Below are 56706 nucleotides of genomic sequence, written 5' to 3' on the forward strand. Positions count from 1 at the left end.
TGCAGGTCACAGTAGGGTTACTCCAAATGGATAGAGCAGTGTTTATACACAATACATTACGCGACTTCGTGTCGCACCTCGTCCTCCGGGTCACAGATGATGACGTTATCCTTTGTGGTCAGCATGACATAGGTGATCTCCCGCTTGCAGCTCATGGATTTGCCGCTGCCCGGCGTGCCGAACACAAGGCCGTTGGGGCATCGGGACTGCTTGCGGTCTAAGAGGATCATGTTGCCGGACAGGGCGTTGAGCCCGTAATACATGGCGTCCCCGCCCATGAAAAGCTCCTGGGTCACAAAGGGCACGAACACCGCCAGCGCCGAAGTGGTGAGGCTCCGTTCGATTTGGATACGGTTGAGGCCAAGCGGCAGCGAGGACATCAGCCCGTCCTCCTGCTGGAAGTCCAGCCGGGTCAGGATGCAGTTGTGGGTCTGGGCGACGCTGGCCGACTGGGAAACGGCGATCTCCAGCTTTTGCTTCGTGGGCGCCAGGTGCAGCATGAGGAAGGTCATATTGAACATTCGCTCGTTGCGGCTCTGCAAATCCTGCAAGAGATTTTTCGCCGCGCCGCCGTAGGTGGAGAGGTCGGAGGGGAGGATATCCAGATCGTAGCCGCTGCGTGCGGCCTTCTTCTGCTCCTGGATCTTCATGGCGTCCAGATCGGTGATCTTGCGCTTGACCATCTTGATGGCCTCGTTCTGGTTGATGCCGCGGACGTGCATGGTGACGAGAAGGTTTCCCTCCACATCCATAAAGTCCGTGAGGATACGGTCCTGGATCTCCGGGGCCAATATCTGCAAGAAGGACACCGCGCCGTACATTTCGCCCATGCGAAAGCGCCGCGTCTCCCCGAACTCGAAGGAGGAAGGCGCGATAAAGTCCTTGACGGAAAGGCCGCTTGCCGGGAGCCAGTCCCATTCAAAGGCGAAGGGTTCCCCTCTGGGATGGAGAAGGCCGTGCAGCAGCGCCAGCCGCTCCTTGCCGTCCAGCACCTTTGCCGCCGCGCCCATGACCTTGAAGCGGTTCAGGGTGTCCGCCTCGATGCGGGAAAACCTTGCCCGCGCCGCCTGGATGCTCTCCGCCTCGATGGTCAGCGTGACATACTTGCTTTTTACATAGCCGTTGCTGCCGCGCTCATACTGCGTTTGCAGGATGCCGGAGGCCTCGGCGCGGATCCCGTCCAGCTCGTCCCCCTGGGCCGCCATGCGGAACAGGTCCCCGCCGCTGGCCTTGTGGCTGCTGCTCAGGGTCATTTGCACGCCGATGGAGGGATCATAGCCGTTATAGAAGTCACAGAGGCGTTCAAAGATATCCCGCTGATCCTCCGGCCCCGCCAGACGGTAGCTGACATCGGCGTAGGCGATGGTTTTGGAAAAATGCCGGTCGTCCAGACGACACAGGCCGTCCGGGTGCATATTGCGGAAGGGGAGGCTTGCCTGTACGGTGTGGTTCTTGCCGTCCCCCCTGGCCTGCCGGATGACGGCCTCGATCTGCTTTCGCTCCTGCCGGGTGAGCCTGCGCCGGCCCTTGCCTCTTTTCCCCGCGCCGGAGGCGATCCGCCCCACCGTCCGCTCCAGCTCCGCCTGCTTTTCCAAAGCGGAATAGGCGTTGTTTGTCTGATAGACACGCTTTTTCGGACGGGTGAATTTGCACTGGATCAGATTGCCCAGCAGCGCCTCCGGGGTCTGCCCGTTCTTCTCATACAGGGCAAACAGGAAAAATGGCAGCATCACAAGGATCATGCACAGCGCCGCCGGCGTCGTGCCCATACTGCCCTTGCTCAAAAAGAAAAGCGGCACTCCAACAAGCGCCGCCGATCCGAAACACACAAGCTGCCGCTTCGTCAGGCCGAACAGCATCTTGCTTTTGATTTTTGTCAGGTCCTTCGGGACCGTTACGTATGTCAAAATTGATACCTCCTTTAATGCGCCCCGAACAGGCTTTTTGCAAGGCTGCCGGTCTTGAACAGGGTGTAGCACAGCAGCACCGTGTAGCCCATGCACTCCCAGATCGCCACGGTGATATCATCCCCCACGGCGATATTCTGCACCAGCACCGCATAGATGCCGACGCAGACCATAATAAGAAATGCCTGAAAGCCCAGCGCCAGCAGGGACTTTAAGTAATTCTGCCCCGTATGGCCCCATTCCCGGTTGACCATCGTGGCAAAGGGGATCGGCCCCACGGACACGGTCAAGTACACCTCGATCATTCTTCCGTAGATCACAAGGAAGATGGCAATGGTGAGGATATGGGAGCAGAGGCCCACAAAGACGCTTTGAAACCAAAGGCCCAGCAGAGAACCGATGCTCCAGTCTGCCAGCGTCGTTTCCAGATCACCCACGACGCCGGAAATGTCGATCCCCGCGTCGGAGATGATGACGCCTGCGCTCTGATCGACCACGCTCTGCGCCACATCGAACACCGCCATGACGATATTCCAGGTGTTCGTGACGATCAGCACCGCGCAGAAGGTCTTGAATATCCACTTCCAGAAAAGCCAGGTGTCAAAATCATGGAGATTATTTTTCTCGACGATCAACTGGATCAGCTCATAGCACATGACGAAGGTGAGGATGATGCCTGCGATGGGAACAATGACCGTTTCGGACAGGCTGCGGATCATGTTGAAGATACCGCCGTTCCAGCCGGAGGGCGTCATGCCGACCTCGCCTGCGATCTCGGCCACCTTCGTATTCACGGTATCAAAGGTCCCGGAAAGGTTTGAGATGATGCCGTCGATCAGCACCTCCTTGAACCATTCCTGGATCGTGTCGATTATCACGGGAGATCACCTCCTTAGAGGCGGCTCCCGCCGTGAAACGGGAGCCGCCTCTGAGATTTTGATAGGACTCAGCCCAGCAGGCCGGACAGCAGGGGGATCAGGGTCACGCCGATCAGCGCCACGCCGCCGCCCGCGACGAGCTGCTTGACACCCTGGCTTTTGGCCGCAGGGTTATCCTGGCCGTAACCTTCCAGAAGGTTGATGCCGCCCCACACGCACAGGCCGCCGCCCAGGGCGATCACGAGAGTCTGCAATACGTCAATAGCACTGTTGAAGAAATCCATAAATCATTTTTCCTTTCGTTTTGTAGAATTGTTGTTGTCGGGTTCCAGATCAGATGCGTTCAATTCGTACATATCGAAAGGCTCGTCCGGCTTCACAATGGCCGGTTTGCGTTTCATGTACCGTTCTACGTCAAAGACGTTTCTCTTGTCGGCGTCGGACAGGTATTGGTAGCGGGGATGCTTCGTGATATCAAACTTGTCGCTGAAAAACGGGCGCACGCCCCGAAGCTGCAAGATACACTTGCCGCCGTCCATGACCGCGATCTCGTCCTGGGTCATCAACTCCTTTCCCAATTTCTGATAACTGAGGCCGTGAGAGGTCTGCGCGCCGCGATTTTCGGACTGGCTCAGGCTGTCGATGGTCTCTTTGCCCAGCAGCTCCGAAATCTCTTTCAGCGTGGACTTCTCCTTGCCTCCCAAAAACAAGGTGCTGTCACAGTTGCCGACGATGGTATCTGCCGCGTCCTTGTAGATGGTCTTTAACTGGCTTTGCGACTGCAAAATAATAGAAGCTGATATCTCACGGCTTCGTATGGTCGCGATCAACTTATCAAAGTTCGGTATCTGACCGATGTTGGCAAACTCGTCCAAGAGGCACCGCACGTGGACAGGCAGCCGCCCGTTATAGAAATCGTCCGCCTTGTCGCAAAGCAGGTTGAAAAGCTGGCTTTGCAGCATGGCGATGACAAAATTGAAGGTGGTATCGGTATCGCTCATAATGAGGAACAGCGCCGTTTTCCGGTCGCCCATCGTGTCAAGCTCCAATTCATCCTCCGTCATAATGTCCCGCAGCTCCTTGATATCGAAGGGAGACAGGCGGGCGCCGCAGCTCACCAAAATACTTTTGAGTGTCTTGCCGGCCGCCATTTTGAACTTGACATATTGCTTGACGGCGAAGTGCTCCGGCTGCTTTTTCGCCAGATCGTCAAAGAGGATATCCACGGGACTTTTGTATGTCTCGTCGTCCTCCCTGGCTTCACAGGCGTTCAGCAGATCCAGAAGCGTGATGAAGTTCCGTTCCTCCGGTTCCGCCTCATACCAGATGTAGCCGATCAGAGCGCAGTATAAAAGCCGCTCGGCTTTGACCCAAAAATCTTCGGAGGATTTTTCACCGTCGCCCTTCGTGTTGGCAATGATGACATTGACCAGTTTGAGGATATCTTTCTCGGAGCGCACATAGGCCAGCGGGTTATATTTCATGCTTTTGGAAAAATTGATGGTGTTCAGGACTTTGATACGGTAGGGCTCATAGATGACCTTGCCGCGACTGTCCCGCACCGGCTTTCCGTTCTCGTCCAGCTTCGGTGCGCCGTGCAGGAGCATTTTTCCTGTTTCCGTCAAAAGCTGCCCCTTTGGATCGGTGATGACATAGGAGCTGTGCATCTGCATGATGGACGGTTTGACAAAGAACCGCGTCTTGCCGCTGCCGGAGCCGCCGATGACGAGGATGTTTTTATTTCTCGCATACTTTGGCTGCTTTGGGCGGCTGGTCATGGTGAGGCTTTCTGTCCGGGTGAGGGGGATGTTCCAATCGGGAACGGGGTCTATGTAGGGCGCGATATCCTCCGACCGGCCCCATCTCGCGCTGCCGTACTCAACGCCGCGGCGATATTTCTTCGCGTTTTTCGCTTTCAGGTACACCGCCAGCCGGACAAGCGCTGCCCCGGCAACGCCCAGCAGCAGGTCCAGAGGATGCAGGCTGAGCCAGAGGGAAGAAAAGGCCTCGGTGAAGCCCTGGGCGATACGGAGCAGCTTTTCCGAAGCGTCCGCCCCCGGTGAGAGCCGCACCGCCTGACAGAGCTTATCAAAGATATACACAAAGAACAGATACGGCAGGTTCGGCAGCAGGGCCTTTTTCAGCTTTCCCGTCATCGTTCCAGCCCCCGGTCCCTGTTTTTGACCTTCTCGCCCCGCTCCAGCTCCTGCCGCTTTGCCTGCTCCTTGGCCTTGGTCAGCCGTCTGCGGATGGAGGGCTTTTTCTCCTTCGCCAGATTCTTTGCGGAGAACTCGCGGAAGGCCGCCGTCACCGCGTCGGCGTCCCTGCCCTTGAAGAACACCAGGTAGCGGGGGATCTCCCCGGTGGTATCTTTTTTCAGGGCAAAGTCAATGCCATACTTCTTTGCCGTGGCGGAGAACGCCTTGATATTCTGGTCCGTGATCTCGATATTGGACACGCCGGCTCCATGCTTCATAAGCTGCCGAATGGTCTGCTTGCCGTGCCGGAGCTGGGGATCATTCTTGTGCTTTTCCATATCCGTCAGCACCTCCTTCATGGCCTGCTGCAAGAGCTGGGCGGTCATTTTGCTGGCCTCCACACAAAGCGCAAGGGTTTTCTGCGTGATTTCTTCCTGCAAGGCGTTCACCTCCGATCTCCGCTGCCGTACAGGTCATGGCTGACAAGGGATGTATAATAGCTGTCCATCGTGACCGGGGCGTTATACAGCGCCGCCAGCAGATATTTCTTGATGTTGCGGACATAGGTGGTGTTCTCCCGCATCCGGTCAAGGACATACTCGATGTGCGAGGCGTTCAGCTTCAGGAACCGCGATCGGACGACCTCTGCCGGGTAGTCGTCCCCGGCCACGCGGATCATCTCCCGGTTGGAGCAGACGGTATCCACCATGAGTTCCACCAGCTCGTCCAGCCGGTCCTTGTCAAGCTGCACGTTCTGCGAAAGAACATCATATTCGATGTTCTCCAAAATCAATGCCCGATAGCTTTCCCGCTTTCGCATCCCGTCCTGTCCGGTCCGCTCCCTGGGGGCTGGGGGACTTGATAGGATAGGACTTGATCCTTCCGTAATTGATAAATCAGTCTTTGATGGATAGTTACTTGATTCTTCTTTATTTAATTGGGCGGGGTTCTCCTGAATTGGAGCATCCAACATTGGATTTGCCTGTACGGGATTTTCCCGTATAGGTTTTTCCTGTGTAGGTGATGGCGCTTCAGGCTGTTCCAAAATGGTGTACTCGATAGAGCCAAGCTGCCCGTTTGCACCGCGGACACGCGCACGGATCAGATAGCCGTGCGCCTCCAGTTCCCGGATGCCGCCGCTGATGCTGTCTATGCCGTCCTTGCAGATACGGGCAAGGCCCTTCATGGTGTAGTCCCAATTCTCCGGCAGGGACAGCATGAGAGATAAAAGTCCCTTCGCTTTCAGCGACAGCGACATATCCCGCAGATGATAGTTGGACATGACCGTGTAATCTCTGGTCTTTTCGATACGGAATACAGCCATCTTCGCACCTCCTTCCTCTGAAAATGAAAAGTGTTGATTTCGATGAAAAAAGCCTCCGGTTTGCCTCTCGGATGTGATCCATAGGAAAACATCCATACCCGCCTGCTTGTGGCGGTCAGGGAGGAAAAAACAGAGGCTTTCGCACCCTAATCACAACACTTGAATTTAGGTATAGAAAAAGGGCGGCTGTCTTAAAAACAGTCGCCCGAAAAGGGGATATATACAAGTTATTTGCTACTCGTCCGCCTTGAAAACCGTTGATATTACTGGCTTTTTCAAAAAGTTCTGTATCGCCACTCGCACCAAACCATGAAAATCCGAACCTTTTCTCGATAGGAGAAGGGCTCGGATTTTTTGTTTTCTTCGGAAACGAGAACAATGGCTCTTCCCTTACGGCTGTGTGTCCAAAACCTTATCAGAAGAAAGACCGTATCACGAAGGTCACAACAGTAAGAGTGCCGTAAGGCAGAAGGGACGCAAGATTATGAAGTACGATGCAAGAGCCTGTCAGTTTAACATGGGCACCGGCTGTGTGGAGCTGCTGCTCCGGGATGGGCGCAAAATTTCCATCAACTGCACCGGTGTCGAGGATGCACTGGATGTTACCATGGCGCAGAGGTCTGAACTGGACTACCTCATCTACAATGACCCGCTGGCGTATGCAGAGCTAATTTTGAACGGTGAGCCAGAGGAGTATCTGAGAAATGCGGCTGGAAGTCACGGATTAGAGGACTGAACGCAAAAACAGGGTGCGCCCTGCCGGACGCACCCTGCAAAAATCCACACACGATAAGTAAGGCAGGGAGTTCCCCGACGGGAACTTCCTGTTTTTCTTTGGTTGCGATATGAGCCTGTTCCGCCTGCCATGCAGCAAATTCCCGTTGACCTTCCTCGCTGTTCCAGCAGGCAAGGATCGCCGGATAGAATGCCCGTGCCAGTCGTTCGATGGCTTCATCGGGGTAAGGGGAAATATTTGTGGACTTTTTCTTTTTGTTCAAACGCACACTCCTTTGGATTTCTGTTGACAGCATACAATGTGCCTGTTGTTATGCTGTCTGCTCATCCTCTGCGAGCGCAGATTCCAGCGAAGCAAGGTACTCCTTGTGCTTGTGGATGATTTCGAGAATGACTTCTCGCTGTGCTGTGTCTGGCATAGTTCTCAGAAGATAGTCAAACTCTGTGCGGAAACGTGTTGTAACGTGTTCCAGTGCGACATAATCATGCCGCACTTCTTCCGGGTAAGCATCGCTGTCGTAAACCGATTCGATTTTCTGAAACGGCAATACAGGTGCCTTTCCCGGTTCCCGGATGATGCCATCGGCATCCGGTTTCGGTTCAACTTTCAGTTCCGGGTGCAGGATTTCCTGCAAGGTCTGTGCGCGGGCATCATAGTTGGCTCGTGCAAGGCGGTGCATATCAGCCTTGCTGACTTTTACCTGTTTGTTCAGAATCTTCTCCCGCATACCGGGAATCAGGGATTCAGCAATTTCAACACCTTTCATGTACTTCGATGCGCGAAGTACAGTTGCCTTGCTTACACCATTTTCCTCTGCGATTCGTTCGCAGGTTTTCATGGCTTCACCGGAGTTATCAGTTTGAGAACTCCGGTGAAATCGGCCATTTTCATCATGCGATTCTTTGCGGGCTTCGCCATGAGAGGATTTTTCCGCTTCATATTGCTTCCCGATGAGGAACAGCTTCTGCTCCGGGGTGAGGTTGCGCCGCCCCAACTGATTCTTGCAGATCCATGCGAGGACTTCTTCTCTGCTTTCAAATCGGAGCGGCATGGTGGAAAAGCAAATCTCCGGGTGCTTCTGGAGAATTGCATAACGATTGTGGCCGTCAACGAGGGTGTTGTTCCAGACGATCAAAGGAGAGAGCAGCTTGCCTTCCTTGAGGATGTTTTCTTCAAGCTGCTTGTACTCATCGTCCGTCAGCGGCGGGATCTGATTCTGGAACTCCGGGTCGATTTTCAGATTGATCATACGCACAACTCCTTATCTCTCGTGATGTTGCGTCCGTTCGTCCTCCCGGAAGAACAGGGCAACATTCTGTTTTGCATCTTTCAGCTTGAGCAGTTCGATCTTGGCTTCCTTGTACTGCTCATAGAACTGGGCCTTTTCGGAAGCAAGAGCGCAGTATTCCGCTTCCAGCTTGTTCGGACTTGGCAGTTTAGTGATGTTGTTTGCCTTGAGATAGGCTGCTGCTGTCCGGTATGCTGTCAGCTCTGCACGATGCTGTTCTTCAAAGGTTGCGGGGGATTTGGCAGCGTTCCGTTTCTGCGCGAGCGGTCGGTACTGCTTGTAGGAAGCAGCATAACGGCGCAGTGTTTGGTTGTTTGCCATGCGGGTTTCGAGGTCTTTCACTACGGCCAGCGATTCATGGAACTTGGTGTCAAGCTCTGCAATTCTCTGGTCGAGTGCGTCCTCGTTGAGCAGACCTTTCTCCTGCAAAAGAATCAAGGTCTGCGCCATGGCTTTGAGGTTGTGCTTCTTCGCCCAACGCTCATAGCCGATGCCCTTGCCCTGCTTCAGTTTTGCCTGAATGTCCACCAGCTTCTTGATTCGGTCGGGTTTTTCCTCAAGATTGCTGTGGAGGATAATGGGCTGGCTCTTGGCATTTTCTTTCAAGGTGGCAAGCACGAGTTCTTTCTCAAACTTGTCACCGAGGCTGTGCGCCCGGATAAACTTCTTTCTTCCGGCTGGCAGGTAGCTGAGCCGCCCACGGCTTTTCTTGACCGTGATGCCGTACTGCTGCAAGAGCCTGTCCGAGAAATCTTCAAAGCTCGCTGCATTGTCCAGCACATCCGAGATCTGTTTCCGCAAAGTCTCCTTTGCGGTTTCAAACTCCGTTTGTGTAGGCTGCTGTCCGGCGGCAAGCAGGGCAGCGTTTTCACGGTCGAGTTTCATTTGACTGCGCCGTTTCATCCAGTATTCACGCTCGCTCACACGCTTTTTCGAGCTGAGCAGGTCGATCTGGTACAGCTTGGCATCCTGACACATTTCCATGACTGCGACACGCAGGTGCCGCATGGTCTGGGCTGTGCTGGAATGCTTCATGCCCTCACGCCAGTCACGGGGCTTTTGCATATAGGGCTTGCGCTCCACTTCTCGTGTCCGGACGCTGCCGATCACGATGTGGACATGGATATTTCCCGAATGGTTGTGTCCGTCCGGGTGGGTGCAGACGATAGCAGGATGACCGGGAAAGTTCTCTTTGCAGAAGTTCAGGCCGAGGGCCTGTGCCTTTTCCATCGTCAGCCCATTTTCGGCTGCATCCCGCGGGTCGAAGCTGATGATATACTGGTGACTCTTGATGTCATCCGGGTGGTTGTTCTTGTCGTACTTCCGGTTTGCCAGCAGGCAGGCCATTGCAAACGAGGCTTCGCCGCATTCAAGGGTGTCCAGAATGTACGATTCCCGCAGCTTGGGTCTGCTCTGTTCATCCAGAATTTTCTTGCCGGAAAATTCATCGTGCTGGTAAACCAGATAGGTCTCAGCGGCAGAGTAGTCCGAATTTTTAGAGGCGATATGCTTCAGCGTTGCCATACAGTTTACCCAGAACTTTCTCGGCGCTGAGCCGGAATGCAGTCAGGTCTGCAAGTTCGTCAAGGATTTTCGCCCGGATCTGCTCGGTGTCTGCACCGCCGGAATTGAAGTGCCTTGCAAGCTGGTTGAGGTTGCCGCCCACCTTGCTGCACTGAGCAAGCAAGGTGGAGACAGCGTTCAGAGTTTCTTCGCCGCCGCCGGCAACGATGACAGTTTTCTCGATCTTGACGTTGTGGATGGCACGGCGGATAAAAGTGGAGAGGGAGAGATTCAGGAGTTTGCAAGTGAGTTCCAGTGACGCTTTTTCCTCCGCTGTCACACGGAACTTGATGACGTGCGTTTTGTTGTTCGGCGTGTCGTGGTGCTGGGAATTGCTAGGGGTCGATTGAACATTCGTTTTGGTCATTGTACCTCCTGTCTGTTCGATAACTCCTCGGTGAAGTTATGTAAGCACGACACGCCGTTGCTATTCGCACCGCAAGGTGCGAATATGAGCAGGGTTTGGGGCAGGTACGCCCCAACAAGATCACATCAAAACTCGCAAGAGTTGCAGATGTGAAGTCCCGGTGGAGCACAACATTTTCAAGAATTGAAAATTTGTGGCCACGGGACGGTTCTTGCTCTCCACCGCTGCGCTCAAAACGCATTTCCGAAAGTTGTTTCCGAATTGTTAAGACGCAAAAAATAAGTAGAGGTGGTCCTGCTCATGTAAGGGGGTCACCGTTTGCTCCGAACGAAGTTCCTGCCCCTGTTTGCGCAGCGGCGTTAACGGAAAGTCGGTATCACGTCCGGTCGGCTCATGAAATTTTCAAGGTGCAGCTCCATTAAAGAAAAATACCGCCCGCGCAGTACAGGCGAAGGATTTTGTCGGGGTAAAACGGCGGCAAAATGATCGGGTGTGTTGCGGGACGGTAAATTCTTCGCAAGAAATAAAACCGCACAGAATCGTTTCTTTACAGAAATCGCTGTGGATTTGTTGGGAATGATAACATAAGTATTGATGTGTGTCAACACTTCAGGATAATGAATACATCAGATGAACGAAACACACAAAGCACAAGCGAAAGCAAAGCAATGTTTTAGGAGAATGTTTTAATTTTCGCAGTTCAGACGAACCTGAAGCGTAAATACACCATCTTTCTTCTTCGTGTAGAAGTCACCATGGTTTTCCTGAACGATACGGTTTATATTTTTTAGCCCGTAGCCATGATGTTCTCCGATGCGGATTCCGCGAGAAGTATCACTGTATGGGTTTTCCAGCCGATAGAAGAGGCTTCGATACTGCTTGCGCAGCTGTAGATGAATGATTCTCTGTTCCGCTGGCAGGTCGCAACAGGCTTCGATGGCATTGTCAAATGTGTTTCCGATAATGATGCTCAAAGACAACGATGAGATCGTCAGGACTTCAGGAATCGTCACATCCAGTTTGACGTTGATGTTATTCCTTTCCGCAATTCGTAAGTAATAATTCAAAAGAGCATCAACAACAGGATTTCCGACCGCAGAAATATTTGTGGAACGCTCGAAAACATCCGTGGCAGCCTGCGCAATCTTGTGAAGTTCTTCGGTATCACCGTGTTCTGCAACTGCCTGCATCGCCAGGATGTATTTCTTCACATCATGCCGCAGAGAACGGACTTCTTCCTGGCGTTCTTTGAGCTGCTGGTAGTATTCCATTTGAAGATTGTACTGCTGTTCGTTGAACTTAACTTTGAATTTTTCCAGTTCATTTTCCCGGAGAGCTTCCACATAGAACACGATCAGGATGTTTATAAGGAGAAGCACCGCCATAAGACCGACCATATAATCCGGGAAATACTCATCCGCAGCATGATACTGTGCCACATAACAGACAGCAATACTTGCGATTTGAATCGCAATGATCGGCAGCAGCCATAGGATACGCAGAGCATTTCCTTTTCGGCTGAAAAAATGTGAGATCAGGACTACGAGTGGAATTTGAATCAGGTTTGAAAAAACAACATAGACCAACCGTGCTGCCCCAGCCTGCATTAGAATGTCGGTATCCGGGATACGCAGCCCAATCAGAAGCATTGCAAGCACTTCCACCAAAGCAATCAGTGTGAAGAAAGCTCCGCTTGCAAAAACCGCCTGCCACGGTCGAACCTCATAGAACAGCAATGCAAGGAAAAATCCGCCAACTAAAAGATAGATCGTGCGCTGCGTCACCCAATCCGGGAATAAACTCAAAGCACACTGCCCAGCAATCAAGAGTGCAACATAGGCATAGAACCACCTTGAGACGGGCTCCTTTTTGGAAAACAGCCGACCGATAAAAAGCAGCAACAGGGCAATGTTGGCAAAGCTCCCTGCAAACTCAACGAAATAATAAAGCATCATCTTCCCAAATAAGCGTTGAAGATCTGATTGAACTCCTGACGCTTCCTCCTGCTGATCGGCAGCTGATGTCCGCTGGAAAGAAAAACAGCGGTTCCCGTAGCGTAAACAATGTGTTCCATGTTGACGAGATAACTTTTGTGTGGTGACACAAAGCACCGTTTGGGAAGCTGCTCCAAGGCTTCAGGAATGCTCATTCGCAATGTAAGGTCTTGCTCCTTGCAGTGAATCAGAACTTTATGTCCGTGGCTTTCCAGAAAGTAAATGTCCGATGTTTCCAAGGACATGGTAACACCATCGTATTCGATCGTGAAATGTTTGGAGTTCAGTTCCTGAAGGACGGCATCCATTGCCGCAGCGAACAGCGTCTGATCCAAAGGTTTGACAAGGTAGCGGAATGCAATGCCATATCCCTGCACAGCGTACTCATGCCGCTTCGTGACAAATACCACCAAAGGATGCTTCTCCATCTGAATCAAAGACTGCGCCAGCTGAAAACCGTTGGATGGCATCTCGATATCGAGAAGAAGCAGATCAAAGGATTTCTTCTGCATTTGCAATTCGCTCAGAAGTTCGTTTCCATCCATGTAAGTTTCAATGTCAAAGCAGCCTTGCACATCGTACTGCTGGACGCTTTGAACAATGCCATCAAGGTCTGATTTCTCATCATCGCAGACTGCAACGTGGTACTTCAGCATTTCGACAACCTCCACAAAATAATGTCCTGCTACTATTATAGACTGTGCAAAGGCTCCTTACAAGTAGCCTGACCTACCACTTTTGTCACCAGAACGACCAGTTTTGCCAAACCTCTTGATTTTGCTGAAATTTATGATACAGTGAAGCAAAAATCAGAAGATAAGGTGGCGCAACTGCAATGTGGGAACGCACGCTGTCTCAAAAATCAGTCCGTCTTTTCTGCGAGCAAAAAGTGATAGATGAAGCAAAGGCGGATGCGTATGTCTATGGGTACGAGTTGCTCATATCATCTGTTGTGAGCGTTCTGCTTGTTGTTTTAATCGCTGTTGTGTGTGGTGATGTGCGGTACGCACTTTCATTTTTGATTGGGTTTATCCCACAGCGAATCTACATTGGCGGATACCATGCAACATCGCACACCAGATGCTATTTGGCATTCTCCGGACTGGCACTTATCTGCATTTTGCTAAGTAAGGCAATCGCAGCAAATCACCTTTTCCGTATCCTGACAACAGTAGCTCTTTTGGGCATCTCTATCTTTCTCTCACCTATCGAAGCAAAGAATAAGCCTTTAAGTGAAAAGAAGCGGTCAAGTTACAAGATGGTCGCATCTGTTCTTTCGTCAATAGATTTCCTGCTTGCCATTTTTAATGTGCTTCCGTATACACGTCATGTAGTTTGCTACTATCTCTCCAAATGGGTATTGATTGTATTCTCAACAATTCCTTTGGTTCAACAAAAATTTAATGCCAACTTTTGTAGATAGGGAGGTGATAACATGAAAAAAAACAAATGGGTGCTGCTTCTTATCGCTTTTGTTGCATTTTTGGTATTGGTTTATTTTATTGGTGCTTGCCTTAATGCAACGGCAGAGGCATTGACAATTATTTCGCTCTGCATCGGCATACTGGTCATTTATTTAGTCGTAAAAGCAATCAAATCAAAATAAGGAAAGGAAAATGTGATCATGAGTACAAGAAAATTCATCAAAAAACTTACGGCGAGTCTGCTTTGAGTAGCTTAAGCGAGCGACAACCACCAGCTCCGCTGGTGGAGTAGAAAATGCTTTAGCTATAAGATTCGAGCAAAGCGAGATGACAAAGAAATTGTTATCTTAGAAGATGCACTTTGCAACATAGCTCGTTAGAGCGGTAGGGCAGGTAATGCAGATGAAAGACGCTTGCTCGAGGCCCCTTGAGGGGCTTTGCCAGTAGGATGCCCTTCTAGGGCTTACTCAAGCCACCGGCTTAGCCGGTGGTTTTGACTTTATTGCGGTTGTAATGTCGTTTGGCGTTCAGTCTGCCTTCGCTGAATCGAATTCACCGAAAGCTACCGTTAAGAACAATGTTGTTACTTTTAGCAATCTCGATCAACTGAAGGCAAACGAGAAGCTCGCAATTGCGGTAGTTGACAGTAATGGTGATCCAGCAACTATTACTATCGAGTCAGTGGACAATTCAATTTCTCGTGTAGCGAAATCGTCGAATTCTTGGAAGGTTTCGTATAAGGGAGTGGTGATTCATGCATATTTTTATATGACAGTGACGAATAACAAAGTCACAAATGCATGGGACTATTCGATTACAACTTTGGGTTCCACATATAGTGATGCAAGTTTGACGTATAACTCCAGTTCGGCAAAACTCACCTTTACCAGTAACGCTTATAATGGTATTGCTTCTCATACTTGCTGGCTGAAGGGAACTCCTCGCGGAACAAACAATGAAGTCGATGTAACGTATTCTATGTAATGTGGAGGACAATATGAAACAGAATTCACAAAAACTGATTTTTTTCCTGAGTAAAATTACATGTGCTTTTGCAATGGCGATTGCAGTCTTAAGTGTGAATAGCACCTGCTGCTTTACAGCGTATCAGCCGGATGTCCCTGAATCGCTTGATCGCAACTAAACTCATATGATAGACATTATATCAAAAACGATGTGAGGTGATAGAATATGAAAGATGTATCTCGAAGAGAATTCTTGAAAACTTTATGTTTAGGCATAACAGTAGCCGCTTTACAAAATTTGCCAATGACAACGGCTTTTGCAGACAGTGCAATCAGTAAAACAAAAATTATTTCTAAAAGCGACCGTGAAAATTTGGTGGCTACTGTTGCAAGAACTGTGCAAGTGTCCTACAAAATAGATAAAAATACGATCATTGAAGTAACTCGCTTTACTGATATTGATGGACAAAATGTTACCTTGAACCGGAGCGTTAAAGAAGATGGTACAGGTGAACTTGTCTATACGAAAGCCCAAAAAACGAAAAAAAGCAAATTGACCAATCAAAGCTATGATGTCTTTTTGAAATTAGCAACTTCAAAATCTATGCCTCAAACAAGGGGAGCCACTGTTGGAAGTGATGTTACAGGATCACAGTATAAGCATATATTTGTATCAAATCTCAGCTATACAATTGACAATACGGCGATTGCGCAAATTGAGATTGGTGGAGTTGAAACTGCAGCAAGCCTTTTAATTACTGGGTTGCACTTGCCGGGAAGCACTGCTGTTACGGTTGGATCCTTTTTGGTTAGTGTGGTTCTAGCTACTTCTCCATCGAAAGTTGTTATAAATCAATCGCTGTATGAAGTCCATTTCGCATATGATAATAGCTACTATACCCATTGCTATCATGATATTTTGTATTCGTATGATTCCGGTGGACACCTTATGGATACTACAAAATCGTACCATCAAGCTGTGGGAGGCTAAGAATGAAAAAAGGCAAAAGCAACTTTTTTCTTATTGCTCCTTTTGCCCTTTGGGGCTGCATTTCAGTATGGACTAGTAATCTTGTCCGATTGACAGATAAAAGCGCAGTACCTTATGCTTGGGCTTCTTTGTTTTTCTCATATGGAATCGTAGCAGTGCATTATATCCAAGTGGCAGTATCCTCCAAAGGCTGTAACAATGCCGAAAACGAAAAAATTGCATGGGTTCAGCTTGGGCTTTCAACTTTGTTCTTGATAGTAGCTGTTGTTCTAGCTATTCAATGAAGGAAAGCAAAGTAATCACCCAAAGCAGTGTAAGGTCACAATATTTTCTATTCCAGCAGTATTCTAGTAGTTTCAGCATTTGTATGGTTCACATTTATTTGCCGAGGAGTATACACCTGAAGGGGAAAATTTAATGAAGGTGATTCCAATGGAGCTTTAGTGTATTGAGTGAAGAAAAAAAATAAATTAGGAGGCAGTATACTATGACTAACAAAATCAAACGGCTGATTTCCATTCTATTGGTCACGGTTTTATTTCTCCTGACCATTCAGCCAGCATTTGCAACTGGAAATAAGAGAAAGATCGATGATTATTCGATAGAAGAACTTCTCAATCTTTCTGTGCAAGAACAAGAGAATCTCGGATTTTATGTTTTGGCCGAGGTTCCAATGCGCATTCCTGTTTCTAATACAGACGGCTCAAGAGTTGTATCGTATATTGATGGAACATGGAGAGTTCTTTATACAAAGGCCAATGGATTGGGCTTTTATATGAGTGGAACTACCGTCGGTATTGGCCCGGATTTAATAAAAAATGTTTCAGGAACGGATTACTACACGAGCTATTCCGATAACATCGAACGAAGCTGCCCATTTTCAACGACAGCACTAGTTCCAGAACAAAGTATATATAATACAACCTATACATATGACTTCTATGATGTTGGAACTTATCTTGATTGCAGCGTTGGGTGTTATTTTGGAGTGGTTGGCTCAAGCAAACCAATCTATTGGAGTGCAACTACACAAGTTACCATCCCGAAATTATGATTTTGACCAGCTATGGATGAAATTGTTTTTGAACCCAGTGATGTCAATATGTTAGCAGCTTTAGGCATCGTCGAAAGTGTAAAGTTGTTTCCGTTTATGTTATCAATGGGAGAACTTCAATATGCTTGCGATTCAGAATATCGTTGCAAACAATTCGTGAATTGCCTTTCAGAATATTATCCTGACAGCCAAATTGAAGCTAGACAACTGTGGTCGAAATATCATGGTACAGCGAATGCGGTTCAATGTGATATGATAAATCATAAGCCACTGCGTGTTTGGGTCAGGAGTTCTGCCGATTGTTGGTGCGGCATTTATTATATTTGTTACTATGCAGCAAAGTATGGTACAAATAGAATTTTGCTTGCATCCAGAGAAGGTCTGAAAGAATTTATGGAAGGGAAAACCGATAAGATCTCACAAAAGTATTTGACGGAAGAAACTATTACTGAGTATGCCAAAAGATGGGGAAAGCTATTAAACGAAAACACCTCCATGCGTATTTGGCATGCGAACGATGTTAAAAGCGTTAACATAGATTATTTCGACCAGAGAATTATTAGTTTAGTATCGAGAATTCCTATTTCGGTTGGTGAACTTACCGCAGACGTATTAAAAGCGATTTCTGCTCCGGTAAGTGACTGGTATGTCATGAAACGCATAGAAGCACTTTTGAAAAAGGGTGTTCTTCAAGTCGTTATTCCAAACAAAATCTTTTATAATACCATCGTCCAGCTAAACGAAGAATAAAGGAATCCGAGCAAGTCGGCCCAACAGTCACCTCATTTCAACGAGAGGGGTGGCTGTTGGGTCAATTGTTCAAAAAGAAAAACTGAAGATAATAAAAACTCTTGATTTCTCCATCAAAACATGGTATATACATTATACGAAACAGTGCTTTGAAAGAACGCTCCACCGTTCAATGACGTGTAAAGAGAGGTGCTTGCCATGACCGCTGTGATCTACGCCCGCTATTCCAGTGATAACCAGCGCGAAGAATCCATCGAAGGCCAGATTCGTGAATGCACGGCCTATGCCGAAAAGAATGACATCACTATCGTCAAGCACTACATTGACCGCGCCATCTCTGCCAAGACGGATAATCGCCCTCAATTCCAACAGATGATAAAGGACAGCGACAAGAAGCTGTTTGATATTGTTCTGGTCTGGAAACTTGACCGCTTTGCCCGGAATCGCTACGACAGTGCCCGGTATAAGACCCAGCTGAAGAAGAACGGTGTCAAGCTCATGTCGGCTACGGAGATCATCTCCGAGGGGCCAGAGGGTATCATTCTGGAATCGGTTCTGGAGGGCTATGCAGAATACTACTCTGCCGACCTTGCCGAAAAGGTTGTCCGTGGACAGACAGAGAACATCCTGAAAGGCCGCTGCAACGGTGGTCGTGGAACGTTTGGATATACGCTGGATTCCGAGCGGAAATTTCACATCGACCCGCTTGCCTCCCCTTTCGTGCTGGAATCGTTCACGAAGTATCGGGATGGCCTCACGATGAAAGAGATTCGGGACTGGCTGAATGAAAACGGCATCAAGAACCCGGTCGGAGGCGAATTTACTTACAACAGCGTGGAGCACATGCTCAAAAACCGGCGTTATATCGGAGAACTGAAATTCCGGGATGTGGTCGTGCCGGATGCGATTCCGCCCATCGTGCCGCTGGAACTGTTCGATGATGTGCAGGAAAAGATTGCCAAAAACAAGAAAGCCCCTGCCCGAAGAAAGGCAGAGGACGATTACCTGCTGACAACCAAGCTGCACTGTGGTTGCTGCGGTGCGCTGATGTTTGGCGAAAGCGGCACAAGCCGGACGGGAGAAGTCCACCGCTACTATAAATGTGCCACGGCCAAAAAGAAGAAGGGCTGCAAGAAGAAAACTGTCCGCAAACAGTGGCTGGAAGATCTGGTGGTGAACCAGACCATGCAGCTTGTCCGGGACGATGCCGCCATGGAATCCATTATCGCCAAGGTCATGGAGCTGCAAGACCGAGAGAACACCAACCTTCCTCTCTATGAGAAACAGCTCCGGGATGCAGAATCGGGTATCCAGAATATGCTCAACGCAATTCAAGCCGGAATCCTCACCAGTTCCACCAAGGAACGGTTGGAACAGCTCGAAGAAACCAAGCGTGAGCTTGAAGCCCGCATTGCGGAAGAAAAGCTGGCAAAGCCAAAAATCAAAGAGGAATTTATCCGTTTCTGGCTGATGCGCTTCCGTAAACTGGACATGAGCCTGAAAGACCAGAGGCAAGCGTTGGTGGATACGTTCATCAATTCGATTTATCTGTACGATGATAAGGTTTTGATAACCTTTAACTATAAAGAAGGTACACAGACCATCACGTTTGAGGAAGCGGCCCAAGCCGCATCAAAGGAAAATGGTTCGGATTTGGATTGCTTTACTGCACCACAAAAAAGACAGCTTTTGATAGCTGTCTTTTTTGTTTTATCCCGCAATTCCGTTTAACAGCACCGGAAGAACAGAGGACTTGAACAAGGTTGTGACAAAAAGGGGAGCACCGGCAGAGCCGCCGGGTGCCGCGCCCCGTTGCACAGACCCGTTCAAATCTTTCTCTGCACTAGACAATCACCCCCTGTTCGCGGTATACTGAAAGCTGAATGAATGCAGAAAAACGAGGTCGCAGCATGGTGGAACAGGCAAACGAACTGATATTGGATATCTTGCCCCTTTCGGCACAGACGGCACGGCTGGTGCGGGTGTACGGCACAGCGCCCTGCGTGGCGCTGCCGGGCACTCTGCCCGCCCCGGCGGGCGGCAGCCTTGCCCTGACCGAGCTGGGCGACTACTGCTTCTCGGAAAAGCCCCGCAGCCTGCCTGCGGCGGATGCCCTCTGCCGCTACGCAGTAAGCGCAGACGGTACGGTGCGGCTGACCCGGGCGTTCGGGCAGGCGGTGGGGCAAAAGCCCGCCCGCCGGTACGATTTTGACCTTGACGCCCCGGCCGCGGACGAAGAGAAACTGCACCCGGTGTGCGGCAGCTTTCTGGAAGAAGCCACCCTGCCGGACAGCGTACAGGTCATCGGCAGCTGCGCCTTTTACAACTGCCGCAGCCTGCGCCTGCTCACGGTGGGCAGCGGGGGACTTACCGTGGGCAGCGATGTGTTTTTGAACTGCTTTGCGCTGGAGACCCTGCGGGTGCAGGCCGCACCGGAGCAGCCCACCGGGCTGTTTGCGCTGGTGAACAACATCACCGAGGCCGTGCAGGCGCAGTTCTGGCCCGCCGATGCCCCCGCGCCGCTGGCGGCGCTGTGGTACCCCGCCTACTGGGAGGATATCGAGGAGACCCCCGCCCACATCCTGCTGCACACCTTTTCCGGGCAGGGATACCATTACAGACAGTGTTTTCTCGACAATAAATTCCTCCCCGCAGAATATGACGCCATCTTCCCGCAGGGGCACGATGCCGATGACGCCGCCATTATGGCCATGCTCTGCTTTGGCCGCCTGCGGTATCCGTGGCAGCTGACCGAAGCTGCCGCCGGGCACTACCGGGCGTTTCTGGCAGCCAACACCGACCGGGTGTTCGCCCGCCTTTTAAAGGCACAGGATACCGACAGCATCCGCGCCCTGCTGGCGTTGGACGTGCTGGATAAAGCCGCTTTTGCATCTGCCGCCGCCCTTGCCGCCAAGGCAGAGAACGCCGCTGCTGCCGCCCTGTTGGCAGATGCGGAGCACAAAAAATATGCCCCCCAGTCCAAAAAGCAGCGGTACGATTTTGATTTTTGAGAGGTGACCACACGTTGCCAAAAGAAAAATTTTTCGACCCCCGCAAGCCCTTCCAATCCCAGCGGCCGGAGACCCACGAGGAGTGGCAGGCACGCATGGGTGGCGAGGTGCTGGCGGTGGTGCGCAGCGGGCTGTATCTGGACTTCCGGTTTCTGGATATGGCACTCAGCGCCCTGAACCCCGCCCCGGACGAGCGCTGCCGGGTGCTGGCTACGGACGGACAGACCCTGTATTATCAGCCGCAGCGCCTGCTGCAGCTTTATCAGGAGAACCCGAAATATCTCAACCGGTTGTATCTGCACACCATCTTCCACTGCATATTCCGGCATTTGTGGCTGAAAGGCCGCCGGGAGCCGCAGCTGTGGAGCCTTGCGTGCGATATCGCGGTGGAAAACGTCATTGACAGCTTACAGCGCAAAAGCGTGATGCGTCCGCTCACCTATGTGCGGCAGAATGCCTACCGGCAGATCACCGCTGAGGAAAAGGTGGTGGCGGCAGCGCCGGTGTACCGTTGGCTCACCCGGCAGACGCCCGGCGTGCTGCGGCAGCTGGAGCGGGAATTTGTCACCGACGACCACCGCCTGTGGCCGAAGGATGCCCCGGAGCAGCCCCAGCAGATGCCCACCCCTCTGCCGCAGAAAACGTGGCAGAAGATCGGGGAGCGGATGCAGACCGAGCTGGATCTGCGGGATAAAGAGGCGGGCGAGGGCACCGATGCCTTGAAGCAGCAGGTGAAGGCCGCCAACCGCAGCCGCCGCAGCTACAAGGACTTTCTGCGCCGGTTCTGCGTCCTGCGCGAGGAGGTAAAACTGGACCCGGACGAGTTCGATCTGAACTTCTACACCTACGGCCTTTCGGTGTACGGCAACCTGCCCCTGATCGAGCCGCTGGAAAGCCGGGAAAGCAAAAAGATCGAGGAGCTGGCATTGGTCATTGATACCAGCTACTCTACCTCCGGCGAGCTGGTGCGCGCCTTTCTGGCCGAGACCTACACCCTGCTGAAAGGGCGGGAAAACTTTTTCCACCGCATGAATCTGCACCTCATTCAGGCCGACAACGCCGTGCGGCAGGATATCCTCATCCGCAACGAGGACGAGCTCATCCACGCCATGAACCACTTTGAGCTGCGGGGCGGCGGCGGAACGGATTTCCGCCCGGCCTTTGCATATGTGGATCAGCTTTGCGCCGAAAAGAAGTTTTCGAACCTGCGCGGCCTGCTGTACTTCACCGACGGCATGGGCACCTACCCGGCGCGGCGTCCCGGCTACGATACCGCCTTTCTGTTTTTGGGGGAGCGGTTCGATGATGCCAATGTGCCGCCGTGGGCGATGAAGGTGGTACTGGACGAAGAAGAATTTACCGGTGCGGCAGCCCGCCCGGCCAGCGCCCTTGCGGACGCTCTGGCCGAGGAGGACGACCTGTACCGCGAGCTGAACAACTCCTGACAAGAGGGGGAACCATTATGAATATCAAACGTGCCAAAGAAGAAATCGAGCATACCGTAAAAGCTTACCTTGCCAAGGATGCGCTGGGCGAATACGCCATTCCCGCCATCCGGCAGCGCCCCATCCTGCTGATGGGCCCTCCGGGTATTGGCAAAACGCAGGTGATGGAGCAGGTGGCCCGGGAGTGCGGGGTGGCACTGGTGGCCTACACCATCACCCACCACACCCGCCAGAGCGCCGTGGGTCTGCCCTTTATCCGGCAGCGCCACTACGGCGATAAGGACGTATCGGTGACCGAATACACCATGAGCGAGATCATTGCCAGCATCTACGCTAAAATGGAGGCCACCGGCCTTTCGGAGGGCATTCTGTTCATCGACGAGATCAACTGCGTGTCCGAGACGTTGGCCCCCACCATGTTGCAATTTTTGCAGTGCAAGACCTTTGGCAATCAGGCCGTGCCTGCGGGCTGGGTCATCGTGGCGGCAGGCAACCCACCGGAATACAATAAATCCGTCCGGGATTTTGACATCGTAACCCTTGACCGCGTGCGCCGCATGGATATCGAGCCCGACCTGCCGGTGTGGAAGGACTACGCCCGTGCTGCGCATATCCACAGTGCCATCCTGAGTTATCTGGAACTGCATCCCCAGAACTTCTACCAGATCAACGCGGACGTGGACGGCACCCAGTTCGTCACCGCCCGCGGCTGGGAGGATCTTTCCAACCTGCTGGACACCTACGAAGCACTGGGCTTGCAGGCGGACGAGGAACTGATCCGGGAGTATATCCAGCACCCGAAGATCGCCGAGGACTTCTCGGCCTATCTGGATCTGTACTACAAGTACCGGGACGACTACGGCGTGGAGGAAATTCTTGCCGGGCAGGCAAAGCCCGCCGTGTTCGCACGGCTGCTGCAGGCTCCCTTTGACGAGCGGCTTAGCCTTGTCAGTCTGCTGCTGGCCGGGCTGGACACCCGTTTTACCGCCTCTTTGCAGGCGGATGCCGTGGCCGATGCCTGCTACGCCTTTTTGCGGGAGACCAAAAAGGCGCTGGCTGCCCTGCCGGAGGATATCCCGGACGGCTCCGCAGAGCTGTTCAGCCAGCAGATCAAGGACTACGAAGCCGAGACCCAGCAAAAGCGCGATGCCGGGCTGCTGGGCAAGGCAGAACTGACCAACCGTCTGCAGGTGCAGGCCGCGCTGCACCAGTGGGAAGGGGAGCTGCGCCGCGCCAACGCCGCCGGTACACAGGAGGCCTTCGACCTGCTGCGCGGTCAGTTCGGCGCACTGGCAGACCAGCGCGAAGCCGCCCAAAAGACCGCCGCCGCTGCGCTGGAAGCCGCCTTCGACTTTATGGAGCAGGCCTTTGCGGAAAGTCAGGAGATGGTGGTGTTCGTCACCGAACTTACGGTGAACCCCGCCTCCCACCAGTTCCTCACCGAGAACGGCTGCGAACGGTACTTCAAGTACAACAAGGATCTGCTGCTGGATCACCGCAAGGCCGCTTTGCAGCAGGAACTTGCCGCCGAGCAGCGCCGCCACGGCGGGGTGTAAGGCGAGGAAAACGATTTGATTTTTTGGGGTTCAGAAACGCCTGCGGGCGTTTCTGAACCCCTTTTCTCACAAGTGGGGACGCAAAAAAGGACACCGCACGAAGCGGTGTCCTCTTTTTTGCTTATGATACTGTCAGGATCAGTTGCCGCAGCTCTCGCAGTGCTCACAGTCCTCTTCCAGTTTGCCCACGATGGGCTCCGGGTCGATGCCCTGACGGCGGTAGTAGTCGGACAGAGCAGCCTTGACGGCCTGCTCGGCCAGAACAGAGCAGTGCACCTTGACCGGGGGCAGACCCTCCAGAGCCTCCACAACGGCCTTGTTGGTCAGCTTCAGCGCCTCGTCCACGGTCTTGCCCTTGATCAGGTCGGTGGCCATGCTGCTGGTGGCAATAGCTGCGCCGCAGCCAAAGGTGAGGAACTTGACGTCCACGATCACATTGTTCTCAATCTTCAGGTACATGCGCATGATGTCGCCGCACTTGGGATTGCCCACTTCACCCACGCCGTTTGCATCGGGCAGCTCACCTACGTTGTGCGGATTTGCGAAATGCTCCATGACCTTGGCACTATACATACTTGCCATAATTACTGTTCTCCCTTCAGGCTGAACTGGCGGGCCTTGTTCTGACCCTGCAGCCACATACAACTCATAGCGCGGCGGCGGGGAATGACCTCCTCCAGCACGTCACACAGATATTTTGCTTCTTCCATGGTGTTCTGCGGGCCAAAGGTGAACCGCATGGAACCGTGGCCGATCTCCTCCGGCAGGCCGATGCTCAGCAGCACATGGCTGGGGTCCAGACTGTCGGAGTTGCAGGCAGAGCCGGTAGAGGCGCAGATGCCGTGCATATCCAGATCCAGCAGAATGGTCTCGCCCTCCAGACCCGGGAAGCTGATGTTCACATTGTTGGGCAGACGGGGGCTGCGGCCGCCGTTCAGGCGGGCTTCCGGGATGTTCTTGAGGATGCGGTCGATGACGTAATCGCGCAGCTCGCTCTCGTGGGCCATGCGCTCATCCAGATGCGCCGTGGCGATCTCCAGTGCCTTGCCCATGGCAGCAATGCCGGCCACGTTCTCGGTGCCTGCACGGTGGCGGGCCTCCTGACTGCCACCATCGATCAAGTTCTGGGGCCATACGCCCTTACGGCAGTACAGTGCACCCATGCCCTTGGGGCCATTGAACTTGTGGGCGCTCATGGACAGCATATCCACGCCCAGCTCCTTCACATCCACGGGGATGGCACCCACAGCCTGCACCGCATCGGTGTGCATCCAGACACCGTGCTTGTGAGCGACCTCGGCGATCTCCTTGATGGGCTGGATGGTGCCGATCTCGTTGTTGGCCATCATGATGCTGACCAGTGCGGTGTCGGGACGGATGGCAGCCTCCACGTCCTCGGGGCGGATGTAGCCCTCGGAGGTGGGACGGATATAGGTCACCTCAAAGCCCATGCGCTCCAGTGCAGCCATGCTGTGCATGATGGCATGATGCTCAAAAGCGCTGGTGATGAGGTGCTTTTTGTTCTGGCGTGCCTTGGTAAAGGCGGTGCCCTTTACCGCCCAGTTGTCGGCCTCGGAGCCGCAGCTGGTAAAGAAGAGCTCAGCCGGACTTGCATTGATGGCCTTTGCCACCTGCGCACGGCCGGTGTCCACGAATTCCTTTGCCTCATAGCCGATGCTGTAATGGCTGCTGGGGTTGCCGCAGGCACCGCTCAGGGCTTTGACCATCATTTCCAGTGCCTCGGGAGCACAGGGAGTGGTGGCAGCATTATCCAGATAAACCACTTTTTCCATGTTTTCCATAGGAATGATCCTTTCTTATTGAACGCGTCTGCGGGAGCCTTGAATGCCCTGTGCAGATGCGGAATCCTTTCAACGGATAAGTTATACCATATCATTCCCTAGTATGTCAATATGAATACTGGATTTTCGTGATTCAGTCACCTTTTTTGCCCTTTCCGGTCAGCTTACCCAGCGCCACCTTCCACTTGGGGTAGCCCCAGCGCTTATCCTCGGCAAAGTCGTCCGCCAGCTTCCACGGGAAGATGCCGCCGTCAAAGTACAGGTTTCCGGCTTCGTCCACCCGGTCCAGCTTTTTGGGCAGATAGCTTTCGTCGTAATAGCTCTTGCGGCGGTCCGGCAGTACCCAGTTCAGCGTGCCGTCCTCATCCATGCCGGACGCCCATACGCCGAACACAAAGGTGGCAGCCTCGCCGTAGCAGTGCTGCTCAAAGCGGATGGCGCCATCGTAGTAGAACTTGATGACCTCCAGCGTGCCGGATTCCTTTTTGCCGTCCCGCCCTAAAGTAGGGCGGTAATCCTGCTGGTAACGGCAGCCGCAGTGGCTGCCCGCGAACTCTTTTGCATGGAACGACATGGCATGGTTTCCTTTCTGGTATGGGTTTGTGCTTCTTATAAAGTATATAACCTTAAAAATGCCCCTCAAAATCGCCCTCGATCTCGTAGGGCCAGCTTAAAATGCCGCCAAGGTCCCGCAGGTGGGTGTAGCCAAGGGCTTCCAGCTTCTGCACAGCGTCGGCGCTGCGGCGTCCGGTGCGGCAGTACACCAGCCACAGGGCGTTTTTGTCCGGCAGCACCTCGGCGGCGCGGTCGATGACCTGCCCCAGCGGCAGCAGCTTTGCCCCCGGGATGTGCCCTACGGCGTATTCGTCCGGCTCGCGCACATCCACTGCGACAGCCTTGCCGGTATCCAGCAGACGGATGGCGTCTGCGGCGGTGATCTTTTCTGTCATACTCTCACTCCTCAAAGATAGGTTCTGTTCCATCCTATGATAACAGACCTTTTTTGTTTGCACAAGAGGTTTCTCCTTTGCAAAATCCGAGTAACGTGCTATACTATAAACTGCAACAAGGAGAGGACTACCATGAAATTTTCCACCAAGAGCCGCTACGCCCTGCGCCTGATGGCGGAGCTGGCGCGCTATGCGCCGGGCACCACCGTCAGCCTGAAGGAGATCAGTGAGCGGCAGAACCTGAGCCTGAAATATCTGGAACAGATCGTCACCCCGCTGGCGCGGGTGGGGCTGGTCAAGAGCGAGCGGGGCAGTCAGGGCGGCTACCGGCTGACGAAAGACCCCGCCGACTACACCGCCGGCGAGATCCTGCGCGCCATCGAGGGCAGCGTAGCGCCCATTCCGTGCCTTGGCAGCGTGACCAACGAATGCCCCATGTCCGAGCAGTGCTTCACCCTGCCGTTCTGGGCGGGGCTGGACGAGGTGATCAACCAGTATATCGACAGCGTTACGCTGGAACAGCTGGCAAGCCAGCTGCCTGCGCCGGATTCCGCCGCGCAGGAGAGCTGCTGCAGCTGCGGCGGCGCGAAAAATGAGAATAAGTAAAAATAAGGCTTGACATTCCCCGTTGCATCGGCTATAATAATCAAGCATTCAGCGAATGTATATAGGGGTATAGCTCAGCTGGTAGAGCAGCGGTCTCCAAAACCGCGTGCCGTGAGTTCGAAACTTACTACCCCTGCCATGACGCACAGGTTCTTCGGAACTTGTGCGTTTTGTTTTTACTCCCTCTGCCGTTTCACTCTATGACCCCTCCCGTGAAAATAGCGTTTGGAGCGCTCCGCAGAGCGCGACAAACGCGAAATTTAAAATATTTTTTCCGCTGAAGATGGCTAGAGCGAAGCGGAAGCCATTTAAAATCGTCTCAGCGTCCCAAACAGCCCACCTTTACCCGCTTTTGCAAAAAATTGCATTTTCCGCAAATTTGTGCTTGACAACAGACCGACTTTCCGATATAATAGAGTACGTTCCCGCGGTAAGATGCCGCACGAACTTGAGCGATCATGGCCCGGTAGCTCAGTTGGTTAGAGCACCAGCCTGTCACGCTGGGGGTCGTCGGTTCGAGCCCGATCCGGGTCGCCATTTGCTGCTATAGCTCAGTTGGTAGAGCGCATCCTTGGTAAGGATGAGGTCTCCAGTTCGAATCTGGATAGCAGCTCCAAAGGCAAGCACCTCGAAGTCTTAGGACTTCGGGGTGTTTTTTTGCGCTTTTTTCAGGGCAGGGGGCTTGTTGCATCCTACTGCTTGTGGAAACCGCCCAAAATAGAACGACTTTTTCTCCCGGTACGTCAATTGAAGCCATCTCCAAATTGTTATATAATTAACATAATGATGAACTGCGGTACAGCGCTGCGTGTGCCGTACTATTTTTGGAGGTTTTGTATTATGGCTCGTTTTACTCTGCCCCGTGATCTGTACCATGGCAAGGGCGCTCTGGAAGCGCTGAAGTCCTTCACCGGAAAAAAGGCAATGATCTGTGTCGGCGGCGGCTCCATGAAGCGTTTCGGCTTCCTGGATCGTGCCGTGGAGTACCTGAAGGAAGCCGGCATGGAAGTGGAGCTGTTCGAGGGCATCGAACCCGATCCTTCCGTGGAGACAGTCATGCGCGGTGCCGAGGCCATGCTGAAGTTTGAGCCCGACTGGATCATTGCCATGGGCGGCGGCTCTCCCATCGATGCAGCCAAGGCCATGTGGATCAAGTACGAATACCCCGAGATCACCTTTGAGGAGATGTGCAAGGTGTTCGGCATCCCGCCGCTGCGCCGCAAGGCACACTTCTGCGCCATTTCCTCCACCTCCGGCACTGCTACCGAGGTGACCGCCTTCTCCATCATCACCGACTACCAGAAGGGCATCAAGTACCCCATCGCGGACTTTGAGATCACCCCGGACGTGGCCATCGTGGACCCCGATCTGGCTGAGACCATGCCCAAAAAGCTGGTTGCCCACACCGGTATGGACGCCATGACCCATGCCGTGGAGGCTTACGTTTCCACCGCACACTGTGACTACACCGACCCGCTGGCCATCTTCGCCATCCGCATGATTCAGGGCGATCTGGTGGACAGCTACAACGGCGATATGTCCAAGCGCGACTCCATGCATAACGCCCAGTGCCTTGCCGGTATGGCCTTCTCCAACGCACTGCTGGGCATCGTGCACTCCATGGCACACAAGACCGGCGCTGCCTTTGCAGACTACGGCGCACACATCATCCACGGTGCGGCCAACGCCATGTACCTGCCCAAGGTCATCGCCTTCAACGCCAAGGACCCGGAGGCCAAGAAGCGCTACGGCGTCATCGCAGACGAGATGAAGCTGGGCGGCGCAAACGATGACGAAAAGGTCAAGCTGCTCATCGAGTACCTGCGCGGCATGAACGACGCGCTGAACATCCCCCACTGCATCCAGCACTACGGCCCGGACTCCTACCCCACTGAGCAGGGCTTTGTGCCGGAGAATGTGTTCCTGGAGCGTCTGCCCGAGATTGCCAAGAACGCCATCGCCGACGCCTGCACCGGCTCCAACCCCCGCCAGCCCAGTCAGGAGGAGATGGAGAAGCTGCTCAAGTGCTGCTACTACGATACTGAGGTGGATTTCTAATCCGTCCTTTCTTTATTACGCCTCCTTTCCTATGGACAAAAGCCCCGCAGAGCATACCGCCCTGCGGGGCTTTTGCCGTTTTCGCCTGCATTCTCCCGTGAAAAAAGGGGTTCGGAAACGCCTACGGCGTTTCCGAACCCCTTTTATACTACTAAGGTGTTACAGCTTGCTCAGCTGGGGACCCTGTGCGGTGTCCTTGACAGCCCAGCCCAGTTCGGTCAGCTGTGCGCGGATGGCATCAGCGGTGGCCCAGTCCTTGGCCTTTTTGGCGGCAGCGCGCTTCTCTACCAGCGCGGTCACCTCGGCGGGCACCTCGTCCTTCTTGCGGTTGTACAGCAGACCCAGCACACCGGTGATCTCGTCAAAGGCGGCGGCAGCGGTCTCCAGTGCAGCCTTGCTGGAAGTTGCAGACAGGGTGTTGATCTCCTTGACCAGATCGAACACGGAGGCCAGTGCATCCGGGGTGTTCAGGTCATCGTCCATGGCGGTGCAGAACTTGGTGCGTGCCTCGGCGGCCTTTTCCTTCAGTGTCTCGTCGGTGCCGAAGTCGGTCTTGCTCAGGGCAAAGTCCAGATTCTCGCGGCAGGTGTACAGGCGCTCCAGACTGTTCTTGCAGCTCTCGATGAGATCCACGGTGTAGTTCAGGGGCATGCGGTAGCCGGCGGTCAGCATGAAGTAGCGGATGGGCTCGTAGCCGTAGAGGTTTGCCACATCCCGCACGGTAAAGAAGTTGTGCAGGCTCTTGGACATCTTCTGATTGTCCACGTTGATGAAGCCGTTGTGCATCCAGTAGCGGGCAAACTCGCAGCCGTTGGCGCACTCGCTCTGGGCGATCTCGTTTTCGTGGTGGGGGAAGATCAGATCCTGACCGCCGCAGTGCAGGTCGATGGTCTTGCCCAGATGGGTGCGGCTCATGGCGCTGCACTCAATGTGCCAGCCCGGGCGGCCCATGCCGTAGGGACTTTCCCATGCGGGCTCACCGGGCTTTGCAGCCTTCCAGATGGCAAAGTCGGCGGGGTCTTCCTTCAAATCGTCCTCCATGCGGCTGCGCAGCTCGCGGTTGCCGCTCTCCAGATCGTCCAGATTCAGGTGGCTCAGCTTGCCGTAGCCGGGGTCGCTCTTCACCCGGAAGTACACATCGCCGTTCTTGGCAACGTAGGCGTGGCCGGAGTCGATCAGATCCTTGACGATATCCAAAATCTGGGGGATATGCTCGGTAGCGCGGGGCTGCACGGTGGGCTTTTCACAGTTCAGACCGGCGGCATCCTTCAGGTACTCGGCCTCAAAGCGCTGCGCCACCTCCTTCATGGAGGTGCCCTCTTCCTGCCCCTTCTTGATGAGCTTATCATCGATATCGGTGATGTTGGAAACGTAGATCACCTTGTTGCCCCGGTATTCCAGATAGCGGCGCAGGGTATCGAACACGATCAGCGGGCGTGCGTTGCCAATGTGGATATAGTTGTACACGGTGGGGCCGCAGACGTAGATGCGGTACTCGCCGGGCACCTGCGGCACAAATTCTTCCTTCTGTCGGGTCAGGGTGTTGAAGATCTGCATGGTCAATTCTCCTTTTTGTTCCAAACAGAAGCCGCAAAACAAAACGCCCCCGGAGCGGTGCACAAGGCACAGCTCCGAAGGCGGTTTTAAAATCAAAATCGCGGTTCCACTTCTGTTTGTCGCTCAAAGCCGGTAACGGCGGCGCACCGCACGGCGATACTTCCCCACGGGGTTCCCGCCGCGTGCTGTCCGGGCGCACTTTGCGCAGCGGTCTGCAAACAGGCTTCCAGCCAGTGGCCTGTTCTCTCTGCGCAGACGGTGTGCGGCGCTACTCTGCCCGGATAAACGCATTTATCCTTTTACCCCTTTATTATAGCGGTGCGGTGCAGGGAAGTCAAGGCAGAACAAACCTGTGAAAATGAAATTCAGCCAAGCCTACCGGCTTGGCTGAATTTCAAATCAAAAAGATGCTTTCCTCTTTACCCGGGATACCGGCTTACTTCCAGCAGATCCTCTGCGCGCTTTACCTGCTCTGCCGTGGGCGGTACTGCGTCCGGCAGGGGATAGGGGATGCCCAGCTTCTGCCACTTGAACAGCCCCAAGGTGTGGTAGGGCAGCACCTCCACCCGCTGCACCGTTTTCAGGCTGCGGATAAAGTCTGCTGTTTTGCGCAGCCCTTCCTCGTCATCGGTCAGCCCGGGCACAAGGACGTGCCGCACCCACAGCGGGATGCCGAGGTCGGAGATGTGCCGCGCCATGGCAAGGATATTGGCGTTGTCCTTGCCGGTGAGCTGCCGGTGGCGCTCCGGGTCGATCTCCTTGAGGTCTAAAATCACCAGACTGGTGTTAGCCATCAGGCGGTCAAATGCCGCCAGATACGCCGGGTCGTCCGGGCGGAAGGGCTGCCCGGCGGTGTCCAGCGCCGTGTGCACGCCCTTGGCGCGTGCCAGCGTGAAGAACTCGGTCAGAAAGTCCATCTGCCGCAGCGGCTCGCCGCCGCTGACCGTGATGCCGCCCTTTTTGCCCCAGTAGTTGCGGTAGCGGTATACCCGCTGGAACAGCGCTTCTGCCGTCCACGCCTCGCCGCCCTCTGCCCATGTTTCGGGGTTGTGGCAGTACTTGCACCGCAGGGCACACCCCTGCAAAAACACCACAAAGCGCACGCCGGGGCCGTCCACCGAGCCGAAGGATTCCAGCGAGTGGACGTACCCAAGGGCCTTACAGGACGCCATGGCAGGTGCGTGCCAGCACGTCCAGCTGCTGCTCGCGGGTCAGGTCGATGAACTTGACAGCGTAGCCGGAAACGCGGATGGTGAAGTTGGCGTACTCTTCCTTCTCAGGGTGCTCCATGGCATCCAGCAGCTTCTCCTTGCCAAAGACATTCACGTTCAGGTGGTGTGCGCCCTGATCGAAGTAGCCATCCAGCACCTGCACCAGATTCTCCACGCGCTCGCCCTCGCTGTGACCCAGTGCCTCGGGGTTGATGGTCTGGGTGTTGGAGATGCCGTCCAGCGCCCAGTGGTAGGGCAGCTTTGCCACGGAGTTCAGCGAGGCCAGCAGACCGTTCTGCTCTGCGCCGTAGCTGGGGGTAGCGCCGGGTGCAAACGGGGTGAAGGCGGCGCGGCCATCCGGCAGAGCGCCGGTGTACTTGCCGTACACCACGTTGGAGGTGATGGTCAGGATGGAGGTGGTAGCCTCGGAGTTGCGGTAGGTGTGGCGCTTCTTGATCATCTCAAGGAAGGTCTTGAGCAGCCACACGCCGATCTCGTCGGCGCGGTCGTCATCGTTGCCGTACTTGGGGAAGTCGCCCTCGGTCTCAAAGCCGGTGGCAAGGCCGTTCTCGTCGCGCACCACCTTCACCTTGGCGTACTTGATGGCGCTCAGGGAGTCGATGACATGGGAGAAGCCTGCAATGCCGGTGGCAAAGGTGCGGCGCACATCGGTGTCGATGAGTGCCATCTCGGCTTCCTCGTAGTAGTACTTGTCGTGCATATACTGGATGAGGTTCAGCACGTTGACGTACAGCCCGGCCAGCCAGTCCAGCATCTGCACATACTTGGGCAGCACCTCGTCATAGGTCAGGTACTCGCTGGTGATGGGAGCATAGTTGGGGCCGCACTGCTCGTGGCTCTTCTCATCCACGCCGCCGTTGATGGCGTACAGCAGGCACTTGGCAAGGTTGGCGCGTGCGCCGAAGAACTGCATCTCCTTGCCGGTCTGGGTGGCAGACACGCAGCAGCAGATGGAGTAATCGTCGCCCCAGACGGGCTTCATCACATCGTCGTTCTCGTACTGGACGCTGCTGGTGTTGACGGACACCTTGGCGGCGTACTTCTTAAAGGCCTCGGGCAGGGCAGAGGAGTACAGCACGGTCAGGTTGGGCTCCGGTGCGGGGCCCATGTTTTCCAGCGTGTGCAGGAAGCGGTAGCAGTTCTTGGTGACCATGCTGCGGCCGTCCATGCCGATGCCGCCCACCTCCAGGGTCGCCCACACGGGGTCGCCGGAGAACAGCTGGTTGTAGCTGGGGATGCGGGCAAACTTGACCATGCGGAACTTCATGACCATGTGGTCGATGAGCTCCTGTGCCTGACTTTCGGTCAGGATGCCCCTGTCCAGATCGCGCTGGATATAAATGTCAAGGAAGGTGGAGATGCGGCCCACGCTCATGGCGGCGCCGTTCTGGGTCTTGATGGCGGCCAGATAGCCGAAGTACAGCCACTGGCAGGCCTCCTTGGCGTCCTTGGCGGGCTGGGAGATGTCGTAGCCGTAAGCCTCGGCCATCTTCTTCATGCCCTTCAGGGCGCTGATCTGGCGGGCGATCTCCTCGCGCAGGCGGATGACGTCATCGGTCATGGTGCCGTCGCCGCAGTTGGCAAGATCCTCCTGCTTGAACTGGATCAGGGCGTCAATGCCGTACAGGGCAACGCGGCGGTAGTCGCCCACGATGCGGCCGCGTCCATAGGTGTCTGGCAGACCGGTGATGATGTGGGTGTGGCGTGCCTTCTTCATCTCCGGGGTGTAGGCATCGAACACGGCCTGATTGTGGGTGCGGGTGTAGTCGGTAAAGATCTTGTGCAGCTCGGCAGAGGGCTGGTAGCCGTAGGTGGTGCAGGCCTGCTCTGCCATCTTGATGCCGCCGTAGGGCATAAAGGCGCGCTTGAGGGGCTTGTCGGTCTGTAAGCCAACGATCTGCTCCAGATCCTTCAGGTTTTCGTCAATATAGCCGGGGCCGTAGGAGGTCAGGCTGCTGACCACCTCGGTCTCCATATCCAGCACGCCGCCCTTGGCGCGCTCGGCCTTCTGCAGCTGCTGCAAAGCACCCCAAAGCTTATCGGTAGCCTCGGTGGGGCCTGCCAGAAAGCTTTCGTCGCCGTCATAGGGGGTGTAGTTCTTCTGGATGAAGTCACGCACATTGACCTCTTCCTTCCAGATGCGGCCTTCAAAGCCTTCCCACTGTTCAAACTGGATCATTGGAACCTCCTTGCTCCATTACGCAGTTAGCGCTTTCTAACTAATGAGCCTTTGAAAAACCGCTCTGTCTGGGCGGTTTTCTGGGGGCGAAACGGTCTTGTGCTGCCGTCTGCGGCAGCCCTTACTACAAGGTGTAGACAAAAATAAAAACCTGCCCACAAAATCTTGCGTTATTATAATAGCAAGAACCGTTTTAAAAAGCAATAGAAAACAAGTGGGTTTTCTTCCAGCGGAAAGGCTATTCTTTGGGCAGAATGTAGAAAAACGGCAGAAACCCCGGCGGCACGGCAACTTTGCGAAAAAATTTGCAAATTAAGGGTTGACAAGACTAACTGACTGTGGTATCCTGTTCTCGCAGCGGCGGTTAGCTAATTCTAACCACGTTGCACCAGAAAAAAGGAGCGTCTGCAAGCGCTCCGCTCCATTCCTCCATTCCTTTCTCTTTTCTACGGGAAGCGGCAGCACGGTTTGCTCTGCTGCTTCCGGCGCGGCACCGGCTGTGTTTGGTACCACAGCCGACGCAAAGAAAACAAAAACGGGACGTGCAGCTTGACCACCTGCACGCCCCGTTTTTTGTTTTTACTGCCCCATCCCCGCCAGCTGTTCATACAGCTGCGCTGCGCCGCCGCCGGGGTATTTTACGCTGACAAAGGCGCTGTTCAGGATGCACACGCCGTCAGAATACACCGTCAGCAGAAACTTCTGGTTCTCGGCATCGTCATAAAAGCTGACGGTGACCGACTGCACCGGGAAGGTATCGTGGGTGTAGGCAGAATAGTTCTGGTTCAGCTTTTTGCGGCAGGAGACGGTGGAAAGCAATTCTGCCGTTTGTTGGAACGCTTCGCTGTCCATGGAGAGGAGGTGATAGTCCATGTCGTTTGTGCTGCCAAAATGCGCCACTTCCTCGGTGCGGAGCGTGCCCTGCGAGCTGGCGCGCACCAGCGCCTTCAGGTCGATGGGACGGTACAGCACCGCAAAAGCTGCCAGTGCAAACAGGATAAAAAATAAAGCGGTGCGGGGAATGTGGAAGCTTTTCATCTGCTCACCCCTCCTTTGGCAGTTCCATTTGCGCCAGATGCCGCTGGGCGATGAAAAAGCCCACGGCGCTGGCGGCAAATACCACATAATAGCTGGCGATGCGGTAGAGCATCAGCACGCTCATCACCTCGCCCTGCTCCAGAAAGCTGCCGAACACCAGCAGAAAGGCGGTCTCGATCGAGCCCATCCCGGCTACATTGGGCAGGGCATTGGAGACGAAGAGCATCAGGCTGGTGAGCAGCTGCACCTGCCAGAAGCCCAGCGGGGAAAGCCCCATGAAACGGATGCACAGGTAGGGCAGGCAGAACAGCCCGAACAGCTTGAGCGCCTGCAGGGCAAAAATCTTCAGGCAGCGGGGCTTATCTGCCAGCAGGCGGCGGCTCTCGGTGCCCAGCACCTCCAGCTGTTCCAGCCAGTCGGCGCGGCGCTGCTGCCACTTTTCGGTCTTGGGCAGAAAGCCCAGCAGCCAGCGGGCGAGGCACTGCACCAGCGGCGAGACGCACAGCAGCACCAGCGCCACGATAATTACCGCTACCACAGCGTATGCCATGGGCAGATACCGCATGACACCGGTGGTGTTGGCAGCAAGCCAGCGGTGCTGCAACAGCAGCATCACGGTGGCGTACAGGAGCACCGTGCTCTTGTGGAAAACGTATTCCAGCGTCATCAACCCTGCGCCGGGGCCCAGCGGCAGCCCGGCCCGGTGCAGGTAGTACAGCTGCACCGGCACCGCACCGGCACCCAGCGTGACCACGTTGCCAAAGGTGCCGCACCAGCCCACATCCAGCCCCTGCCACAGCTTGAACTGCGGCAGACGGCTGCGCACGATGACCCACGCCACGCACCCTTCCAGCAGGGGGTAGCTGAGGCCGACCGCCAGAACCGCCAGCACCTGCCACACCGACAGCTGTGCCAGCGCCGCAGTGATCTCGGCCCAGTGGTCCTTAAAAGTGAACACGATGATGCAGGTAAGTGCCAGCAGCACCAGCAGAGAGATCACGGTCTTTTTGCGGGAGGGTTGCTGCGCGGCGGCTTGGCTCATGGAAACAAAACTCCTTTCACAACCGGAAATTCTGGAACCAGTATAGCACATCTCCCGCCGCCCTTTGTGAACGGAAGCGGAACTTTGTTGGGCAATTTGGGGGATTTGATAAAATGGGAAAACCTCTCCCGTGAAAAAGCACTGCCGGGCAGCGTGCAGCTGTCCGGCAGTGTTTTTTTCATGATTCTTCCCCGTCCGTCAGCTCTTTTACCAGCCTTGTCAGGGTGGCGACATAGGATTCGTTGGAGAACTGCTGCTCGTACAGGCAGCGGCAGCTGCCGTGCATGGCGGCCAGCGCCTCCGGGTGTTCGATGGCCCAGGCCAGCTTGTCGGCCAGCTGCTGCGGGTCGTCGTCCTTGTAGAGGAAGCCGTCCACGCCTTCGGTCACCAGCCCGGCGGTGCCGGTGTGCTCCGATACGATGGAGGGCTTGCCGAAGATCAGTCCCTCGGTGACGAAGGTGGGCATGGGGTCATCCCGGGAGGCGCACACCACGCAGTTGCACTGCTCCATCAAGGATTTGACCTCCGGGCGCTCCAGCCGCTTGCGGTAGAAAACGGTCTGGGGATAGTCCCGCACCAAGCTGTCCACGGCGTTGTACATCCCCTTGTCGGCGGCTTTGCCCACAAAAAGGAAGGCAGCTTTTTCCCGCACTGCAGAGGGCAGCAGCCGGATGGCGTTGCAGAAGATGTCCGGACCCTTGCGGTGCTCCAGCGAGCCTACCGTCACAAAGAGGGGACGCCCCCCGGCAAAGCTGATGTCATAGCGGGGGAATTGCTCGGCTGCATAGTCCGGCAGACCGTAGATCAGCTGCTCGATGGCAAAATCCGGCCGGACGGAGTGCATGGCGGCGGTGGCGTGGGAGCCTACGGCGCAGAGGTGCACGTTTTTGCCCAGCGCCTTGGGGATGCTGTGGGAGATGAAGGGGTAGCCCGCAAAGGCATCGTGCAGCCACCACAGCACCGGCACAAAGGAGCCGTTCAGGGTGTTCACCACCGGCGCTTCCACCACCGTGTTGGCCAGCACAAAGTCTGCGCTGGTGGCCAGCCCCCACAGGGCGCTGGAAGTAACGCAGTCCGGGCGGGTGACCACAGCGGCCCCGGCGTCCAGAAACAGCGGCAGCGAGCCTTCATCCGAGGGCCCCAGCACCACCACCTCAAAGCCTAAGCTGCGCAGCACCGGCACGGCACTTACCAGCACGATGGGCGCACCGGTCATGGTCAGCTCATGGCTCAAAATCAGCGCACGGCGTCCCTTGGCAGAGAATACATCGTCGGCGCACAGCTCCCGGCGGAAGTGCAGCAGCGCCTGCGGGATGCAGCGGCTGTGCTGCGCCATGGCGTGGGCCAGACGCAGCAGTTCGGTAACGCTGTCCTTGCCCCGGGCGGCGGCGCGTACCTTGTCCAGCAATGCGCGGGACACCAGTGCGCAGCTGCTGCCGGGCAGGTGCCGGGTGCTCAGGTACAGGGCGGTGGAGCCGTCAAAGCCAAAGGAGGCGTCGCAGACCGCAAGGTCTGCGCCCTCCCGCAGGGCGGCGGCAAAATAAGTCAGGGCGGTGGGGGTGCACTCCACATCCTCGCTTACCAGCAGCACCCCGGCTACATCGGGGGTCAGCTCGTCCTCAAGCCGGGTCACCAGACGGAACTTGCGGTGCAGCTGGTTTTGCAGCGCCGCTTGCAGCGCCTTGTGACGCCCCGGCGCATAGACCAGAAGATAGGTGCTCTGGGTATCGGTATAGACCTGCTTGGACAATTGCTTGCGCTGCAGGGTACTGTAACTGGTGTACATGATCCAACTCCTCCGGGCAGAATATCGGGCGGGCTCAGTGACCGCGCACTAGGTTCAGCAGTCTGCGCAGCGGGGCGGTCAGCCGCCAGCTGCTGCTGGCGCGCATCGTTTCCAGCGAAACCTGATATTCGTGCTGGATGCCCTGCAAGGTCAGCAGCTGCTGGTTCAGCCGCATACACTCGGCGCGGCTGGCCTGCAATACTTCCTCTGCCTCCTGCGCGGCAGCGGCGTTCTCAAGCTTCAGGTCGTTCAGCGCCCGCAGCAGAGACTTGCCGGGCTGCTCGTGCAGAAAACGTCCCAGCGGGTAGTAGTGATAGTTCACCGCAAACTTCATGCCGGCACCAAAGCCGGTGGTGCAGTGCAGCGAAAGGTTGGGGTCTACGTCCAAAAACAGCAGGCTGTCCTCCTGCAGCAGAAGGCCGTTGACCGACTGGAAGCTGATGCGCTCGTCCGAGATGGCAAGGTCGGTGATGCAGCAGGCCAACTCGCCGGGGTCCAGACGGATGGCGCGTGCGTCCTCCGGCAGGACAAAGGTGACCGAGACCTCGTGGGTCAGTTCGTTGTAGACATCCTCGGTGGCAGTCAGGCATTCCCGGGGCGAAAAGCCGCTGCCGGTGTCGTAGAACAGCTGCGGCAGGGTAAGGGTGATATTCTCAGCCTCGGCGCTGTGCTTGGCAAGCTCGGTCTGGCAAGCCAGCAGCTGCTGCTCCAGCTCCAGACACCGCTGCGCCAGCTGGGAAACACCCTCGTCCGAAAGCTTGAGCTGCTGCTCCAGCTCGGCAATGTGCGCCTGCATGGCAGCAGGGGTCATGGGGGCATCGTGGTTCATAACGGGATCCTCCTCTTCCTTTATCCTATAACAGCTGCACCGCCGCAGCCAAAACATTCAGAAAAATCAGTGCCGCGGGGCGTAATGTACCTGAGGGGTGCGCCGCCGGGCGGGGAACAACTTGATGATCAGATCCCGCCGCCGCTGCAGCAGGGCGCAGATCAGCCAGATGGAGCCCAGCGAAAGGATGTATTGCAGGCTGATGCCCAAAACAGGGCGGTCAGCGTATTTGGCGGCGAACAGATACCACGGAATGGCAATCAGCTCCACCGTATGTACGCAGAAGATGTACAGAGAACGGCGGCCGATGGCCTCGAAAAAGCGCACCAGCGGGTTGCGGCGCTGGCTCCAGCGCAAAAACAGCCGGATAAACAGCAGACCGGCAAGGCCGTCCAGCAGGATGCTGATGGGGCCCAGCGACCACTCGGCCATGGATACACAGTCGGTGCGGCGGGTGGCAAGGGCGGCTGCCGGGATCAGCAGTACGGCTGCCCACAGGATGCAGGACATCCGGCGGGACAAAGGCTGATCCAGCCAATGCTGCCGTTTGGCAAGGTAGCCAAGGTACAGGTACGGCGTGATCACCGCGCCCTGGATCAGGCAGAAGGGCAGCTCCCATACAAGGCTGGCACCCCAGCCCAGCAGGGCGGCACCGCCCACCGCCCAAGGGATGTACCGCTCCGGGAAGATGTTCAGGATAACGTCCAGTAAGATCCAGCCCATCAACAGCGCCAGCAGATACCACATGGGCCCACAGGAAAAGAACTCCTGCCCGAAGTAGGTGGCAGTATGGGGCAGACCCAGCAGAAAGCCGCCCGCCACCTTGATGCTCTCAGTCATGGAGCCGGGCAGATAGTGAAAGGTTTTATAATGAATGATGAAGTGCAGCACCGTGGTGAACACCGCAGTGTAGCAAAAGGGCTTGAGCAGGCTTTTGAGCTGCTGGTGGATGCACTTGCTGATGGAGCGCTTGCGGAAGCCGTAGCCGCTGGCAATAAAAAAGGCTGCCATCAGCGTTTCGCGGTAGATAAAGCCGACAAAGGCCGTCAGCGACAGACCGCCCTCCAGCTGGAGTGGGTAAAGCTCCGCAGTGTGCCCCAGCACGATGGCCAGCATCCCAGCGCCCTTGAGCATATCAAACATCCCGATGGAGTTGACAGTGCGGGGCTTGGTTGTTTCCATGAAAGATTCCTTCCCTGCGCCGGGCCAATACCCCTCGAGAAAAAAGCCGGATACGGCGCAAATGATCAGTTTTTATACAGCATTGCCATGATATATGGCTAGTATAATGCTTTTTATAGAGACTGTCAATTTTGTTTTGCAGTCTGCACCATACCGGAACTGGTATTTTGCGCTAAAAATTGTAGCACGAAAACCGGCGGATTGCAACGAAAGGTAGAATTTGGCCGGGGCGTATCCCAAGATGTGCAATTGAAAGTTGTCAAAGTGAGAAATTAAATGTTGCAGAAGTATTGCATTGCATTGGAAAATATTGTATACTGAGCACAGTACAGCGCACTGCCGCAGGATGAAATAACAACGCAGGAGGAAAATACAATGATCAAGGTATTGGACAACGTGTATGATCTGGTCACCCTGAATATGGAACAGCGTTTTTCGGAGCGTGTGGCGCTCCGCTTTTATGATAAGGAAACGGACGAGGTGACCGCAGTCCATTATAAGGACTACGCGCGGGACATCCGCCGTGCGGTCAACTACTTCCAGAGCACCATCCCGGATATCAAGGGCAAAAAGATCTGCCTGCTGAATAAAAACAGCTACGAATATGCCGTGAACACCTTCGGCATCATTCTGGCGGGCGGCGTACTGGTACTGCTCAACCAGCACAAGAGCTGGGACGAGCTGTCCTACGAGCTGGGGCTGGTGGAACCCGCCGCCATCCTGACCGACGGCGACGACTACGGCACCAAGGAGCAGCTGCAGGCCGCCTACGGCAGCATCCTGCGCCCCATGGACGGCTTCCGCGCTTATGAGCCGGTGGCAGAGATGCCCCGCTGCATCGGCCACGATGACCTGATGATCCTGATGTTCACCTCCGGCACCACCGGACGCAGCAAGGGCGTGATGCTGAGCGAGCGCAACTTCTTCAGCGTGATGCGCGCCCATGTGCAGATCGGTGAGCGCATGATGGAGTATAAGCACGACCCGGAGCTTGTGGTCAGCCAGTACACGGTGCTGCCCATGTTCCATCTGGGTGCATTCATCTGCCTGTTCTCTTGGGCACACGGGGGCTGGGCGCTGAACATCAGCGGCGATATCCGCAACTTCTATAAGGAGATCCGGCGGATGCCCAGTCAGGTCATGGCGGTGGTGCCGGTGATCATGAACTCCCTGCACAAGGACGTGATGCGCGGCCGCAAGGAGCGCTTGGGCGAGCTGTGGGTGCCCATCTGCTCCTCTGCGATGTTTGACCCGCAGGTGATGCTGGATATGGCCACCAACGGGATGTTCGTGGTGCAGACCTACGGCGCTACCGAGACCTGCGGCGACGGCATCATCAACTACGCGCAGGATGCAAAGCACATCGGCGCTGTGGGACAGGGCAACGATTATCTGGATTACAAGCTCGAGCCGGACGGAGAACTGTGCATCCGGGGCGACAGCATCATGCTGGGCTACTACAAGGACCCCGAGGCCACCGCTGCGGTCATCGACAAGGACGGCTGGTTCCACACCGGCGACCTTGCCCGGGTGGACGAGGACGGCTACTACTACATTACCGGCCGCAAGAAGAACCTGATCATTCTGGACAGCGGCGAGAACGTCAGCCCCGAAGAGCTGGAGGGCATGTTAGAAAAATGTCCTGCCGTACAGGAATGTATCGTAAAAGAACTGGGCAAAAAGATAGGTGTTGTGGTATACTGTGAAAAGGAGCACCAGCAGACGGTGCGGGACTTTATTGCCCAGATGAACCGCACCGTCCCGCTGTACAAGCGCATTGGCGTGGTGGAATTCAGCGAAACGCCGCTGCCCCGCAACGGCGCAGGCAAGCTGGTGCGCAAGTAATACGCAACAGAAAGGAAGCATAATACGATGGAACGTGCAGAAATCATTTCTCAGATCACGGCTATTCTGGAGGATGTCGCAGAGGTATCGCCGGAGGATGTGACCGAAAGCAGCGTCCTGATGGACGATCTGGATCTGTCCTCTATGGAGATCCTGACCATTGTGGCAGATCTTGAAGAGACCTTTGGCCTGCGCATCCCGGAAAAGGAGCTGCGCAACTTTGTCACCATGGGTGATCTGGTGGATTATCTGGCAGCAAACGTGGGGTAAAAACCAATGGAAACACAGCAGCGCTCGACGGAATATAACTTTCAGGGAATCATGTACTTTTTCCGTCGGGAAAAGATCCAGTGCCGGTACCAGTTCTCGCTGCGGGATGCGGTGGATATCACCCTTTTGCAGCGGGCACTGACAGCGGCCTTGGCAAGTGCGCCCTATTATACCCAGCGTCTGGTGCAGGAAAAGCGGGAGATGTGGCTGGAGCCCAATACGGAGCCCTGCCTTGTGTACCCCGGCAGCACCATGCGCAATATCCCGGAACAGGCGAACGGCTACCTGTTCTGCGTCAGCTGCGAAGGGGATACCGTCTACTTTGACTGGCATCACTTCCTGCTGGACGGCCACGGGGTATCGCCCCTGCTCACCAGCATTCTGGAGCAGTACTGCAACCTGCGTTACGGCACGGCCTTTGCGGTGCCGCAGATCGTGTGCGACCCGCCCTATGATATGGAGGCCATGCTGGCAGAGTACCCGCCTGTGGAGTACGGGAGCGATGTCATCCAGCGGGATGTGGTGCAGACCTACGAGGGTGCGCTGCGCCGCACCCGGGTGTGCCTGAGCAAGCAGAGCCTTGTGGAAAAAGCGCTGGCGAACAACGCAAAGCCGGTAAGCGCTCTGATGGGTCTGCTGTGTATGGCCATGCGGGAGTATCTGGGCAAGGAGAAGATCCAGTATTCCTACTCCTCCGATACCCGCGATGTGGCCGGTGTGCCGAACGCGCTGTACAACTGCGTGTGCAGTTTCGGGCATACGGTGCAGCTGCAAGCCCAGACCCGCCTTGCGGATTTTGTGGCTGATGTAGATGCAGACATCAGGCGGGATCTGCAGCCGCAGTCCAAGCGCCGCCGCATGGCCGACCAGATGGGCTGGGTGTACAAGGTGAACCAGCAAAAGGCACCCCTGCGCATCAAGCAGCGGGTGTTCCAGATGGGCGAGTACATCGGCGGCACGATTTCGGATTTCTGGCTCAGCTATCTGGGCAATCCGCTCATGCCCGCCACTCCGGAACTGGCACAGTACACCACGGATTTTGGCGTCTGGGTGCCGCCGGACGGTGCATCCGTGGGCGTGGAGGCTGCCAGCCTGAACGGAAAGATCATTCTGTGCATCCACAACAAGGCACCCAACCCGGGTCTGGCTGATATCCTCCGCAAGACCTTTGAAAACGAAGGCGTTGCGGTGCTGGAAGCCGAAGATCTGGACTGAGAAATACTTATTATAAAAGCAAAAGGGCTGCTGCACGTTTTTTGTGCGGCAGTTTTTTTGCTGCTTTTTGTAAGAAAATCCGGTTGCAAAGATGCGAAAAAATGGTTAAATAGAGAAAGGATATTTCCGCAAGGAGAGGAACACCATGGAACAACAGAACACGCGCCTGCGCAATGCGGGCTTTGCGACCTTTTTCTTCAGCGGCATCTGTGCCATCAGCGCAGGTGTGGTGGTCAGTCTGCTGCAGGAGCGCTACGGCTTTGCCTACGGCATGACCGGTACACTGCTCTCCCTGATGAGCGTGGGCAACCTGCTGGCAGGGCTGCTGATGGGCATGCTGCCCAGTGCGCTGGGCATGAAACGCAGTGTGCTGCTGCTGACCATCGGCTATGCGGTGGGCTACGCCGTCATGGGGCTGACCGGCGCAGTGGTGCTGCTGGCAGCGGCCTTTTTTGTGGTGGGCATCGCTAAGGGCAGCGTTATCAACACCTGTACCATTCTGGTCAGTGATCACTCCGCCGACCGCACCCGGGGCATGAACCTGATGCACAGCTGCTACGCCTGCGGCGCACTGCTGTGCCCCTTCCTCATTGCGGCGGCAGCCCGGGTAAGCACCGAGCTGGCGGTCTTTCTGCTGGCAGCCGTGGGCCTTGTGCTCTGGCTGGTGTACGTTTTTACCCCGCTGCGCGGCGGCAAGAGTAAAAGCAGCGCCGAGAAGGAAGCCATCGACTGGAGCTTTCTGCGCTCTGCCCGCTTCTGGCTGCTGACCGGGCTGCTGTTCTTCCAGAACGCCGCCGAGCAGAGCGTCAACGGCTGGATGGTGACCTACTTCAAGGGCAGCGGCATCATTGCGGGCACGCTGGCGGCCTACACCGTCACTGTGATGTGGGGCGCTACGCTGGTGGGACGGTTGCTCATCGCCTTTGTGTTCCCCTTAAAAAATCCCCGCAAGGCCATGGTGGGCATGAGCGTGCTGTGCACCGTGTTCTATGTGCTGCTGGTCATGGCGCACACGCAGGGCGCAGCCATTGCGCTGCTGTTTGCCTTTGCCATCTCCATGTCCGGGCTGAACCCCACCGCCGTGGCCAGCGCAGGCCGCATGACCAGCGTGACCAGCATGGGCATCATGCTGCCGGTGGCCTCCAGCGGCGCCATCCTGATGCCGTGGGTCATCGGCATGGTGGCCGAGCGTGCGGGGCTTGCCGCCGGTATGGCCTCCAACATCGTGCCCTGCGTGGGTCTGGTGGTCTTTACGCTGCTGGTGGCTAGACTGCCGGAGGAATGATGCGCCGCCTCCCTATAACCCTTTCTGTGAAAATGGGGTTCAGGAAAGTCCGCAGACTTTCCTGAACCCCGAAATTATAAATAATGATTCCGCTGATGATGCGCAAAGCGAACGCGCAGCGCATTTTAAATCATTTTGCGTTATCCCTCAATGCCTCTTGCTTTTGCGCTGAACTCGCAGCCGCAGTAGTCCTGCCGGTACAGGCCGTACTGCTCCGAAAGCTGCAGGCTGCGCAGGTAGCCGTTGTGCTTTTTGAAGTCCGAGGGCAGATGCTTTACCCCGAACTCTGTCTCCAATTCCTGCCCGATGGCGTTGATGCGGGCAGCGTCCTTGTGGGGGCTGATGGACAGGGTGGTGGTGAACCAGTCAAAGCCGTTGTCCCGTGCGTACTGCGCCGCGCGGCGCATCCGCAGCCGGTAGCAGACGGTGCAGCGGCTGCCGCGCTCCGGCTCGTTTTCCAGCCCGGCTACGGCGGTGTAGAACTGCTGCGGGTCGTAAGTGTCCTCCACCACGGTCACCCCCAGCGGGTGGGCTGCCGCCACGAACTTTTGCAGCTCCTCGCCCCGGCGGTAATACTCTGCCGCCGGCCATGTGTTGGGGTTATAGTACAGCACCGTGATCTCAAAATACCGGCACAGCTGTTCCAGCACGGCGCTGGAACAGGGGCCGCAGCAGGCGTGGAGCAAAAGGCGCGGGCGGGTACCGCCAAGGCCTGCCAGCACGGCGTCCATCTGCTGGGCATAGTTGCGTTGTGTTGCCATTGGTATCATCCTTTGCTATAATGGTCTTGCCTACATTATAGCATATTTTACGATGAAATACAGGAGGTTCTCCCATGACGGAAGAAAAGATCGCCCGCATCAATGCGCTGGCCAAAAAGAGCAAGACCGCCGGCCTGACCGAGGCCGAAAAAGCCGAGCAGCAGGCACTGCGGCAGGAGTATCTGGCCGACATCAAGGCCAGCCTGCGCAGCCAACTGGAGCGCACGTCCATTCAGGAACCGGACGGCACCATCCACAAGGTGACCCGCCGCACCGACCTGACCGGGGAGCGCAGCTGAGAACGGGATTTTATAGGGGGAATACGCCGCAAAAAGGTGCATTCCCCCTTTTTTTGCGCGGCAGACTGTGCTATACTATAATAGCATTGGTGCGTGCCGCAAGGGCAGCAAACCGGTGCGTTTTACCCAAGGTAGCGTATCCCGGGCAAGGTGCACGGAAAAGGCTGTCTTTTGAAAAAAGGATAAAGAGGTCATTTATTATGCTTACTGCAATTACGGGTATCAACTGGGGCGATGAGGGCAAGGGCCGCATGGTCGACCTGATCAGCCAGGAGTACGACATCGTTGCACGGTATCAGGGCGGCAACAACGCAGGCCATACCGTTAAAAACGAGCGCGGCAAGTTCGTACTGAACCTGCTGCCCTCCGGTATCCTGCGCCCCAACGTCGTGTGCGTTATGGGCAACGGCATGGTCATCGACCCGCATCATCTGGACGGCGAGATCAATAAGCTGCGCGAGCAGGGCATTGAGATCACCCCGGCAAACCTGAAGATCTCCGACCGCGCAACCATCACCATGCCCTACCATGTGGAGCAGGATGGTCTGGAGGAGGCACGCCTGTCCAAGACCGGCGCACAGTTCGGCTCCACCAAGCGCGGCATTGCCTATGCTTACGGCGACAAGTACATGAAAAAGACCCTGCGCATGGGCGATCTGCTGCATCTGGACGACGCCGTAAAGAAGCGTCTGGTCACCATGGTGGATTCCAAGAATCTGGTCATGGAGGGCAGCTACAACGCAGCGCCCATCAGCGTGGACGAGATGTGGGCATGGCTCGAAAAGTATGCCGCCATCTTCAAGGACTATATCTGCGATGTGGGGCAGTATCTGGCCGATGCCGATGCAGCCGGCAAGAAGGTGCTGTTTGAGGCACAGCTGGGCGCACTGCGCGATATCGACTTTGGTATCTACCCTTACACCACCTCCTCCAACGTCATCGGTGCTTATGCACCCATCGGTGCCGGTATCCCCGGCCACAAGCTGCACAACTCCATCGGCGTCATGAAGGCTTACTCCTCCTGCGTGGGCGACGGCCCCTTCGCCGCCGAACTGGCCATGACCGAGGAAGAGAAGCACGCTCTGCGTGAGGCCGGCCACGAGTACGGCGCAGCCACCGGCCGTCCCCGCCGCGTGGGCCCTATCGACCTGGTGGCAAGCCGCTACGGCGTGTTCTGCCAGGGCTGCGACGAGGTCGCTCTGACCCTGCTGGACGTGCTGGATTACATGGAAAAGATCCCCATGGTCACCGCTTACAAGCTGACCGACGGCACCACCACCACCCGCTTCCCCATGGGTGAGGCACTGGATACCGCTCAGCCCGTGGTGGAGTACCTGCCCGGCTGGCACTGCGATATCACCGCAGCCCGCAAGTGGGAGGACCTGCCCCAGCAGGCCCGCGATTATGTGGAATATCTGGAAAAGGCTGTGGGCTGCAAGATCACCTATATCTCGGTGGGCGCAGAGCGCGAGGCCTACATCCACCGCGGCTGAGCTGCCGCAAAAAGCAGCCCCCGAGTTTCAGAAAAGGAAGCGTCACAGATGTTTGATATCATTACCGACAGCGCCTGCGACCTGACGCTGGACACCGCCAAGCAGCTTGGCATCGAGGTCGTGCCCTTTTATGTATCGCTGGACGGCGAGCATTACCGCAAGGAAGGGCTGGAGATCCCTGTGCGGGACTTTTATCAGTTCATGGTGGATAACCCGGCGGCCTACCCCAAGACCAGTCTGGCCTCCATCGAGGACTTTGAAAAGACCTTCCGCGCACACGCCGAGGCGGGTCGGGCGGTATTGTGTCTGGTGTTCACCGGCAAGATGAGCGGCTGCGTGGGCAGCGCCCGCAACGCCCGGGATCTGGTGCTGGAGGACTACCCCGATGCCCGCATCGAGGTCATCGACTCTGCCGCCGCCACCGTGACCGAATCCACAATGGTGGAAAACGCCGTGGCCATGCGGGATGCAGGCTGCACCTTGGACGAGACTGTGACTTGGCTGGAAGCAGAAAAATCCACCAACCAGATCTTCTTTACCGTGGGTGATCTGGACTACCTCATCAAGGGTGGGCGCATCGGCAAGGTGACCGGCCGCGCCGCCAATATGCTGGGACTGAAGCCCATGATCCTGTTCAAGGAGGGTGAGATCTTCTCCGGCGGCGTGGCCCGCGGCCGTCAGAAGAGCTTTGAAAAGGCGCTGGAGCAGCTGATGAACTATCTGGATGCCCACGGCGGTACCCCGGACGATTACCGCATCACAGTGGGCTACGGCTACGATGCCGACGAGGGCAAGCGTCTGTGGATGCAGACCCGCGCCGCCCTGCGCGCCAAGTACCCCGGCGCACAGTGTGAGGTAGGGCTTTTGCAGATCGGCTGCACCATCGCGGTGCACACCGGCCCCTATGCACTGGGCATGGGCGTCATGCGCCGCTGGAAAAAGCAGAACTAATAATATATAAAACAGAAGAAGGGACAGCCCACAGGCTGTCCCTTCTTGGTTTTTATAAAAGAAAAAGCGAAATACAGCCAAGTCCGCAGGCTTGGCTGTATTTCAAATCAAAAGTATTTTTCCGCTGAAAAAACGTTTCGTTTACAGCAGCGGGATGCCGGCCTTGGCGCAGGCCTCGCGGGTGGCCTTGTCCCACACGCTGGCCTGTACCTCACCGATGTGGACGCTGCCCAACAGCAGCATACACAGGCGGCTCTGGCCGATGCCGCCGCCGATGGTGTAGGGCAGCTCACCAGCCAGCACTGCCTTGTGGAAAGGCAGGGCGCGGCGGTCATCGCAGCCCGCCATGGTCAGCTGCTTGTCCATGCTCTCCGGGCTGACGCGGATGCCCATGCTGCTCAGCTCGTAGCTGCACTGCAGCGGGTCGTTCCAGAACAGCAAATCGCCGTTCAGATCCCAGTCATCGTAGTCCGGGGCGCGGCCGTCGTGAGGCTTGCCGCTGCGCAAGGGTGCGCCGATCTTCATCAGGAAGGTGGTGCCGTTCTCCTTGACAAAGGCGTTCTCCCGCTCCTTCGGGGTCAGATCGGGGTACTTATCCTCCAGTTCCTGCGTGGTGACAAAGGTCACGTTGGGGGTGTGCAGGGGCAGCTCCTGCAGTTGGGGGAACATGGCGTGCAGGTTCATCTCGGTGGCGCACACCGCAGACACGATGCAGCGCACCACGTTTTTCAGGTAGGTCTCGTTGCGGTCCTCCACCGTGATGATCTTTTCCCAGTCCCACTGATCCACATAGACCGAGTGGAGGTTATCCAGCTCCTCGTCCCGGCGGATAGCGTTCATGTCGCAGTACAGACCCTTGCCCACGCGGAAACCGTAGTCCTTCAGCGCCTGCCGCTTCCATTTTGCCAGCGACTGCACCACCTGTGCCTCGGTGCCGCTGTCCTTGATGTCAAAGGTCACCTTGCGCTCCACACCGTTCAGGTCGTCGTTCAGGCCGGTGGAAGCCTCCAGAAACAGCGGCGCGGACACGCGGTACAGGTTGAGCGTGGCGCACAGGGTATCGGCAAACAGCCGCTTCACCGTGCCGATGGCGCGCTGGGTGTCGTACAGGTTCAGCGCGGGTTTGTAGTTTGCAGGGATGATGATCTTGCTCATAACGTTTACCCCTCATTCTGTGTGGTTTGCGCCCCGCTTTCCCGAGCCGGGGCGTGGCTTTTGCAAAGCCGGAATACTGCACCCATTATGGCACAATTTTTTACGAAAGTAAAGTGATAGCAGGAAAAAGCAGTTCCGAAACGTCCAAGGGCGTTTCGGAACTGCAAATCAAACTATTTTTCCGTTTACCCGCCCAGATAGGCGTTGCGGACGCGCTCGTTGGTCAGCAGCTCAGCACCGGTGCCGTCCATGACCACGCGGCCGGTCTCCAGCACATAGGCGCGGTCGGCCACCGAAAGCGCCATCTGCGCGTTCTGCTCCACCAGCAGGATGGTCATGCCTTCCTTGTGGATGTCGCGGATGATGTCAAAGATCTCCTGCACCAGCAGCGGCGAAAGACCCATGGAGGGTTCGTCCAGCATCAGCATGGAAGCGTTGCTCATGAGCGCACGTCCCATGGCCAGCATCTGCTGCTCGCCGCCGGACATGGTGCCCGCCAGCTGCTTGCGGCGCTCCTTCAGGCGGGGGAACAGGGTGAACACCTTTTCCTTGTTGGCGGCAATGGTGGAAGCGGGCTGGGTGTAGGCGCCCATATCAAGGTTCTCGTCCACCGTCATGTGCAAAAACACATGGCGTCCCTCCGGTACTTGTGCAAGGCCGCTTTCCACGATCTTGTGGGCGCGCACGCCCTTGATGCTCTTGCCCTTGTACAGCACATCGCCGGTGCGGGGCTTCAAAAGGCCGGAAATGGTTTTCAGGGTGGTGGATTTGCCCGCGCCGTTGGCACCGATCAGGGTGACGATCTCGCCCGCGTTGACGGTGAAAGAGATATCCTTTACGGCGTGGATGTTGCCGTAGTAGACGTTGATGCCGTCCACCTTCAGTAATGTATCAGCCATGGCTCAGCCCTCCTTTTTGCCCAGATAGGCCTCGATGACCTGCGGGTTATCGCGGATCTCGTCCGGAGTGCCCTTGGCGATGATGCGGCCGAAGTTCAGCACCGCAATACCCTCGCAGATGCCCATGACAAGGCTCATGTCGTGCTCGATGAGCAGCACGGCAATGTTGAACTCGTCGCGGATGCGGCGGATGGTCTCGGTCAGCTCCGCCGTCTCGGAGGGGTTCATACCGGCGGCAGGCTCGTCCAGCAGCAGAAGCTTCGGGTTGGTGGCCAGTGCGCGCATGATCTCCAACCGGCGCTGTGCGCCGTAGGGCAGGCTGCCGGCCTGTGCGTTGGCAAGGTCTGCCATGTGGAAGATGTCCAGCAGTTCCAGCGCACGCTCGGTGCACTGCTTTTCCTCTTTCCAGTAGTTCGGCATCCGCAGCAGGGAGGAAGCCAGATTATACTTCATGGACTCGTGCAGGCCCACCTTGATGTTGTCGATGACGCTCAGCTCCTTGAACAAGCGGATGTTCTGGAAGGTACGCGCCACGCCCATGCGGTTGACCTGATAGGTCTTTTTCCCGGCGGTGGGCATCCCGTCGATCAGGATGGAGCCGCGGGTGGGCTGGTAGACGTTGGTGAGCAGGTTGAACACGGTGGTCTTGCCTGCGCCGTTGGGGCCGATCAGACCGGCGATCTCGTTGCGGCCGATCATCAGGTTGAAGTTGTCCACAGCGGTCAGACCGCCGAAGTCGATACCCAGCTCACGCACGTCCAGAATGGGCTTTTTGTCCTTGTCGCGGTCGGTCAGAAAACCGCCGGAGGGCACACTGTGCAGTCTGGTCTTGAACTCACTCATGGTCAGCGGCCTCCTTTTTGGTATGTTTGCGGAACAGTTCGCCATTCATGGCCTTTTCCACGATGCGGCTCAGGGAGAAATCGTAGCTGCCCAGCAGTCCGCCCGGGCGGAAGATCATCATCAGCACCAGCACCAGCGAATAGACCACCATGCGGTAGCTCTCAAAGCTGCGGGTAGCCTCGGGCAGGATGGTCAGCACGGTAGCGGACAGAATGGAGCCCAGCATGGAGCCCATGCCGCCCAGAACCACCATGACAAGGATCTCAATGGACTTCATAAAGCCGAAGGTGGAGGGGTTCAGCACGCCGATGTAGCAGGCGTACAGGCCGCCCGCCAAGCCTGCGAAGGCAGCGGAGAAGGCAAAGGCCATCACCTTATAATAGGTGGTCTGGATGCCGCAGCTCTCGGCGGCGATCTCGTTGTCGCGGATGGCCAGCACAGCACGGCCGTGGCGGCTCTTCATCATGGCGTGGATGAGGAAACAGGTGATGACCACGCACAGGAACACGTTGGTAAAGTTGGAATACTTGGGGATGTTCTTCAGGCCCTTGGAGCCATAGAACAGCTTGAAGCCCAGAACATCATCGATGTTGTTCAAGGTGATGCGGATGATCTCGCCAAAGCCCAGCGTCAGGATGGCCAGATAGTCGCCGGTCAGGCGCAGGGCAGGGATGCCGATAAGCACCCCGAACAGCCCGGCAATCACCCATGCCAGCACCAGACCGATGGCAAAGGCCACGCCCTTGGGCAGGCCCGAGGATTTGGTGAACAGGGCGCAGGCGTAGGCACCTACCGCCATAAAACCGGCGTGACCCAGCGGCAGCTGCCCCAGATAACCGGTGGCAACGTTCAGCGAGACGGCCAGAATGATGTTGATGCCCACGGTCAGCAGCACCTTATTCTGGTAGGTGGACAGCATATTGCCGGTCACATAGGAAAGCCCCACGAACAGCAGCCCCACCAGCACCAGATTCATCAGGTAGCGCACGGGCATTTTGAGGGTCTTGCGTTTGGTATTCATCGTTATGCCCCCTTACACCTTTTCCTGCACCTTGCGGCCAAGGAAGCCCGTGGGCTTGACCAGCAGCACGATGATCAGAATTGCAAACGTAACAGCGTCCTTCCAAGCGGAAAGGCCGATGGCGGAAACAAAGCACTCGCACAGGCCGATGGCAATGCCGCCGACCATAGCACCCGGGATGGAGCCGATGCCGCCCAGCACGGCGGCGACGAAGGCCTTCAGACCCAGCATGGAGCCCATGGTGGGGGTGGCCTGCGGGTAGGAGCAGCAGTACAGCACGCTGCCGATGCCCGCCAGCGCCGAGCCCACGGCAAAGGTAAAGGAGATGGTGCTGTTGACGTTGATGCCCATCAGACGGGCAGCATCCATATCCTCCGAAACGGCGCGCATGGCCTTGCCGAGCTTAGTCTTTTGCACCAGAAAGGTGAGCACCAGCATGGACAGCACGGTGACCACCAGCGTGATGATGGAGGTAAGACCCAGCGGCACCTTGCCCAGACGGAAGGTCTGGTTGGTGTAGTAGGCGGGGATCACCTTTGCACCCGAGCCGAGGATCAGCTCTGCCGTGTACTCCAGAAAGAAGGAGACACCAATGGCGGTGATCAGCAGCGAGATACGGGGTGCGCTGCGCAGGGGGGTGTAGGCGATCTTTTCGATCACCACGCCCAGCAGCGTACAGGTGATGATGGTGGCGCACACAGCGGTGACCGGGCCAAGACCCAGCTGGTTCATGACGAACCACGACATGTATGCGCCCACCATGATGACATCGCCGTGGGCAAAGTTCAGCAGCAGGATAATGCCGTACACCATGCTGTAGCCCAGTGCGATCAGTGCATAGATGCTGCCAAGGGACAAGCCGTTGATCAGCTGGCTAAAGAACACTGTCATGGTTGGATACTTCCTTTCTTTGCGGCGTTTACACTTTTTGATATAAAAAACGGAGAACGCCTGACCAGAAAAAAGCTGTTCCGGCGTTCTCCAAAAAAATCATGGGGTTTGCTCTGTGCGGGCGGCTCCATCACCGGTGGATGGAACAGCGCGGATCAGAACATTTCCTTCAGCTCGGGCTTGCCGTCCACGTAGGTCAGGATGGCAGTGCTCTTGACGGGGTTGTGGTGCTCGTCGAAGGTAAAGGTGCCGGTGATGCCCTCGATGGTGCCGCCGGCAATGGCATCGATGACGGCCTGCTTGTACTCGTCGGAGCCGGCCTCGAGGCCCTGCTCCTCGGCAGCCTTGATGCCATACACGACGGTCATGGCAGCATCATAGCCCAAGGGTGCAAAGCCGTTGGGGTAGGCCTCACCGTACTCGGCCTTGTAGGCATCCTCAAACGCGGTGCTGGAGCCCTTAGCGTAGCAGGCGCAGAAGTAGGAGTCCTTCAGCTGGTCGGCGGTGGCGTAGCCCTCCAGACCATCCCAGCCGTCGCCGCCGAGGAAGGGAACGGTCAAGCCGATGCTCTCAGCCTGAGCCAGGATCTGACCCACTTCCTGATAGTAGTTGGGGCAGAACACCATCTCGGGGTTCTTGCCAAGGATGCTGGTCAGCTGGGTCTTGAAGTCCACGTCGCCCTCAGAGTAGCTCTCCTGATCCACGACGGTGCCGCCCTTTGCCTCAAACTCCTTGACAAAGTTCTCGGCCAGACCCTCGTTGTAGTCCTTGCCCTTCAGGAAGATGACGGCTGCCTTGGTGTAGCCCAGCTTCTCGTAAGCGTAATCTGCCATCTTCACGCCCTGGAAGGGGTCGGTGAAGCAGGCACGGAACACATTCCCGTTCACGGTGTCGGTCTCGGCATCGTAGGTAACAGCCTCGGCAGTAGCGGAAGCGGTGACCATAGGCATATTGTAATCGGCGCTCTCGGCGGCAACAGCCAGCGTGGGAGCGGTGGTTACATCGCCCACCAGAGCGGTGATGCCCTGATCCACCATCTTGGTAAAGCAGGTCACAGCCTGCGTTTCATCGCCCTGCTCGTCCATGGCGATGATCTCCAGCTGCTTGCCGTTGACACCGCCATCGGCATTGACCTGCTTCATGTACAGGCTGGCACCGTTTACAACAGCCTGACCGTAAACGGAAGCGTCACCGGTCAGGGGGCCCATCACACCCACCTTGATAGTGCTGCCGGAAGCAGCAGCGGAACCGGCTGCAGAAGAAGCGGCCGTGCTTGCGGAAGAACCGCCGCAGGCAGTCAGAGCGCTTGCTGCGGCAACAACACCGGCAGCAGCCATGAACTGACGACGAGTGATCATCTTTTTCATAAAAATCTCCTCCTCCGGAGTGTTCTATAAAGTAAATTGATAAAAACGGAAGCAAGGCCCTTCCCCTCTAAAGCGGCCTTGCTTCTGTTCTTGTCTGTTATTATAGCTATCTGGGTTCAAATCCGCAATTCACAAACCGTCCATACTTTTGGGCGCATTTTCTCGGCTTTGTTGATACTTTATACAAAAATTAAAGCGTGATTTTGTGCACTATTTCAAATTGTTCATTTTGTTTATCTGTGACATGAAACAAATTCACAAGTTGCAAAATGGTTACAGGGTCTCCATCTCGGCGTCGGCGGCAAATTCGGCCTCGGCGCGGACTTCGGCGGCCTGTCCCTCGGCCTCGGCAACAGCCAACGGCTCTGCCAGTGCCTTGCGGATGGCGGTGACGTAGAACACCATGGAAAGCGCCGTACCGATGCACCAGCCCACAGGCCATGCCATCCAGATGCCGGTGGAGCCCAGCGCGGTGGCGCTGAGCACGGCGGCAATGCCCACGCGCAAAATCAGGTCGGTGAAGGTGGCGATCATGAACCGCACCATCAGGCCGCAGCCGCGCAGGATGCCGTCTGCCACCAGCTTGACCGATACCACAAAGTAGAAGGGGGAGAGGATGCGCAAAAACAGCATACCGGTGTCAATGGCAGGGCCCTGCGGGTCGTTCATGAACAGCAGCAGCAAAAAGCGGCCAAAGAAGAAGTACAGCACCACCAGCGGCACGCACAGCAGCCACACCAGATTGCGGCCTGCGCCAAAGCCTTCCTTGACGCGGTCCATCTTGCCGGCACCCATGTTCTGGGAGGTGTAGTTGGAGATGCCGTTGCCCAGGGTGGTAAAAGAGGTGATGACCATGTTGTTCAGCTTGACGGCGGCAGAGTAGCCTGCAATGACGCTGGCACCAAAGGTGTTGATAATGCTCTGCAGGATGATGTTGCCCACCGAGACAAAGCTCTGCTGCAGGATGCTGGGCACAGCCACCACGGCCACCTTGCCCAGCATATTCCACGAGAACAGCTGCACATGACCCTCGGTGTGGAAAGCGCGGATGCGGCGGAACACCACCACCATGGCCAGCACGCAGCTGACACCCTGACACAGGAAGGTAGCCCATGCCACACCGGCGATGCCCATCTTGAAACCTGCCACAAACAGGATGTCCACGCCGATGTTGGACAAAGAAGAGACTGCAAGGAAGTAGAAGGGGGTCTTGCTGTCGCCAAGGGCAGAGAAGATGCCGGTGGCAATGTTGTAGAAGAACATGAAGGGCAGGCCCAGAACGTAGATATCCAGATACAGCGCAGAATCTGCAAGGATCTCCTCCGGGGTGTTGATGAGCTCCAGCAGGGCGTCGCAGCCAAACAGACCGATGCCCATCAGCACGGCGCACAGCACGGCAGAGCCGATGAGGGAGGTGTAGACCGAGGTCTTCATCTCGCGGTATTCCTTTGCGCCAAAGTAGCGGGACACGATGACCGAGCAGCCGATGTTGCAGCCGAAGGCAAAGGCGATGAAGATCAGGGTGATCTCGTAGCTGTTGCCCACCGCAGCCAGTGCGTTCTCACCGATGAACTTGCCCGCTACCAGACTATCCGCGATGTTGTACAACTGCTGGAAAATGATGCTGCCGAACATTGGCAGACAGAATTGCCACAATACCTGTGACGGCTTGCCCACCGTCAGATCCTTATTCATTGCAAAAATCCTCCTCTATAACGACTATAAATGGGAAAACAGCGAAAACGCCGCAACCAGTATAGAACCGAATCGCCAAAAAGTAAAGAAAATTTTTGGCATATCTGCCATATAAAAAACATATGGTAAGCATAACGTATCCCCGCTGCCGCAAGGGGGCAGACTGTAAACGGGTTTTCCACGGCGGTTTGCGTTCCTGTTAAAAATTTAGGTCTGCAAACATACGCACCGGCTCTTGCGCCGGGGTGCAAAGCGTGGTAGGATATTGGCGGTTAGTTATATATAACTATCTAAAAAGAGCAGTTCCCCGTCTGCCCGTCCGGGCAGTACGGGAGAGAAAATGATATTCAGGAGGGTTTCAAGATGAATTATCTGGAAATTGAATCTGTTGTTGGCCGCGAGATTCTGGACTCCCGCGGCAACCCCACTGTGGAAGCCGAGATCACGCTGGCAGACGGCACCGTGGCGCGCGGCTGTGCCCCTTCCGGTGCATCCACCGGCGAGTTTGAGGCGCTGGAACTGCGGGACGGCGACAAGAGCCGCTATCTGGGCAAGGGCGTGACCAAGGCGGTGGAGAACATCAACACGGTCATTGCGGACGCTGTGGTGGGCATGGATGCCTCCGACATTTACGCCATCGACGCCGCCATGATCAAAGCCGACGGCACCAAGGATAAGTCCAATCTGGGCGCAAACGCCATTCTGGCGGTGTCCATTGCAGCCTGCCGCGCAGCAGCCGCTTCGCTGGAGATGCCGCTGTACCGTTTTCTGGGCGGCGTAAACGGCAACCGCCTGCCTGTGCCCATGATGAACATTCTGAACGGCGGCGCACACGCAACGAATACTGTGGATACACAGGAGTTTATGATCATGCCGGTGGGCGCACCCTCTTTTAAGGAAGCGCTGCGCTGGTGCGCCGAGGTGTTCCATGCGCTGGCTGCCATCCTGAAGTCCAAGGGGCTGGCTACCTCCGTGGGCGATGAGGGCGGCTTTGCGCCCAACCT

The 56706-nt window shown here is 55.9% G+C and carries 55 protein-coding genes and 3 tRNA genes (1 of these 58 only partly in view); 26 read left to right on the forward strand and 32 right to left on the reverse strand.

From position 1 onward, the window contains the following. Positions 1–56 precede the first annotated feature (56 nt). The 6 genes from C7J97_RS09645 to C7J97_RS09670 all read right to left on the reverse strand — a co-directional run bounded on the left by C7J97_RS09645 (position 57) and on the right by C7J97_RS09670 (position 6307). Positions 57–1907 (reverse strand): VirB4-like conjugal transfer ATPase, CD1110 family, encoded by a 1851-nt coding sequence (locus C7J97_RS09645; protein ID WP_207657495.1) that lies wholly within the window; start codon positions 1905–1907, stop codon positions 57–59. Positions 1908–1921: 14 nt separating this feature from the next. After that, a complete protein-coding gene (locus C7J97_RS09650) occupies positions 1922–2785 on the reverse strand; it encodes a VirB6/TrbL-like conjugal transfer protein, CD1112 family (RefSeq protein ID WP_113992836.1) in 864 nt (287 codons plus the stop codon). A 68-nt stretch (positions 2786–2853) separates the two neighbouring features. Continuing rightward, positions 2854–3069, reverse strand: coding sequence for a Maff2 family mobile element protein (locus C7J97_RS09655; RefSeq protein WP_097800461.1), 216 nt, complete (start codon positions 3067–3069; stop codon positions 2854–2856). Positions 3070–3072: 3 nt separating this feature from the next. Further along, on the reverse strand, positions 3073–4941 hold the full coding sequence (locus C7J97_RS09660; protein ID WP_113992835.1) for a VirD4-like conjugal transfer protein, CD1115 family: 1869 nt from the start codon (positions 4939–4941) through the stop codon (positions 3073–3075). After that, entirely contained in the window at positions 4938–5423 is a 486-nt protein-coding gene (locus C7J97_RS09665; protein WP_113992839.1) for a PcfB family protein, read from the reverse strand. The genes C7J97_RS09660 and C7J97_RS09665 overlap by 4 nt, the downstream gene beginning before the upstream one ends. A gap of 5 nt (positions 5424–5428) precedes the next feature. Next, the gene (locus C7J97_RS09670) at positions 5429–6307 is read right to left on the reverse strand and encodes a DUF6017 domain-containing protein (RefSeq protein ID WP_113992834.1); all 879 of its coding nucleotides are present in this window, start codon (positions 6305–6307) and stop codon (positions 5429–5431) included. A gap of 484 nt (positions 6308–6791) precedes the next feature. On the opposite strand from C7J97_RS09670, the gene C7J97_RS09680 reads away from it, so the two are divergent. After that, positions 6792–7043: a DUF6061 family protein gene (locus C7J97_RS09680; RefSeq protein ID WP_005922694.1), complete on the forward strand. Its 252-nt coding sequence runs from the start codon at positions 6792–6794 to the stop codon at positions 7041–7043. Between the two features lie 310 nt (positions 7044–7353). On the opposite strand, the gene C7J97_RS09690 is transcribed toward C7J97_RS09680, so the two are convergent. From C7J97_RS09690 to C7J97_RS09715, 5 genes are all read right to left on the reverse strand, one after another. Beyond that, on the reverse strand, positions 7354–8292 hold the full coding sequence (locus tag C7J97_RS09690) for a ParB N-terminal domain-containing protein (protein WP_005922692.1): 939 nt from the start codon (positions 8290–8292) through the stop codon (positions 7354–7356). A 12-nt stretch (positions 8293–8304) separates the two neighbouring features. Beyond that, complete coding sequence (locus C7J97_RS09695) at positions 8305–9855, reverse strand: relaxase/mobilization nuclease domain-containing protein (protein ID WP_112144086.1); 1551 nt, start codon at positions 9853–9855, stop codon at positions 8305–8307. Beyond that, positions 9827–10261, reverse strand: a complete 435-nt coding sequence (locus tag C7J97_RS09700; RefSeq protein ID WP_113992832.1) for a plasmid mobilization protein — start codon at positions 10259–10261, stop codon at positions 9827–9829. Before C7J97_RS09700 ends, C7J97_RS09695 begins: the two co-directional genes overlap by 29 nt. 686 nt (positions 10262–10947) lie before the next feature. Continuing rightward, positions 10948–12216, reverse strand: a complete 1269-nt coding sequence (locus C7J97_RS09710) for a GHKL domain-containing protein (protein ID WP_113992830.1) — start codon at positions 12214–12216, stop codon at positions 10948–10950. Next, positions 12213–12911 (reverse strand): LytR/AlgR family response regulator transcription factor, encoded by a 699-nt coding sequence (locus C7J97_RS09715; RefSeq protein WP_005924492.1) that lies wholly within the window; start codon positions 12909–12911, stop codon positions 12213–12215. The genes C7J97_RS09710 and C7J97_RS09715 overlap by 4 nt, the downstream gene beginning before the upstream one ends. A gap of 179 nt (positions 12912–13090) precedes the next feature. Here C7J97_RS09715 and C7J97_RS09720 point away from each other — a divergent pair, with 179 nt between their 5' ends. The 12 genes from C7J97_RS09720 (at position 13091) to C7J97_RS09770 (ending at position 23451) form a co-directional block, all read left to right on the forward strand. Next, a complete protein-coding gene (locus tag C7J97_RS09720; protein ID WP_005924490.1) occupies positions 13091–13678 on the forward strand; it encodes an accessory gene regulator B family protein in 588 nt (195 codons plus the stop codon). A gap of 12 nt (positions 13679–13690) precedes the next feature. Then, entirely contained in the window at positions 13691–13861 is a 171-nt protein-coding gene (locus C7J97_RS15015) for a hypothetical protein (protein WP_005924488.1), read from the forward strand. Positions 13862–14192: 331 nt separating this feature from the next. Further along, positions 14193–14663, forward strand: a complete 471-nt coding sequence (locus C7J97_RS09725; RefSeq protein ID WP_112091340.1) for a DUF5626 family protein — start codon at positions 14193–14195, stop codon at positions 14661–14663. A gap of 13 nt (positions 14664–14676) precedes the next feature. Further along, positions 14677–14823, forward strand: coding sequence for a cyclic lactone autoinducer peptide (locus C7J97_RS09730; protein ID WP_081027705.1), 147 nt, complete (start codon positions 14677–14679; stop codon positions 14821–14823). A gap of 47 nt (positions 14824–14870) precedes the next feature. After that, on the forward strand, positions 14871–15635 hold the full coding sequence (locus C7J97_RS09735; protein ID WP_005934532.1) for a hypothetical protein: 765 nt from the start codon (positions 14871–14873) through the stop codon (positions 15633–15635). Positions 15636–15637: 2 nt separating this feature from the next. Next, positions 15638–15919 carry a hypothetical protein gene (locus C7J97_RS09740; protein ID WP_005943373.1) on the forward strand — a complete coding sequence of 94 codons (282 nt, stop codon included), beginning with the start codon at positions 15638–15640 and terminating at the stop codon, positions 15917–15919. A gap of 203 nt (positions 15920–16122) precedes the next feature. After that, a complete protein-coding gene (locus C7J97_RS09745; RefSeq protein WP_005934531.1) occupies positions 16123–16689 on the forward strand; it encodes a hypothetical protein in 567 nt (188 codons plus the stop codon). A gap of 12 nt (positions 16690–16701) precedes the next feature. After that, positions 16702–17439: a DUF3658 domain-containing protein gene (locus tag C7J97_RS15410; RefSeq protein ID WP_223387800.1), complete on the forward strand. Its 738-nt coding sequence runs from the start codon at positions 16702–16704 to the stop codon at positions 17437–17439. 198 nt (positions 17440–17637) lie between these two features. Then, entirely contained in the window at positions 17638–19170 is a 1533-nt protein-coding gene (locus C7J97_RS09755; RefSeq protein WP_113992829.1) for a recombinase family protein, read from the forward strand. A gap of 179 nt (positions 19171–19349) precedes the next feature. After that, the gene (locus tag C7J97_RS09760; RefSeq protein WP_113992828.1) at positions 19350–20450 is read left to right on the forward strand and encodes a leucine-rich repeat protein; all 1101 of its coding nucleotides are present in this window, start codon (positions 19350–19352) and stop codon (positions 20448–20450) included. Between the two features lie 14 nt (positions 20451–20464). Beyond that, positions 20465–21895 (forward strand): vWA domain-containing protein, encoded by a 1431-nt coding sequence (locus C7J97_RS09765; protein WP_316543971.1) that lies wholly within the window; start codon positions 20465–20467, stop codon positions 21893–21895. 17 nt (positions 21896–21912) lie between these two features. Next, the gene (locus tag C7J97_RS09770) at positions 21913–23451 is read left to right on the forward strand and encodes an AAA family ATPase (protein ID WP_113992826.1); all 1539 of its coding nucleotides are present in this window, start codon (positions 21913–21915) and stop codon (positions 23449–23451) included. Between the two features lie 138 nt (positions 23452–23589). Here C7J97_RS09770 and nifU read toward each other — a convergent pair whose 3' ends face one another. The 4 genes from nifU to C7J97_RS09790 form a co-directional block, all read right to left on the reverse strand. Continuing rightward, complete coding sequence (nifU, locus tag C7J97_RS09775) at positions 23590–24033, reverse strand: Fe-S cluster assembly scaffold protein NifU (protein ID WP_015537288.1); 444 nt, start codon at positions 24031–24033, stop codon at positions 23590–23592. Between the two features lie 2 nt (positions 24034–24035). Further along, a complete protein-coding gene (locus C7J97_RS09780) occupies positions 24036–25253 on the reverse strand; it encodes a cysteine desulfurase family protein (protein ID WP_005922939.1) in 1218 nt (405 codons plus the stop codon). A 133-nt stretch (positions 25254–25386) separates the two neighbouring features. Next, positions 25387–25827: a hypothetical protein gene (locus C7J97_RS09785; protein ID WP_113992825.1), complete on the reverse strand. Its 441-nt coding sequence runs from the start codon at positions 25825–25827 to the stop codon at positions 25387–25389. A 52-nt stretch (positions 25828–25879) separates the two neighbouring features. Beyond that, entirely contained in the window at positions 25880–26203 is a 324-nt protein-coding gene (locus C7J97_RS09790; protein WP_015537291.1) for a rhodanese-like domain-containing protein, read from the reverse strand. Between the two features lie 132 nt (positions 26204–26335). Here C7J97_RS09790 and C7J97_RS09795 point away from each other — a divergent pair, with 132 nt between their 5' ends. The 5 genes from C7J97_RS09795 to C7J97_RS09815 all read left to right on the forward strand — a co-directional run bounded on the left by C7J97_RS09795 (position 26336) and on the right by C7J97_RS09815 (position 28867). Continuing rightward, positions 26336–26809, forward strand: coding sequence for an RrF2 family transcriptional regulator (locus C7J97_RS09795; RefSeq protein WP_015537292.1), 474 nt, complete (start codon positions 26336–26338; stop codon positions 26807–26809). A gap of 63 nt (positions 26810–26872) precedes the next feature. Then, positions 26873–26948 (forward strand) — tRNA-Trp (locus C7J97_RS09800). Between the two features lie 321 nt (positions 26949–27269). After that, positions 27270–27346, forward strand: a tRNA-Asp gene (locus tag C7J97_RS09805). A gap of 3 nt (positions 27347–27349) precedes the next feature. Then, positions 27350–27425, forward strand: a tRNA-Thr gene (locus tag C7J97_RS09810). Positions 27426–27649: 224 nt separating this feature from the next. Then, entirely contained in the window at positions 27650–28867 is a 1218-nt protein-coding gene (locus tag C7J97_RS09815) for an iron-containing alcohol dehydrogenase (RefSeq protein WP_015537293.1), read from the forward strand. A gap of 159 nt (positions 28868–29026) precedes the next feature. Here the strand turns inward: C7J97_RS09815 and cysS are convergent, their stop codons facing one another. The 9 genes from cysS to C7J97_RS09855 all read right to left on the reverse strand — a co-directional run bounded on the left by cysS (position 29027) and on the right by C7J97_RS09855 (position 39712). Beyond that, a complete protein-coding gene (cysS, locus tag C7J97_RS09820) occupies positions 29027–30424 on the reverse strand; it encodes a cysteine--tRNA ligase (RefSeq protein ID WP_113992824.1) in 1398 nt (465 codons plus the stop codon). 419 nt (positions 30425–30843) lie between these two features. Then, entirely contained in the window at positions 30844–31596 is a 753-nt protein-coding gene (pflA, locus tag C7J97_RS09825) for a pyruvate formate-lyase-activating protein (RefSeq protein WP_113992823.1), read from the reverse strand. Then, positions 31583–33835, reverse strand: a complete 2253-nt coding sequence (gene pflB, locus C7J97_RS09830) for a formate C-acetyltransferase (protein ID WP_113992822.1) — start codon at positions 33833–33835, stop codon at positions 31583–31585. Before pflB ends, pflA begins: the two co-directional genes overlap by 14 nt. Positions 33836–34414: 579 nt before the next feature. Next, on the reverse strand, positions 34415–34873 hold the full coding sequence (locus C7J97_RS09835; protein WP_015537296.1) for a hypothetical protein: 459 nt from the start codon (positions 34871–34873) through the stop codon (positions 34415–34417). Between the two features lie 4 nt (positions 34874–34877). Next, positions 34878–35915: a lysylphosphatidylglycerol synthase transmembrane domain-containing protein gene (locus tag C7J97_RS09840; RefSeq protein WP_113992821.1), complete on the reverse strand. Its 1038-nt coding sequence runs from the start codon at positions 35913–35915 to the stop codon at positions 34878–34880. Beyond that, complete coding sequence (locus C7J97_RS15240; protein ID WP_207657568.1) at positions 35912–36097, reverse strand: hypothetical protein; 186 nt, start codon at positions 36095–36097, stop codon at positions 35912–35914. Before C7J97_RS15240 ends, C7J97_RS09840 begins: the two co-directional genes overlap by 4 nt. After that, a complete protein-coding gene (locus C7J97_RS09845; RefSeq protein ID WP_113992820.1) occupies positions 36094–37701 on the reverse strand; it encodes a glycosyltransferase family 4 protein in 1608 nt (535 codons plus the stop codon). The genes C7J97_RS15240 and C7J97_RS09845 overlap by 4 nt, the downstream gene beginning before the upstream one ends. Positions 37702–37735: 34 nt before the next feature. Further along, positions 37736–38530, reverse strand: coding sequence for a hypothetical protein (locus tag C7J97_RS09850; protein WP_170126657.1), 795 nt, complete (start codon positions 38528–38530; stop codon positions 37736–37738). Positions 38531–38596: 66 nt separating this feature from the next. Next, positions 38597–39712: an acyltransferase family protein gene (locus C7J97_RS09855; protein ID WP_005922967.1), complete on the reverse strand. Its 1116-nt coding sequence runs from the start codon at positions 39710–39712 to the stop codon at positions 38597–38599. A gap of 375 nt (positions 39713–40087) precedes the next feature. On the opposite strand from C7J97_RS09855, the gene C7J97_RS09860 reads away from it, so the two are divergent. From C7J97_RS09860 to C7J97_RS09875, 4 genes are all read left to right on the forward strand, one after another. Beyond that, positions 40088–41557, forward strand: coding sequence for a class I adenylate-forming enzyme family protein (locus C7J97_RS09860; RefSeq protein WP_097785382.1), 1470 nt, complete (start codon positions 40088–40090; stop codon positions 41555–41557). A 27-nt stretch (positions 41558–41584) separates the two neighbouring features. Then, positions 41585–41827, forward strand: coding sequence for an acyl carrier protein (locus C7J97_RS09865; RefSeq protein WP_005922973.1), 243 nt, complete (start codon positions 41585–41587; stop codon positions 41825–41827). A 51-nt stretch (positions 41828–41878) separates the two neighbouring features. Then, complete coding sequence (locus C7J97_RS09870; RefSeq protein ID WP_242983490.1) at positions 41879–43042, forward strand: hypothetical protein; 1164 nt, start codon at positions 41879–41881, stop codon at positions 43040–43042. A gap of 145 nt (positions 43043–43187) precedes the next feature. Continuing rightward, positions 43188–44327: an MFS transporter gene (locus C7J97_RS09875; RefSeq protein WP_015537302.1), complete on the forward strand. Its 1140-nt coding sequence runs from the start codon at positions 43188–43190 to the stop codon at positions 44325–44327. Between the two features lie 140 nt (positions 44328–44467). On the opposite strand, the gene C7J97_RS09880 is transcribed toward C7J97_RS09875, so the two are convergent. After that, positions 44468–45097 (reverse strand): epoxyqueuosine reductase QueH, encoded by a 630-nt coding sequence (locus C7J97_RS09880; protein ID WP_113992818.1) that lies wholly within the window; start codon positions 45095–45097, stop codon positions 44468–44470. Positions 45098–45162: 65 nt separating this feature from the next. Here C7J97_RS09880 and C7J97_RS09885 point away from each other — a divergent pair, with 65 nt between their 5' ends. The 3 genes from C7J97_RS09885 (at position 45163) to C7J97_RS09895 (ending at position 47831) form a co-directional block, all read left to right on the forward strand. Then, complete coding sequence (locus C7J97_RS09885) at positions 45163–45387, forward strand: DUF896 domain-containing protein (RefSeq protein ID WP_097779183.1); 225 nt, start codon at positions 45163–45165, stop codon at positions 45385–45387. 200 nt (positions 45388–45587) lie between these two features. Beyond that, complete coding sequence (locus C7J97_RS09890) at positions 45588–46880, forward strand: adenylosuccinate synthase (protein WP_097785387.1); 1293 nt, start codon at positions 45588–45590, stop codon at positions 46878–46880. Between the two features lie 48 nt (positions 46881–46928). Continuing rightward, the gene (locus C7J97_RS09895) at positions 46929–47831 is read left to right on the forward strand and encodes a DegV family protein (protein WP_112121018.1); all 903 of its coding nucleotides are present in this window, start codon (positions 46929–46931) and stop codon (positions 47829–47831) included. A gap of 141 nt (positions 47832–47972) precedes the next feature. Here C7J97_RS09895 and asnA read toward each other — a convergent pair whose 3' ends face one another. The 7 genes from asnA to C7J97_RS09930 form a co-directional block, all read right to left on the reverse strand. Next, positions 47973–48986 (reverse strand): aspartate--ammonia ligase, encoded by a 1014-nt coding sequence (gene asnA, locus C7J97_RS09900; protein ID WP_113992817.1) that lies wholly within the window; start codon positions 48984–48986, stop codon positions 47973–47975. Positions 48987–49171: 185 nt separating this feature from the next. Then, on the reverse strand, positions 49172–49885 hold the full coding sequence (locus tag C7J97_RS09905) for an ABC transporter ATP-binding protein (RefSeq protein WP_005922988.1): 714 nt from the start codon (positions 49883–49885) through the stop codon (positions 49172–49174). Between the two features lie 3 nt (positions 49886–49888). Then, a complete protein-coding gene (locus C7J97_RS09910; protein WP_113992816.1) occupies positions 49889–50728 on the reverse strand; it encodes an ABC transporter ATP-binding protein in 840 nt (279 codons plus the stop codon). Continuing rightward, complete coding sequence (locus C7J97_RS09915; protein WP_005922992.1) at positions 50721–51749, reverse strand: branched-chain amino acid ABC transporter permease; 1029 nt, start codon at positions 51747–51749, stop codon at positions 50721–50723. The genes C7J97_RS09910 and C7J97_RS09915 overlap by 8 nt, the downstream gene beginning before the upstream one ends. Positions 51750–51761: 12 nt before the next feature. Next, on the reverse strand, positions 51762–52640 hold the full coding sequence (locus C7J97_RS09920; RefSeq protein ID WP_005922993.1) for a branched-chain amino acid ABC transporter permease: 879 nt from the start codon (positions 52638–52640) through the stop codon (positions 51762–51764). Between the two features lie 155 nt (positions 52641–52795). Next, entirely contained in the window at positions 52796–54007 is a 1212-nt protein-coding gene (locus tag C7J97_RS09925; RefSeq protein ID WP_113992815.1) for an ABC transporter substrate-binding protein, read from the reverse strand. A gap of 273 nt (positions 54008–54280) precedes the next feature. Beyond that, the gene (locus C7J97_RS09930; protein ID WP_005922997.1) at positions 54281–55702 is read right to left on the reverse strand and encodes an MATE family efflux transporter; all 1422 of its coding nucleotides are present in this window, start codon (positions 55700–55702) and stop codon (positions 54281–54283) included. A gap of 363 nt (positions 55703–56065) precedes the next feature. On the opposite strand from C7J97_RS09930, the gene eno reads away from it, so the two are divergent. Next, positions 56066–56706 carry the beginning of a phosphopyruvate hydratase gene (eno, locus tag C7J97_RS09935; protein ID WP_113992814.1) on the forward strand. It continues 646 nt past the right edge of the window, so the window shows 641 of its 1287 coding nt (coding positions 1–641); it begins with the start codon at positions 56066–56068; its stop codon lies beyond the right edge, outside the window.

This window comes from Faecalibacterium prausnitzii (assembly GCF_003324185.1).
GTDB classification, from domain to species: Bacteria; Bacillota; Clostridia; order Oscillospirales; family Ruminococcaceae; genus Faecalibacterium; species Faecalibacterium prausnitzii.

Bases quoted from the DNA above. Each gene is read 5' to 3' on its own strand.
- C7J97_RS09785 (WP_113992825.1), bottom strand. From the start codon at position 25,827: ATGTCGTTCCATGCAAAAGAGTTCGCGGGCAGCCACTGCGGCTGCCGT.
- C7J97_RS09925 (WP_113992815.1), bottom strand. From the start codon at position 54,007: ATGAAAAAGATGATCACTCGTCGTCAGTTCATGGCTGCTGCCGGTGTT.
- C7J97_RS09735 (WP_005934532.1), top strand. From the start codon at position 14,871: ATGAAAGATGTATCTCGAAGAGAATTCTTGAAAACTTTATGTTTAGGC.
- C7J97_RS15015 (WP_005924488.1), top strand. From the start codon at position 13,691: ATGAAAAAAAACAAATGGGTGCTGCTTCTTATCGCTTTTGTTGCATTT.
- C7J97_RS09845 (WP_113992820.1), bottom strand. From the start codon at position 37,701: ATGTACACCAGTTACAGTACCCTGCAGCGCAAGCAATTGTCCAAGCAG.
- C7J97_RS09920 (WP_005922993.1), bottom strand. From the start codon at position 52,640: ATGACAGTGTTCTTTAGCCAGCTGATCAACGGCTTGTCCCTTGGCAGC.
- C7J97_RS09760 (WP_113992828.1), top strand. From the start codon at position 19,350: ATGGTGGAACAGGCAAACGAACTGATATTGGATATCTTGCCCCTTTCG.
- C7J97_RS09740 (WP_005943373.1), top strand. From the start codon at position 15,638: ATGAAAAAAGGCAAAAGCAACTTTTTTCTTATTGCTCCTTTTGCCCTT.
- C7J97_RS09895 (WP_112121018.1), top strand. From the start codon at position 46,929: ATGTTTGATATCATTACCGACAGCGCCTGCGACCTGACGCTGGACACC.
- nifU (WP_015537288.1), bottom strand. From the start codon at position 24,033: ATGGCAAGTATGTATAGTGCCAAGGTCATGGAGCATTTCGCAAATCCG.
- C7J97_RS09815 (WP_015537293.1), top strand. From the start codon at position 27,650: ATGGCTCGTTTTACTCTGCCCCGTGATCTGTACCATGGCAAGGGCGCT.
- C7J97_RS09870 (WP_242983490.1), top strand. From the start codon at position 41,879: ATGTACTTTTTCCGTCGGGAAAAGATCCAGTGCCGGTACCAGTTCTCG.
- C7J97_RS09875 (WP_015537302.1), top strand. From the start codon at position 43,188: ATGGAACAACAGAACACGCGCCTGCGCAATGCGGGCTTTGCGACCTTT.
- C7J97_RS09855 (WP_005922967.1), bottom strand. From the start codon at position 39,712: ATGGAAACAACCAAGCCCCGCACTGTCAACTCCATCGGGATGTTTGAT.
- C7J97_RS09850 (WP_170126657.1), bottom strand. From the start codon at position 38,530: ATGAACCACGATGCCCCCATGACCCCTGCTGCCATGCAGGCGCACATT.
- C7J97_RS09840 (WP_113992821.1), bottom strand. From the start codon at position 35,915: ATGAGCCAAGCCGCCGCGCAGCAACCCTCCCGCAAAAAGACCGTGATC.
- C7J97_RS09885 (WP_097779183.1), top strand. From the start codon at position 45,163: ATGACGGAAGAAAAGATCGCCCGCATCAATGCGCTGGCCAAAAAGAGC.
- C7J97_RS09905 (WP_005922988.1), bottom strand. From the start codon at position 49,885: ATGGCTGATACATTACTGAAGGTGGACGGCATCAACGTCTACTACGGC.
- C7J97_RS09880 (WP_113992818.1), bottom strand. From the start codon at position 45,097: ATGATACCAATGGCAACACAACGCAACTATGCCCAGCAGATGGACGCC.
- C7J97_RS09720 (WP_005924490.1), top strand. From the start codon at position 13,091: ATGTGGGAACGCACGCTGTCTCAAAAATCAGTCCGTCTTTTCTGCGAG.
- C7J97_RS09710 (WP_113992830.1), bottom strand. From the start codon at position 12,216: ATGATGCTTTATTATTTCGTTGAGTTTGCAGGGAGCTTTGCCAACATT.
- C7J97_RS09745 (WP_005934531.1), top strand. From the start codon at position 16,123: ATGACTAACAAAATCAAACGGCTGATTTCCATTCTATTGGTCACGGTT.
- C7J97_RS15240 (WP_207657568.1), bottom strand. From the start codon at position 36,097: ATGAAAAAAACACTGCCGGACAGCTGCACGCTGCCCGGCAGTGCTTTT.
- C7J97_RS09835 (WP_015537296.1), bottom strand. From the start codon at position 34,873: ATGAAAAGCTTCCACATTCCCCGCACCGCTTTATTTTTTATCCTGTTT.
- C7J97_RS09780 (WP_005922939.1), bottom strand. From the start codon at position 25,253: ATGGAAAACATGGAAAAAGTGGTTTATCTGGATAATGCTGCCACCACT.
- C7J97_RS09670 (WP_113992834.1), bottom strand. From the start codon at position 6,307: ATGGCTGTATTCCGTATCGAAAAGACCAGAGATTACACGGTCATGTCC.
- C7J97_RS09860 (WP_097785382.1), top strand. From the start codon at position 40,088: ATGATCAAGGTATTGGACAACGTGTATGATCTGGTCACCCTGAATATG.
- C7J97_RS09930 (WP_005922997.1), bottom strand. From the start codon at position 55,702: ATGAATAAGGATCTGACGGTGGGCAAGCCGTCACAGGTATTGTGGCAA.
- C7J97_RS09690 (WP_005922692.1), bottom strand. From the start codon at position 8,292: ATGATCAATCTGAAAATCGACCCGGAGTTCCAGAATCAGATCCCGCCG.
- C7J97_RS09660 (WP_113992835.1), bottom strand. From the start codon at position 4,941: ATGACGGGAAAGCTGAAAAAGGCCCTGCTGCCGAACCTGCCGTATCTG.
- C7J97_RS09915 (WP_005922992.1), bottom strand. From the start codon at position 51,749: ATGAATACCAAACGCAAGACCCTCAAAATGCCCGTGCGCTACCTGATG.
- C7J97_RS09680 (WP_005922694.1), top strand. From the start codon at position 6,792: ATGAAGTACGATGCAAGAGCCTGTCAGTTTAACATGGGCACCGGCTGT.
- C7J97_RS09725 (WP_112091340.1), top strand. From the start codon at position 14,193: ATGTCGTTTGGCGTTCAGTCTGCCTTCGCTGAATCGAATTCACCGAAA.
- C7J97_RS15410 (WP_223387800.1), top strand. From the start codon at position 16,702: ATGGATGAAATTGTTTTTGAACCCAGTGATGTCAATATGTTAGCAGCT.
- C7J97_RS09755 (WP_113992829.1), top strand. From the start codon at position 17,638: ATGACCGCTGTGATCTACGCCCGCTATTCCAGTGATAACCAGCGCGAA.
- C7J97_RS09700 (WP_113992832.1), bottom strand. From the start codon at position 10,261: ATGACCAAAACGAATGTTCAATCGACCCCTAGCAATTCCCAGCACCAC.
- C7J97_RS09790 (WP_015537291.1), bottom strand. From the start codon at position 26,203: ATGACAGAAAAGATCACCGCCGCAGACGCCATCCGTCTGCTGGATACC.
- C7J97_RS09890 (WP_097785387.1), top strand. From the start codon at position 45,588: ATGCTTACTGCAATTACGGGTATCAACTGGGGCGATGAGGGCAAGGGC.
- pflA (WP_113992823.1), bottom strand. From the start codon at position 31,596: ATGGCGTCCTGTAAGGCCCTTGGGTACGTCCACTCGCTGGAATCCTTC.
- C7J97_RS09910 (WP_113992816.1), bottom strand. From the start codon at position 50,728: ATGAGTGAGTTCAAGACCAGACTGCACAGTGTGCCCTCCGGCGGTTTT.
- C7J97_RS09730 (WP_081027705.1), top strand. From the start codon at position 14,677: ATGAAACAGAATTCACAAAAACTGATTTTTTTCCTGAGTAAAATTACA.
- C7J97_RS09655 (WP_097800461.1), bottom strand. From the start codon at position 3,069: ATGGATTTCTTCAACAGTGCTATTGACGTATTGCAGACTCTCGTGATC.
- cysS (WP_113992824.1), bottom strand. From the start codon at position 30,424: ATGCAGATCTTCAACACCCTGACCCGACAGAAGGAAGAATTTGTGCCG.
- asnA (WP_113992817.1), bottom strand. From the start codon at position 48,986: ATGAGCAAGATCATCATCCCTGCAAACTACAAACCCGCGCTGAACCTG.
- C7J97_RS09695 (WP_112144086.1), bottom strand. From the start codon at position 9,855: ATGGCAACGCTGAAGCATATCGCCTCTAAAAATTCGGACTACTCTGCC.
- C7J97_RS09795 (WP_015537292.1), top strand. From the start codon at position 26,336: ATGAAATTTTCCACCAAGAGCCGCTACGCCCTGCGCCTGATGGCGGAG.
- C7J97_RS09715 (WP_005924492.1), bottom strand. From the start codon at position 12,911: ATGCTGAAGTACCACGTTGCAGTCTGCGATGATGAGAAATCAGACCTT.
- pflB (WP_113992822.1), bottom strand. From the start codon at position 33,835: ATGATCCAGTTTGAACAGTGGGAAGGCTTTGAAGGCCGCATCTGGAAG.
- C7J97_RS09865 (WP_005922973.1), top strand. From the start codon at position 41,585: ATGGAACGTGCAGAAATCATTTCTCAGATCACGGCTATTCTGGAGGAT.
- C7J97_RS09770 (WP_113992826.1), top strand. From the start codon at position 21,913: ATGAATATCAAACGTGCCAAAGAAGAAATCGAGCATACCGTAAAAGCT.